This is a genomic window from Serratia sp. HNCC26DJ206, assembly GCF_057180605.1.
The window spans coordinates 56567-114237 of record NZ_JBXUGP010000004.1 but is presented as its reverse complement, the minus strand read 5'-3'; the positions used below and the strand labels follow the sequence as shown (position 1 = coordinate 114237).

At 52.5% G+C, this 57671-nt stretch carries 49 protein-coding genes and 1 riboswitch (1 of these 50 cut by a window edge); of the genes, 25 read left to right on the top strand and 24 right to left on the bottom strand.

Features of this window, described 5'->3' with window-relative positions:
- From benD to AC2A1E_RS04170, 5 genes are all read right to left on the bottom strand, one after another.
- Positions 1-522, bottom strand: the 5' portion of a protein-coding gene (gene benD / locus AC2A1E_RS04190; RefSeq protein ID WP_484382762.1) for a benzoate diol dehydrogenase BenD. It extends 252 nt beyond the left edge of the window; the window shows 522 of its 774 coding nt (coding positions 1-522); it begins with the start codon at positions 520-522; its stop codon lies off the left edge, out of view.
- Positions 523-540: 18 nt separating this feature from the next.
- The gene (gene benC / locus AC2A1E_RS04185; RefSeq protein WP_484382692.1) at positions 541-1557 is read right to left on the bottom strand and encodes a benzoate 1,2-dioxygenase electron transfer component BenC; all 1017 of its coding nucleotides are present in this window, start codon (positions 1555-1557) and stop codon (positions 541-543) included.
- A gap of 12 nt (positions 1558-1569) precedes the next feature.
- A complete protein-coding gene (gene benB / locus AC2A1E_RS04180; protein WP_484382691.1) occupies positions 1570-2058 on the bottom strand; it encodes a benzoate 1,2-dioxygenase small subunit in 489 nt (162 codons plus the stop codon).
- Positions 2055-3416, bottom strand: a complete 1362-nt coding sequence (locus AC2A1E_RS04175; protein ID WP_484382761.1) for a Rieske 2Fe-2S domain-containing protein — start codon at positions 3414-3416, stop codon at positions 2055-2057. Before AC2A1E_RS04175 ends, benB begins: the two co-directional genes overlap by 4 nt.
- 520 nt (positions 3417-3936) lie before the next feature.
- Positions 3937-4842 carry a DMT family transporter gene (locus AC2A1E_RS04170; RefSeq protein ID WP_484382690.1) on the bottom strand — a complete coding sequence of 302 codons (906 nt, stop codon included), beginning with the start codon at positions 4840-4842 and terminating at the stop codon, positions 3937-3939.
- A 182-nt stretch (positions 4843-5024) separates the two neighbouring features.
- Between AC2A1E_RS04170 and AC2A1E_RS04165 the strand changes: the two genes are divergently transcribed.
- The 5 genes from AC2A1E_RS04165 (at position 5025) to AC2A1E_RS04145 (ending at position 10234) form a co-directional block, all read left to right on the top strand.
- Complete coding sequence (locus tag AC2A1E_RS04165) at positions 5025-5894, top strand: helix-turn-helix domain-containing protein (protein ID WP_484382689.1); 870 nt, start codon at positions 5025-5027, stop codon at positions 5892-5894.
- A 19-nt stretch (positions 5895-5913) separates the two neighbouring features.
- Complete coding sequence (locus AC2A1E_RS04160) at positions 5914-6351, top strand: VOC family protein (RefSeq protein WP_484382688.1); 438 nt, start codon at positions 5914-5916, stop codon at positions 6349-6351.
- A gap of 99 nt (positions 6352-6450) precedes the next feature.
- Positions 6451-8169, top strand: a complete 1719-nt coding sequence (locus tag AC2A1E_RS04155) for a penicillin-binding transpeptidase domain-containing protein (protein ID WP_484382687.1) — start codon at positions 6451-6453, stop codon at positions 8167-8169.
- Between the two features lie 86 nt (positions 8170-8255).
- Positions 8256-8861 carry a nitroreductase family protein gene (locus AC2A1E_RS04150; protein ID WP_484382686.1) on the top strand — a complete coding sequence of 202 codons (606 nt, stop codon included), beginning with the start codon at positions 8256-8258 and terminating at the stop codon, positions 8859-8861.
- A 269-nt stretch (positions 8862-9130) separates the two neighbouring features.
- A complete protein-coding gene (locus AC2A1E_RS04145; RefSeq protein WP_484382685.1) occupies positions 9131-10234 on the top strand; it encodes a baeRF11 domain-containing protein in 1104 nt (367 codons plus the stop codon).
- 132 nt (positions 10235-10366) lie between these two features.
- On the opposite strand, the gene arcA is transcribed toward AC2A1E_RS04145, so the two are convergent.
- The gene (gene arcA, locus AC2A1E_RS04140) at positions 10367-11638 is read right to left on the bottom strand and encodes an arginine deiminase (RefSeq protein WP_484382684.1); all 1272 of its coding nucleotides are present in this window, start codon (positions 11636-11638) and stop codon (positions 10367-10369) included.
- A gap of 15 nt (positions 11639-11653) precedes the next feature.
- Complete coding sequence (locus AC2A1E_RS04135) at positions 11654-13165, bottom strand: amino acid permease (protein WP_484382683.1); 1512 nt, start codon at positions 13163-13165, stop codon at positions 11654-11656.
- A gap of 567 nt (positions 13166-13732) precedes the next feature.
- On the opposite strand from AC2A1E_RS04135, the gene AC2A1E_RS04130 reads away from it, so the two are divergent.
- Positions 13733-14701: an acyltransferase family protein gene (locus AC2A1E_RS04130; RefSeq protein WP_484382682.1), complete on the top strand. Its 969-nt coding sequence runs from the start codon at positions 13733-13735 to the stop codon at positions 14699-14701.
- Here the strand turns inward: AC2A1E_RS04130 and AC2A1E_RS04125 are convergent.
- Positions 14660-16174, bottom strand: coding sequence for a Na+/H+ antiporter NhaC family protein (locus tag AC2A1E_RS04125; RefSeq protein WP_484382681.1), 1515 nt, complete (start codon positions 16172-16174; stop codon positions 14660-14662). The two genes, AC2A1E_RS04130 and AC2A1E_RS04125, sit on opposite strands and share 42 nt — an antisense overlap.
- Positions 16175-16378: 204 nt before the next feature.
- Positions 16379-16948 carry a DJ-1/PfpI family protein gene (locus AC2A1E_RS04120; RefSeq protein ID WP_484382680.1) on the bottom strand — a complete coding sequence of 190 codons (570 nt, stop codon included), beginning with the start codon at positions 16946-16948 and terminating at the stop codon, positions 16379-16381.
- A 179-nt stretch (positions 16949-17127) separates the two neighbouring features.
- Between AC2A1E_RS04120 and yghX the strand changes: the two genes are divergently transcribed.
- The 6 genes from yghX to AC2A1E_RS04090 all read left to right on the top strand — a co-directional run bounded on the left by yghX (position 17128) and on the right by AC2A1E_RS04090 (position 22779).
- Positions 17128-18015, top strand: coding sequence for a YghX family hydrolase (gene yghX / locus AC2A1E_RS04115; protein WP_484382679.1), 888 nt, complete (start codon positions 17128-17130; stop codon positions 18013-18015).
- A 168-nt stretch (positions 18016-18183) separates the two neighbouring features.
- Entirely contained in the window at positions 18184-19281 is a 1098-nt protein-coding gene (locus tag AC2A1E_RS04110) for a nickel/cobalt efflux protein RcnA (protein WP_484382678.1), read from the top strand.
- A gap of 67 nt (positions 19282-19348) precedes the next feature.
- Complete coding sequence (locus tag AC2A1E_RS04105; protein WP_484382677.1) at positions 19349-19930, top strand: flavin reductase family protein; 582 nt, start codon at positions 19349-19351, stop codon at positions 19928-19930.
- A 19-nt stretch (positions 19931-19949) separates the two neighbouring features.
- Complete coding sequence (locus AC2A1E_RS04100; protein ID WP_459398503.1) at positions 19950-20639, top strand: VIT1/CCC1 transporter family protein; 690 nt, start codon at positions 19950-19952, stop codon at positions 20637-20639.
- Positions 20640-20972: 333 nt separating this feature from the next.
- Positions 20973-21911 (top strand): 6-phosphofructokinase II, encoded by a 939-nt coding sequence (gene pfkB, locus AC2A1E_RS04095; RefSeq protein WP_484382676.1) that lies wholly within the window; start codon positions 20973-20975, stop codon positions 21909-21911.
- A 541-nt stretch (positions 21912-22452) separates the two neighbouring features.
- Positions 22453-22779 carry a hypothetical protein gene (locus tag AC2A1E_RS04090; protein ID WP_484382675.1) on the top strand — a complete coding sequence of 109 codons (327 nt, stop codon included), beginning with the start codon at positions 22453-22455 and terminating at the stop codon, positions 22777-22779.
- Positions 22780-22991: 212 nt separating this feature from the next.
- On the opposite strand, the gene AC2A1E_RS04085 is transcribed toward AC2A1E_RS04090, so the two are convergent.
- The 7 genes from AC2A1E_RS04085 to AC2A1E_RS04055 all read right to left on the bottom strand — a co-directional run bounded on the left by AC2A1E_RS04085 (position 22992) and on the right by AC2A1E_RS04055 (position 29659).
- A complete protein-coding gene (locus AC2A1E_RS04085; protein ID WP_484382674.1) occupies positions 22992-23285 on the bottom strand; it encodes a type II toxin-antitoxin system RelE/ParE family toxin in 294 nt (97 codons plus the stop codon).
- The gene (locus tag AC2A1E_RS04080; RefSeq protein ID WP_459402791.1) at positions 23278-23520 is read right to left on the bottom strand and encodes a type II toxin-antitoxin system ParD family antitoxin; all 243 of its coding nucleotides are present in this window, start codon (positions 23518-23520) and stop codon (positions 23278-23280) included. The genes AC2A1E_RS04085 and AC2A1E_RS04080 overlap by 8 nt, the downstream gene beginning before the upstream one ends.
- Positions 23521-23675: 155 nt before the next feature.
- Complete coding sequence (locus AC2A1E_RS04075; protein WP_484382673.1) at positions 23676-24029, bottom strand: cupin domain-containing protein; 354 nt, start codon at positions 24027-24029, stop codon at positions 23676-23678.
- 68 nt (positions 24030-24097) lie between these two features.
- Entirely contained in the window at positions 24098-26521 is a 2424-nt protein-coding gene (locus AC2A1E_RS04070) for a DUF3772 domain-containing protein (RefSeq protein ID WP_484382672.1), read from the bottom strand.
- A 221-nt stretch (positions 26522-26742) separates the two neighbouring features.
- Positions 26743-28107, bottom strand: a complete 1365-nt coding sequence (locus AC2A1E_RS04065; protein ID WP_484382671.1) for a cation diffusion facilitator family transporter — start codon at positions 28105-28107, stop codon at positions 26743-26745.
- Positions 28108-28412: 305 nt separating this feature from the next.
- On the bottom strand, positions 28413-28493 hold the full coding sequence (mgtS, locus tag AC2A1E_RS04060) for a protein MgtS (protein ID WP_484382760.1): 81 nt from the start codon (positions 28491-28493) through the stop codon (positions 28413-28415).
- Positions 28494-28633: 140 nt separating this feature from the next.
- Positions 28634-29659 carry a magnesium transporter gene (locus AC2A1E_RS04055; RefSeq protein WP_484382670.1) on the bottom strand — a complete coding sequence of 342 codons (1026 nt, stop codon included), beginning with the start codon at positions 29657-29659 and terminating at the stop codon, positions 28634-28636.
- A gap of 72 nt (positions 29660-29731) precedes the next feature.
- Positions 29732-29905, bottom strand: a riboswitch (M-box (ykoK) riboswitch).
- Between the two features lie 771 nt (positions 29906-30676).
- Here AC2A1E_RS04055 and AC2A1E_RS04050 point away from each other — a divergent pair.
- The 3 genes from AC2A1E_RS04050 to AC2A1E_RS04040 are packed head-to-tail and all read left to right on the top strand — an operon-like array spanning position 30677 to position 34339.
- Positions 30677-31684, top strand: a complete 1008-nt coding sequence (locus tag AC2A1E_RS04050) for an iron ABC transporter substrate-binding protein (protein WP_484382669.1) — start codon at positions 30677-30679, stop codon at positions 31682-31684.
- A 34-nt stretch (positions 31685-31718) separates the two neighbouring features.
- Positions 31719-33305: an ABC transporter permease gene (locus AC2A1E_RS04045; RefSeq protein WP_484382668.1), complete on the top strand. Its 1587-nt coding sequence runs from the start codon at positions 31719-31721 to the stop codon at positions 33303-33305.
- Positions 33302-34339: an ABC transporter ATP-binding protein gene (locus tag AC2A1E_RS04040; protein ID WP_484382667.1), complete on the top strand. Its 1038-nt coding sequence runs from the start codon at positions 33302-33304 to the stop codon at positions 34337-34339. The genes AC2A1E_RS04045 and AC2A1E_RS04040 overlap by 4 nt, the downstream gene beginning before the upstream one ends.
- Before the next feature lie 30 nt (positions 34340-34369).
- Here the strand turns inward: AC2A1E_RS04040 and AC2A1E_RS04035 are convergent, their stop codons facing one another.
- Positions 34370-35848, bottom strand: coding sequence for an alpha/beta hydrolase (locus AC2A1E_RS04035; RefSeq protein ID WP_484382666.1), 1479 nt, complete (start codon positions 35846-35848; stop codon positions 34370-34372).
- A 271-nt stretch (positions 35849-36119) separates the two neighbouring features.
- Here AC2A1E_RS04035 and fusA point away from each other — a divergent pair, with 271 nt between their 5' ends.
- Positions 36120-38225, top strand: a complete 2106-nt coding sequence (gene fusA, locus AC2A1E_RS04030) for an elongation factor G (RefSeq protein WP_459398520.1) — start codon at positions 36120-36122, stop codon at positions 38223-38225.
- 30 nt (positions 38226-38255) lie between these two features.
- On the opposite strand, the gene AC2A1E_RS04025 is transcribed toward fusA, so the two are convergent.
- A complete protein-coding gene (locus AC2A1E_RS04025; RefSeq protein ID WP_484382665.1) occupies positions 38256-39221 on the bottom strand; it encodes a DMT family transporter in 966 nt (321 codons plus the stop codon).
- Positions 39222-39444: 223 nt separating this feature from the next.
- Here AC2A1E_RS04025 and AC2A1E_RS04020 point away from each other — a divergent pair, with 223 nt between their 5' ends.
- The 3 genes from AC2A1E_RS04020 to nudI all read left to right on the top strand — a co-directional run bounded on the left by AC2A1E_RS04020 (position 39445) and on the right by nudI (position 40833).
- The gene (locus AC2A1E_RS04020) at positions 39445-39792 is read left to right on the top strand and encodes an ArsR/SmtB family transcription factor (RefSeq protein WP_484382759.1); all 348 of its coding nucleotides are present in this window, start codon (positions 39445-39447) and stop codon (positions 39790-39792) included.
- 3 nt (positions 39793-39795) lie between these two features.
- On the top strand, positions 39796-40329 hold the full coding sequence (locus AC2A1E_RS04015; RefSeq protein WP_484382664.1) for an SRPBCC family protein: 534 nt from the start codon (positions 39796-39798) through the stop codon (positions 40327-40329).
- Between the two features lie 75 nt (positions 40330-40404).
- Positions 40405-40833, top strand: coding sequence for a nucleoside triphosphatase NudI (gene nudI, locus AC2A1E_RS04010; protein WP_484382758.1), 429 nt, complete (start codon positions 40405-40407; stop codon positions 40831-40833).
- Positions 40834-40905: 72 nt separating this feature from the next.
- Here nudI and dcp read toward each other — a convergent pair whose 3' ends face one another.
- A complete protein-coding gene (gene dcp / locus AC2A1E_RS04005; RefSeq protein ID WP_484382663.1) occupies positions 40906-43083 on the bottom strand; it encodes a peptidyl-dipeptidase Dcp in 2178 nt (725 codons plus the stop codon).
- Between the two features lie 267 nt (positions 43084-43350).
- On the opposite strand from dcp, the gene AC2A1E_RS04000 reads away from it, so the two are divergent.
- The 4 genes from AC2A1E_RS04000 (at position 43351) to ydfG (ending at position 47296) form a co-directional block, all read left to right on the top strand.
- Positions 43351-44796 carry an MFS transporter gene (locus tag AC2A1E_RS04000; RefSeq protein ID WP_484382757.1) on the top strand — a complete coding sequence of 482 codons (1446 nt, stop codon included), beginning with the start codon at positions 43351-43353 and terminating at the stop codon, positions 44794-44796.
- A gap of 3 nt (positions 44797-44799) precedes the next feature.
- Positions 44800-45858: an aldo/keto reductase gene (locus AC2A1E_RS03995; RefSeq protein ID WP_484382662.1), complete on the top strand. Its 1059-nt coding sequence runs from the start codon at positions 44800-44802 to the stop codon at positions 45856-45858.
- Positions 45859-45956: 98 nt separating this feature from the next.
- Entirely contained in the window at positions 45957-46481 is a 525-nt protein-coding gene (locus AC2A1E_RS03990; RefSeq protein ID WP_484382661.1) for a GNAT family N-acetyltransferase, read from the top strand.
- Between the two features lie 65 nt (positions 46482-46546).
- A complete protein-coding gene (gene ydfG, locus AC2A1E_RS03985; protein WP_484382660.1) occupies positions 46547-47296 on the top strand; it encodes a bifunctional NADP-dependent 3-hydroxy acid dehydrogenase/3-hydroxypropionate dehydrogenase YdfG in 750 nt (249 codons plus the stop codon).
- 39 nt (positions 47297-47335) lie between these two features.
- Here the strand turns inward: ydfG and AC2A1E_RS03980 are convergent, their stop codons facing one another.
- A complete protein-coding gene (locus AC2A1E_RS03980; protein WP_484382756.1) occupies positions 47336-47662 on the bottom strand; it encodes a YnfA family protein in 327 nt (108 codons plus the stop codon).
- Positions 47663-47825: 163 nt separating this feature from the next.
- Between AC2A1E_RS03980 and AC2A1E_RS03975 the strand changes: the two genes are divergently transcribed.
- A complete protein-coding gene (locus tag AC2A1E_RS03975) occupies positions 47826-48161 on the top strand; it encodes a DUF1283 family protein (RefSeq protein WP_484382755.1) in 336 nt (111 codons plus the stop codon).
- Between the two features lie 82 nt (positions 48162-48243).
- Positions 48244-48552 (top strand): DUF1161 domain-containing protein, encoded by a 309-nt coding sequence (locus tag AC2A1E_RS03970; protein WP_484382754.1) that lies wholly within the window; start codon positions 48244-48246, stop codon positions 48550-48552.
- 108 nt (positions 48553-48660) lie between these two features.
- On the opposite strand, the gene AC2A1E_RS03965 is transcribed toward AC2A1E_RS03970, so the two are convergent.
- The 4 genes from AC2A1E_RS03965 to AC2A1E_RS03950 are packed head-to-tail and all read right to left on the bottom strand — an operon-like array spanning position 48661 to position 57203.
- Positions 48661-49041 carry a hypothetical protein gene (locus tag AC2A1E_RS03965; protein ID WP_484382659.1) on the bottom strand — a complete coding sequence of 127 codons (381 nt, stop codon included), beginning with the start codon at positions 49039-49041 and terminating at the stop codon, positions 48661-48663.
- A 16-nt stretch (positions 49042-49057) separates the two neighbouring features.
- Positions 49058-53554 (bottom strand): RHS repeat-associated core domain-containing protein, encoded by a 4497-nt coding sequence (locus AC2A1E_RS03960; protein ID WP_484382658.1) that lies wholly within the window; start codon positions 53552-53554, stop codon positions 49058-49060.
- Positions 53555-53596: 42 nt separating this feature from the next.
- The gene (locus tag AC2A1E_RS03955; RefSeq protein WP_484382657.1) at positions 53597-54886 is read right to left on the bottom strand and encodes a tetratricopeptide repeat protein; all 1290 of its coding nucleotides are present in this window, start codon (positions 54884-54886) and stop codon (positions 53597-53599) included.
- A gap of 13 nt (positions 54887-54899) precedes the next feature.
- Positions 54900-57203: a type VI secretion system Vgr family protein gene (locus tag AC2A1E_RS03950; protein WP_484382656.1), complete on the bottom strand. Its 2304-nt coding sequence runs from the start codon at positions 57201-57203 to the stop codon at positions 54900-54902.
- Positions 57204-57671: the final 468 nt, after the last annotated feature.

The following is a 57671-nucleotide window of genomic DNA, read 5'->3' as shown; positions in this document are numbered from 1 at the left end:
ACCGGCTTGGGCATATTCAAAAGCCAGTGATTGGGTGAGGGCGTTGACACCGCCTTTGGCCGCAGAATAGGGCACGCGGTTTATCCCGCGAGTGGCCACGGACGACACGTTGACAATCACCCCACACCCTTGTTGCAGCATATATGGCAACACGGCGCGACAACCCCAGAGCGTGGGGAATAGCGAACGTTGGATCTCGGCGGAAATCTGTTCCGGGGAATAATCCGCGAACGGGCGTGCCCAGATGGTCCCCCCAACGTTATTGACCAGAATATCCAACCGGCCAAAATACCGCTGAGCCTGAAGCATGGCACTCTCGGTCTCTTCCCAGCGTTCTAGATCGGCGCTGATGGCCAACACATCGCTCCCCTGTTCGCTCAATGTGGCGGCCAGTTCCTTCAGGTAGGGCGCTCGGTCGATCAGCGCCAGTCTTGCACCTTCGCGAGCGGCTTGTTCAGCAACCGCTTTACCGATGCCCTGTGCAGCCCCGGTGATCACCATCACCTTGTTTTCAAATCGCATTCTCTGCATGGTAACTCCTTAGGCCGGTTGACTGGCGGCGAATTTTTCATAATGGAAGCTGGCCGGGGTAAAGGCGCGGCGCTGGAAATCGTTCAATACCGCTTCCACCATCGGCGGTGGTCCGCACAGGTACACGTCCAGATCGCCATCGTTCAATACGCTGGCATCAAGATGCTGCGTAACATAGCCTTTGTGCGGTGACTGTGAGGCCTCACTGGCCACGCAGGTGAGATAGCTGAAGTTGGGCAACCGTGCGCGGTATTGTTCCAGCTGTTCCAGTTTCACCAGGTCGTGGTCGTGGGTGACGCCATACACCAAATGCACCGGTTGTGAACTGCCGCTTTGCACCAACTGCTCGAGCATGGAAAGGAAGGGTGCCAGCCCGGTTCCCCCCGCCAGAAACAGCAGTGGGCGCGATACCGCACGCAGATAGAAACTGCCCTGTGGCCCACGCAGCCGTACTTTGTCCCCAGGCTGCGCTTTGCCGGTCAGATAGCTGCTCATCAACCCGCCAGGGACATTACGCAGCAGGAACGAAACCTGTTGCTTGCCAGGCAGAGAACTGAACGAGTAAGCCCGGCTGGCATCGCTGCCGGGCACTTCGATGTTGACGTATTGACCAGGCAGGAAGGTAATGCCATCACAGCCGTCAAGTTGCAGGCTGAATTCGATGGCGCTGTCAGACAGCGGCGTTGCGGCCACCACGCTGGCGGAAAACTCTTCACAGCCGGTTTTACACAGGGTCGATGCCATCGGCACGTCGATCACACAGTCTGATTCCGGCACCATCTGGCAGGTCAGCACTAATCGCCGCTGCGCTTCCTGTTCGGACAGCGCTTCTGCCAGATAATCGTCACCCAGGCTGTACTCGCCCTGCTCGCAGTGGCATTTGCAGGTGCCACAGACACCGTCGGAGCAGTCCATCGGCAGATTGATTTTTTGCCGATAAGCGGCATCCAGCACTTTTTCGTTGGGATTGCATTGAATAAAGCGGCTGACGCCATCTTCAAAATTAAGCGCAATGGTAAAGGCCATAATCACCTCGCATTAAATATGATAAATATCTATGACCTGACTGATGTAGTCGTTGTTGAGCTGAACCGTTTTGCGCTCGATCAGCGGCTGCCCGTCGTTGAGGGCAATACGGCAACGCGTGTTGCCGAAAAACAGGTCGGTTTTTTGATAACGATGGCTGAACGTCACCCAGTTGTAACGCACCTCAACATACAGGTCAGTGGCTTCCAGCAGCTCAACGTTGCTGATCTGATGGCTGGTGCGCGGTTCTGGCGTGCTGGCCGCAGAGCGTTCGGTTTTGATGCGATAGATGCGATCTTCCAGCCCTTCACGGTTTGGGTAGTAGATCAGCGAAATCTCTCGCTGGGGATCGCGGGTTAAGCGATCGTCATCGCCCCAGGCGGGCATCCAGTATTCCACCGCTGGGCTGTAGCAAGCCAACCACTCATCCCAGTTACGCTCATCCAGCAGGCGGGCTTCGCGGTACAGGAATTGTTCGATCTCATGCTGTAGGTTGCTCATTGCGTCACCTCGCGGTTATTCAGGCTGCGTAGCAGAGTTTGTTGCCAGTGGTGGTGGTGGCTGATGTACAAGGCTTCATCTTCGGAACGTGGCGCGCTCAACAACGGGTTGATGCCCATCGCCTGTGCATTTTCATCAGCACCTTCCAGCCAGCGGGTCGCTCCCCGGCTCATATCGCTCCAGGGCAGGTTAGTAGCGTTATAGCCTTGCTGGCAGGCGCGGAACTCTTCCAGATCGTCCGGCGTCCCCATACCGCTAACGTTGAAGAAATCCTCATATTGGCGAATCCGTAGCGCACGATCCCCGGCGTTTTCCCCTTTGGGAGCGAAGCAGAAGATAGTGACTTCGGTTTTATCGACGGCCAGCGGGCGAACGACGCGGATCTGCGTCGAAAATTGATCCATCAGGTAGACGTTAGGATACAGGCACAGATTGCGCGTTTCGTTGACCATCAGATCAGCGCGCGTTGCGCCAAAGAGGTGATTGAGGCGCTCAAAATGCTTGAACACCGGGCGAACTTCCGGGTTCAGCGCTCGGGTCCACAGCAGCATATGGCCATGCTTAAAGCCATAGACGCCGCCGGTGCTTTTCGACCAGCCATTGGCGTCCACGGTAGGGGTGCCGTTGGCCTCATAGTTGCGGCGTGACATGGTGGAGGCGTAGTTCCAATGCACCACGCTGACGTGATAGCCATCGGCACCGTTCTCCATTTGCATCTTCCAGTTGCCGTCATAGGTATAAGTAGAGGCACCTTTCAGTACCTCCAGCCCATCCGGAGCCTGATCGACGATCAGGTCTATCACCTGGCGGGTGTCACCCAGGTACTCCTCCAACGGCAGCACATCGGCGTTCAGGCTGCCAAACAGGAAGCCGCGGTAGGAGGCAAAATGGGGCAAATGCTTGAGATCGTGTGAGCCTGCCTGTTTAAAACAAGCAGGGTAAGCACCGCTCTTTTCGTCTTTGGCTTTCAGCAAATTGCCGCTGTTGTTGAAGGTCCAACCATGGAAGGGACAGGTGAACGAGGTTTTATTTCCGGACTTGCGGCTGGCCAGCATAGCACCGCGATGTGAACAGCTATTGATCATCCCATGTAATTGCATGTCTTGGTCACGGGTGATGATGATGGGCTGGCGACCCATGGTTAGCGTGTAATAATCGCCCGGCTCGGCAATTTGGCTTTCATGGGCCAAATAAATCCAATTACCTTCAAAGATGGCTTTCATTTCCAGTTCAAATAAAGATTCATCGGTAAATATGGCGCGATTGCATCGATAGATACCTTTTTCTTTATCTATTACTAAGGCGTTATTTATTTTTTCTTCCAGTGTGGAAAATAGCGTAGTGGAGGATGAATTCATCATGAAACCTCGTTTTAAATAGGTCCGTTAAAAGGCTGCGGTAATAGCAAGCCATTGCCCGCAGTAGGCAATATCACTCCAATTGTCACTGTATTAATTAATGCTGTTACGCACGGACAGGCTTAAGGCCGCTGGCCGTGGCGTTATACTCGTCACACTGTGTTGGCGGATTAGCTGTTTTTATCGATCATTTCTTCTCCTGAGTATGTGGATGATTTCGGCATTAAGCTGGTTGGCCTGTTGTTTAACTTAGGGGATGTAAATTTCACCGACAAGGGCGAATATAGGATGTTTGTGCGATTATCAGTTCATTTGTTATTTTTGTGTTAATTATGTGATGCAGGTAGCTAATTGGTTATTTAGCACGAACTGGGGATTATTCTTGTTTCGCTGTGAGAAGGGCAAGAGCATGGAGATAAAATAGCGAACGAGTAATTTAAAATAAGCATGGCGGTGTCTTGTGGTACCCAGCACTGCATCATGGTGAACGGATAACTGCCCTATGATGCAGTGTTTGCGTTTATACCGTGCGGCGGCGCCAGCGCGGGGTGAACATGCCCGGTTTAGAGAACATCACCAGATTACCCAGCAGGATCAGGCACAGACCGATTACCGCATTCAGGTGCCACTGGTAACCTTCGTAAATGGTCGAAATAGTCAGCGCAACCAGCGGGAATAACAGGGTGCTATAGGCTGCTGCGCCAGCACCGATGCGCCCAAGCAGGCTGAAATAGGCCGCGAAGGCGATCACTGAGCCAAAGATGGCCAGATAGAACAACGAACCCAAGTAGCGGGCGGTGAAATCGATGTGGAACGAAGCCCCTTGTGCCAGCGCAATCCCCATCATCAACAGTGTGCCATAGCTCATGGCGTAGGTGTTGGTAGAGAGGATATCCAACCCACGGCGTTGATGCCGTGCGCTGAGCATGTTGCCCAGCGAAAAACCGTAGGTGCCTAACGCGCTCAGGCCAATCCCTTTAAGCAACTCGGGTGCCATCTGCGTGGCCACCAGATCCTGCCAGAACAGTGCCACAATGCCGATCAACCCTAACAGCGCCGCTGGCAGCAAGTTTGGGCTGGGGCGCTGGCGGAAAAAAATCATGCTGTTGACTGCGTTAAACAGCACGGCCATGGAGAAGATCACCGACTCCAACCCACTGCTGATATAGGCGGCTGCATGGTAGAAACAGTAGAAGTTGAAGCCAAACACACAGCAGCCTTGCAGCAGGCAAAACAGGTGGTCGCGTAGGCTGATGGCACGCAGGCGGCGCAGCGCCAGCAAGATCAGGAACATGACAGCAGCGGAAAGCAAAAAGCGGTAAGCGATCGAGATCGGAATGGCGACCGAGCCTTCCTGTTGCATCGTAATCGCAATCCAGGTGGTGCCCCAAATCAGTACCACAGCAAGATACAGCAGCGTATTCATGGTTAACTCCGGTTAATTATCCTGGGCCGGAGTATTCATCTTTCACGGTTTTGGCGCTTTCAGCGCTTTGCGCACAGTTGCATATTCTTGCGCTTTTTTTCGCAAAAGCATCGGCCGATGGTTGGCAGGAGGGGGCGTGACTCTTTACACTGAAACCGTTTTCTTATCAGAACGGAGCGATCATGGTTTATCAGGCATTTGAAACACTGCAACAGCATAAGGCACAACTGCACAATAGCGTGCAATTGGGGTCTGGCGTGCAGTTGGCGGCCTGGTCCAACCGTAACGATCGTATTACGCAGGAAAGCGCCGACCACCATACTCTCAGCCTGTATGTGGCAGACGGTTACGAGTGCTACCAAAAAGTGCCGGGCGGCTGGCAGAACGGCGGCGGGCCCGATCGTTTCTGCATCATGCCACGCCAGTATGAATCCACCTGGGATATCCGCAGCGATCTGTCTTTTGTGCATCTTTATTGTACCGACCAGCATTTGCGCCATCTGTTAGAGCAGACGTGGGATCGCAGCCCGGCGTCGATCAATATGGAACAGCGGGCGTTTGGGGAAGACGCGCAGATCACGCTGCTTTATCGCCAATTTCTGCTGAATTGTGATTGGCAGGACAGCGCCAACCAACTGGCGTTGAGCAGCGTTTCCACCTTGCTGATGTCGCATCTGTTGCAGCATTACACCCAGTTGCAATGGCGTTTGCCTGCGGTGCGCGGCGGTTTGGCCCCAATGGTGCTGAAACGCGTGCGTGAATATGTGGAAGGCCATCTCGATCGGCCACTGCTGCTGTCAGACTTGGCCGCCCAGGCCGGGTTGAGCGAATTCCATTTTGCCCGCATGTTTAAACACAGTACCGGGCAGGCACCGCATCAGTATGTGATGCGCATACGCTTGCAGCAGGCGGAGAAACTGTTGCGCCATACGCTGATTCCATTGACACAAATCGCGCTGGAGTGCGGCTTCAGTTCATCCAGCCATTTCAGTAACCGATTCAAAACGGCCTATGGCTGTGCCCCTCTGCAATTGCGGCAGCAGGCACGTTGAATTTCTTGTGGAGAAAAGTATGAAAACCCCTTTCTGCGATATTGAAGTTCTCTTCGTGGCCGGTTTTGGCCCCATCACCCAAAGCACCAGCGCAAGCAAAGCCTTCTATCAGGATGCGCTGGGTTTACCGTTAAAGCCGATGGGTGGCAATGAGGAATATCTGTTGACTGAGCCTGATGCTTTACCTGGCGTGAAACACTTCGCTTTATGGCCGTTGGCCCAGGCGGCGCAATCCTGTTTCGGCAGCGATCAATGGCCAGAGGATTTACCGGTGCCGCAGGCCTGGCTGGAGTTCGACGTTGCGGACATCGCCCAGGCAACGGCAACGCTGGTTGCCAAAGGGTATCGGTTATTGGTCGCCAACCGGCTGGAGCCGTGGGGCCAGAGCGTAACGCGCTTACTCAGCCCCGAAGGGGTGTTGATCGGCGTGACGGTGACACCTTGGCTGCGTGACTAAGCGTTTGTTTTTACTTTCTTACAAACTGCAATCTACTAAAAACCCTGCCAGCGTTAGACTTAAGCCATAGATTAATCTAAATAAAACGCAGGGTTAACCGTGGCTCCTTCAACCAAAAAAAGCGCTAGAAATTATTCGTCGGTGCGTTTTACCTGGATTTGTGCAGGGATCCTGGTGTGCTTTTTCCTACTGATGTTCCGGGTAGGGTATTTGCAACTGATGGAGCACCAGCAATTGGCCGATCAGGCAGACCAGCGCTCAATCCGCACTCAGATCTTGCCAACCAACCGGGCGATGATTACCGATCGTAATAATGCCGCGCTGGCCGTCAGCGTTTCTTCAAAGGATATTGTGCTGGATCCCAAGCATATCCTCGATACCCATACCGATATCAGCAACGAACGCTGGCAGAGCTTGGCCAACGTGCTGAAAATACCGCTCAGCGATATTCAGCACCTGATCCAGGCCAATGCCCGTAAGCGTTTTGTCTATCTGGCGCGCAAAGTCGAAGATGACAATGCCAATTATATCAACAAACTGCACCTCACCGGCGTCAGCGCCGAGCAGGACTTCAGCCGCTTTTATCCGATGGGCCAGGATGCGGCCGGGTTGATCGGGATTGTCGGGCAGGATAACCAGGGGTTAGAAGGCATCGAGCTGGGCTTTAACCCGCTGCTTCAGGGCAAAAATGGCCTGCGGGTGTACCAGAAAGACGGTAATGGCGCCATTATCGGCGTGATCCGCAGTGTCGACCCGGTACCGCCACCGAACGTGACGCTCAGCATCGATAAATTTATTCAGTACGTGCTGTTTTCCCAACTGCGGGACGGCGTGATTGCCAACCAGGCCGACTCTGGCTGTGCGGTACTGGTGAAGATCAATACCGGTGAAATACTCGGTATGGCCAGTTATCCCTCTTTCAACCCAAACAACTATGCCAATACGCCGGCCAAAGATATCCATAACGTATGCAGCAGCGACAGTTTTGAACCGGGTTCAACGGTGAAACCGGTAGTCGTGATGGTTGGGTTGGACCACCAACTGATCCGCCCAGACACCGTGCTGGATACCACGCCTTATTTTGTTAACGGCCATTTGATCAAGGATGTTGGTCACTGGTCGAAGCTGACCATTACCGGCGTTTTGCAGAAATCCAGCGATATTGCGGTTTCGCATATTGCCCTGGCTTTGCCTGCCACGGTGTTGCCAGCGGTTTATCACAATTTTGGCCTTGGACGGCCTACCGACTTGGGAATCGGTAATGAAAGCAGCGGTTATCTGCCGGTGCATCGGGCGCGCTGGGCTGATATCGAACGTGCTACTTTTGCCTTCGGCTACGGCCTGCGAGTTACACCGCTGCAAATGGTGCGTGAATACGCCACTATCGGCTCTTATGGCGTTTATCGTCCGCTTTCCATCACCAAAGTAACGCCACCGGTCATGGGGCAGCAGGTCATCTCGCCTGAGGTGGTGAAAACGGTGGTGCATATGATGGAAAGTGATGCCTTACCAGGGGGAAGCGGCGTCAACGCAGCAATACCCGGCTATCGGCTGGCTATCAAGACCGGCACCGCCGAAAAAATGGGTCCCGGCGGTAAGTATGATGGAGGCTATATCAACTATACCGCGGGCGTGGCGCCAGCCAGCGATCCACAGTTCGCGTTGGTGGTGATGGTCAACAACCCCAAAGCAGGTAAGCACTTCGGCGGCTCAGTGGCCGCACCGGTGTTCGGTAAAATTATGGCTCAGGTACTCGAGCATATGAATATTCTGCCGGATGCTCAGCCATTGAAAGTGGTATCAACGGTGAAAAGCTAAAACGAAAACGCACGAATTAGTCTGGACAGTGGCGATGAGATCGTGACAATAGTCACGAAACATCATTACTAAACATAAGGATAGACATGCACACTCTTGACGCCATTCAACAACGCCGTGCCACCAAACAGTTCGATACCCAGCATGTGATGACGCTGGAAGAGAAAAAAGCGCTGCTCAATATTGCGCTGCAAAATGCGCCCAGCGCGTTTAACCTGCAACACTGGCGTCCGTTGCTGATTGAAGATCGTGCGCAGCGTGAAAAAATCCGTGAGTCCGCCTGGGGTCAGGCGCAGGTGACGGACGCTTCAATGCTGGTCGTGTTGTGCGGCGATCTGCTGAGTTGGGAATCACAGGTGAAAACTATCTGGGGAGAAGCGGCAGAACCCGTTCAGCAGTTTATGTTCCCGGCTATCGATCAGTATTACCGTGGCAGAGCGCAGGTACAGCGCGATGAGATCATGCGCAGCAGCGGGATCTTCGCTCAGACGCTGATGCTGGCCGCCAAAGCTCAGGGTTATGATTCTTGCCCAATGGACGGCTTTGATTTTGACGCCGTTGGCAAGATCATCAACAAACCAGAGCATTACCAGATCGCCCTGATGGTGGCGATTGGTAAAGGTATCGGCCAGCCTTATCCACGTATTGGTAAATTACCGTTGGATGAAATTGTAAAGTTCGATCGTTTTTAATTGCCTTCGCTTCACCGTTCTCTTTCCCCATTGGGAAAGAGAACGTCCTAACTTCCCCGTTTCGAAATCCACTCAGGGCAGGGTAATTGCCTGATTAAAAGCTGGAATATCACGCCCATTTACCGGTGACAGTTGAAATAGCGACTATACTAAAAGCTCACACAGTGTGTGTAACAGAGTTCTAGTCGACAAGATTAATAGTCGTTCAATGGGTACGAACTGAATAACATCACACAACCCAACTAAACTGTAAGTTCGCGAGGTGCTCCATGCTATACGTTGATATTCCAAGCCGTGAAGAGTTCTCCCGTTTATCCGATGTCCGCTCTGATGCCTGCATTTCCATCTACCTTGAAACTTCTCCGCTGCGCCAAAAATTAGAAGCCAGCAAAATTCAACTGGGCAACTTTATTAAAGAGGCATTGCAGCAGGTTGCTGAAAAAGGTTTGGATAAACGCCGCTTAGCCCTGTTAGAGGAAGAGCTTTATTCGGTGCTGGAAGATGAGGATTTTTGGGATCTGCATGCGCGCAGCCTGGCCATTCTGGCCACGCCGGACAGCATTACCACTTACCGTTTGGCGAACGAACTGCCCAACCAGCTTGAAGTGAGCGGGCGTTTCTACCTTAAACCTTTGCTGCGGGCACTAACATTCCCGCACTCAGCTTATGTTCTGGCTTTGTCTGAGAATCAGACGCGCCTGATCGAGTTTTTTGCCGATGTACCGCCGGTAGAAGTTGCGGTGCCGAATATGCCATCTCACAAGCGTGACGCAATGGGGGATGCTGCATTAAACGATCATCATCATGGCGCGGTTCACCATAAGGTAAGGCTGGCACAATACACCCGTAGAATAGACCAAGCCTTGCGCCCAATATTTGCCAACCATGACTATCCGCTTATTTTGGTCACTACCGAACCCTTAGCTTCTATTTATCGTGCCACCAACTCGTTACCGAACCTTACCGATGAAACGCTTTTCACCAATGCCGAACATTTGGGGGCCTCTGAGCTGGTGACACAGGTTCGTCCAGTGTTGGAAAACTATTATCAGGCGCAGTTAAATGCCCTGAAGTCACGCTTTGAAGCCCGCTCCGGCGAGCGGCGGGTAACGCAGGATCTGTCCGATGCGGCCCGTGCAGCCACCTTTGGCGCCATCGATCTGCTGCTGATTAATATCGACAGCAGCGTGAGCGGAACCATTGATGACCAAGGCCTGATCTCTTTCAGCGGCAGCGGCGATGAGGCTAGCTACGGGATTATCGATGAGATTGCCAAACGGGCGATTGCTACCGGGGCCAGGGTACTGGCAGTGCGTAGCGAAGATCTGCCATCCGGTGCCGATCTCAACGCGATATTACGTTATCCGCTGTAAAACAAACGTCGCGAGTCTGAACGAAGCCCCGATATGGGGCTTTTTTGTACCTGCTGTTCCACTGACTACAGGCAAAAGAAAAGCCGGATAGACAGGCTATCCGGCTTTGGTTCAACGAAATGCTACTGATGATTAATAGTCAATGGCATCACGGATAATCGGGCAGGTCATACAGTGGCCGCCGCCGCGCCCACGGCCCAGTTCACTGCCCACAATCTCAATTACCTCAACCCCTTCTTTACGCAGTTGGGTATTGGTTTTGGTGTTACGGTCATAAGCCAGCACTACGCCAGGAGACAGAGCCACCATGTTGTTACCGCTGTCCCATTGCTGGCGCTCGGTATCGTAGTCGTTACCTTCGGTTTCTACGACGCGCAGTTTCTTCAGGTTCAGAGCCCCGGCGATCGCTTCGACAAAGGTGCCTTTATCACGGCTCAGTTTCATGCCGGTTGGGCCGTCATCTGGGCGCAAGGAGAAGGTCTTGATCTGATCGACGATCGCAGGGTAGAGCGTGACCACATCACGATCGCAGAAGGTGAATACCGTATCCAGGTGCATAGCGGCACGCAGTTTCGGCATCGCTGCAATCATTACCCGTTCAACACCGGAGTGCTTGTTGGCGAACAGTGCGGCCGCCAACTGGGTGATCGCCTGATGCGAAGTACGTTCGCTCATGCCAATCAGCACCGTTTTATTACCGATCGGCATCACATCGCCCCCTTCCAGGGTTGCGGTACCGTGATGCACCGTTGGATCCCCCCACCAGACATTAACATTGCCTGCAAAATCTGGATGGAATTTGTAGATGGCCGTCGTCAGGATGGTTTCCTCGTGGCGAGCAGGCCAGTACAGCGGGTTCAACGTGACCCCACCATAGATCCAGCAGGTGGTATCGCGGGTATATAAGGTGTTTGGCAGCGGTGGCAGCAGGTATTCTGTAATCCCTACCGCTTCGCGGATCAGTTTCAGCTCTTCGTGATCGGCATAGCCTTCTTTTGCCAGCTCGGTGGTGGAGAGGCCGCCAATCAACACTTCTGCCAGAGGGCGTGGTGCCAGGCCATCCAGGAAGCTGCGGGTTTCATTGAGGATACCCAGCGACACTTCATTCGGCACAATCTGCTGATCCAGGATCCACTTTCTGGCTTCCGGCAGCGCCAGCGTTTCCGCCAGCAGATTGTGCATCTCAACCACATCAACGCCGTGTTCGCGCATTTTGGTCATAAAGTCAAAATGGTCACGTTTGGCGCGTTCAACCCATAGCACATCATCAAACAGCAGTTCATCACAATTGCTTGGCGTCAGCCGGTTGTGCGCTTTGCCTGGCGCACAGACCATCACTTTATGTAATTTCCCTACTTCTGAATGTACACCAAACTTAGCCTGTGTCTTTTTTTTAGTCGACATAATGACTTGCCTCAATCAGATAGTAATAACGCCCGTTGCAATGTTATAGATTGCAACCAATGCGGCGACCATAACGATAACGAAGAGCACCATTTCAGCCGGAGTAAACAGTTTTGCATGCTGTTCACGTTTGGCCATAATGTACAACAGTGTGCCTGGGCCATAGATAATGGCCGACAGCAGCAGATATTTCATACCTCCGGCATACAGCATTAACAGTGAGTAGAAAGTGGCGACCACCGCAATAATCAGGTCTTTCTTGTGATCGGTTTTATCGGTTTCGTAGGTTTCACCCGTCCAGGCCAGTTTCAACCCATATGCCCCAACCAGCAGGTAAGGGATCAGGGTCAGTGAACTGGTCAGTTCAAGCGCCAGTTGGAACGCGTATTGGCTGAACAGGGTCAGGATCAAGAACACCTGAATGGTGACGTTGGTTAACCAGACGGCGGAAGACGGGACTGCATTACTGTTTTCTGTGGCAAATACTTTTGGCATGCTCTGACTTTTTGCGGCGGAGAACAGCACTTCTGCCGCCAGCAGTGACCAGGAGAGATAAGCACCGAGCACAGAAACAATCAGGCCCACGCTGATAAAGATGGCCCCCCAGCGCCCCACGATGGCTTCCAGCACACCCGCCATGGAAGGTTGACGTAACGCTGCCAAATCAGGACGCAACATCACACCGTAAGACAGCATGGTGATCAGCACCAGCAGGCACAGTACGCCGATAAACCCCATCACCGTTGCGATGCCCACATGGCTGCGCTCTTTGGCATAACGGGAGTAGACGCTGGCGCCCTCAATACCCAGGAACACAAACACCGTGACCAGCATGGTGCTGCGTACCTGGCTGAACAGGGATTCAGGTTCAACCGTAGGGACAATCGCCGCCGCCGCATGACCGACATAGCCATAGTCATTAAGGTGAGACAAATCGCCAACGTTTGCAGCAACTTGCGGTGCGCCCCAGAAGTTAAGCGCGAACATGTCACCTTTGAAAGCAAAGATCAGGACAATAACAAACAAGATGATAGGCAGGATTTTGGCGATAGTGGCAATGGTATTGATAGCCGCCGCGCTTTTCACCCCACGGAGTAACAGAATATGAAAGCCCCACAGAATGACCGAAGCCACTATTACGGCAGGGATGGTATTACCGTCACCAAATATTGGGAAGAATGCCCCCAATGTTGATTTAATCAGCACAAAGTAGGAGACGTTACCAATACAGGTACCGGCCCAGAATCCAAGTGCCGCTGCAAATCCAAGGTAGTCACCGAATCCTTCTTTGGCATAAATAAATACGCCAGAATCAAGTTCGGGTTTACGTTGAGCCAAGGTTTGGAAAACAAAGGCCAGCATTAGCATACCACCGCCCGCAATACACCAAGCGATGATGGCACCAAACCCACCCGTTGCGCGCCCAAAGGTCGCCGGTAAAGAAAATATCCCGGCACCTATCATGGAACCCACCACCAACGCGGTGAGAGACCATAGGGACAGTTTATTCGTTGATGAACTTGTCATGGTTTTCCTTACTGACACCAAGTCATAAGTTATGTGTTATTAAAGGCTAACGTTACGTACTCACGATTTAAATCATAGCCATAACCGCCAATTTTTCCTGCCAAGAGAAAATCCTTTACAATCATTGGCAGCATAGTTGCTCTTAATCAATGGGATCCGCCCCGCCAATCAGAATAAAACACTGGATATTATATTTTTATTGGTTAATGGTGCTTGTTGTGGGTGAAAATAAAAATATTATTTTATTTTCACCCTTGAGATACGTGGGTAGTTGGCTGAGTTATTACCGCGTAGAAAGATAACGTTATTCCTATTTATCTTTTAATTAAAAATTGACATAACGCTATTCTGTCATGATGTTGTCACACGATGATGCTACTCAAGCGCGCAAATCATCAAGCGGGTTAATTGGTCTTCGGTAGCGGTTAATTTGACCAGGGAATAAGGCTGTATGCGCCACGATCACTGACAATTATGCGTTGTGCAGATAACGTTATTGTACTAAAATTATTTTTATAAAAAACAGTAGGGTGCATCTGATCGCACTGAGTAATTGGTGGTAGCATAATGATTAAAAACGTAAGCCAGCACGCTTTAAAAAGCTTGAGCTGTTTTGCCGCAGTCACTTTCTTCTCAACAAGCCAAATGTGTGCCTATGAGTGTTTTCTCAACGCTAATGCCATGAGCATCCTATATTTCCTGTCAATTATATCCAAGCCTTTGTTTTTTATCATCATAGGCTATATGGATGAAGTGGAGGATCTAACCAAGAAAGATATTGCGGTAAAAATAAAATCCATCATTTTGATTATGCTATTTTGGAATATCGTTCTATCACTGATCAAGACAACATATATACAGCAAGGCTATCTCTTACAGAATGGCATACTGCTGAATATGGGTATCATCTATTTAATTTACCCGATCATCCTTAAAGGCATTAAGCATTTGAGAGTGACAGCATTTTTCTTCGCCAGTCTGGTGGGGGCTATTGCACTGCTTGATATCTTCAGCCCGCTGGATACCCAAGATGACCCGCTGTTTATTTCCAGTTATTCATTTATCTGGATCTGGGGTGGGTACTACATTTTTGGCCACATGCTTGGTTCTGAACAGGGGCGTTTGTTTACCAAAAGAGTGCGCGTTCTTGGGCTGGCAAAAATAATGCTTATTCCCATTGGCATCTCAATGTATTTTTATGAGCGTTATTTATCAACCCATATTCAACCGAGCGTTGCTGGCTGGTTTGTGTTAGAACACCTTCATCTGTTGGCCATGAGTCTGGTACTGTTTATTCTGTTCGATAATATCAATATCAAGAACAGGCTGATAACCAATGTGGTCGAGTTTATCAGCCCGGCGATGGTAGGGGTATATATCGTTCACTACAGCGTGTTTTACTTCATTACCACGCTGTATCACTTCGACGACGTTACATTAAAGTTCACGCTGTTGGTGCTGGTCTTTATCGCCTCGGTGATTATTTGCCGTTTGTTACTTCTGAACAGATTCACAGCCAGAATTATTTCCTTTTGAGTCTTCCGTCGAAGCGGCAATAGGTATCCGGCGAATATTAATGCCAGTAATGGCTAATGCTAACGTCATTAACGGTGCAACAATATTAAACACGGCAAACGGCATATATCCCATGGTCGAAACGCCTAAGACGGCGGCCATATAAGCACCGCAAGAGTTCCATGGCACCAATGGTGAAGTAACAATACCGGCGTCAGAAACAATACGCGACAGGTTCTCGGGTGCCAGCCCACGTTTGGCGAATTCGCCGCGGAACAGGCGGGTTGGCAGCAGCAGGGCAATATACTGATCGCCAGCGGCGATGTTGAGCCCTATGGCGGTTGCTACCACAGAGGCAAACAGGCGGACAACGCCTTTGGCGCGCAGCAGCAGTGGGGTGACCAGCTTATTGAGCAAACCAAAGTCATCCACCATAATCCCGAAGGTGACCGCCCCGATGATCAACCAAATGGTCAGCAACATGCTGTCCATTCCGCCGCGAGAAAGCAGGGCATCGATCTGCGCTATCCCCGAATTCTCCTGAAAACCGTTGGCCATTGCCAACCAAATGGCTTTAATCGCCTGCAACGGCGCGGCTAAATCAGGTTCTGCTATAAACCGCACGATAACCTGCGGTTGCATAAAGGCGGCCATCACACCGGCCAACAATGCCGAACACATAATGGCCAGTGAGGCCGGTACTTTACATACCGATAATCCCAACAGGAACACCAGCGGCATCAGGTTCCACGGAGTGATGTGGAACAGCTCACTGAATCGGGAAAGTTCATTATTGGTGACCGTCACATCAAAACCATTTTTATTGATGCCCAAAATGATAAAGGCCACCAAGGCGATAATACCGGCAGGAATGGTGGTCCATAGCTGCGCACGGATGTGTTTATACAAGGGGACGCCATTCAACTGAGCTGCCAGCACGGTACTTTCCGACAGCGGAGAGATCTTGTCACCCACGTAAGCCCCGGAGATCACCGCTCCGGCAGTGACTTCTGGCGATAGCCCCAGCATGTTGGCCAAACCCACCAACCCAACGCCCAGCGTACCGGCCGTTGTCCAAGAGCTACCGATGCTCATTGATACACCGACACAAATCAGGAAAGCGATAGGGAAGAACCAGTTTGGCGTGATCATCTGGATGCCGTAATACACCATGGTCGGGATGGTGCCGGACATATTCCAGGTGCCAATCAGCGCCCCTACGGCAAACAGGATAAAAATTGCACCCACAACGGTTGAGATGCCTTTACGCCCAGACTCAGAGACTTCATCCCAGGTGTGGCCATTCTTTAAAACGATCACTGCGGTGATCATGGTGCTAATAATGATCGCCACCTGTAACGGGCCATTGACTGCATCCAAGCCAAACAGAGCAACGGAAGAACCCACCAAAACGATCAGGGTAAATATCGGGATCAGTGCATCAAGATAACTTGGCGCTTTCACCGTGCGGGGGGTTTTGGAATCAATAGCCATATGCGCTCCAAAGACAAATAAGACAATGGGATTGCGGAAGTTTTTAAGATCGTTGCACCTGCTATAACCAGGGTAGCTACTGCGCTAAGTATAGCTTGCAGCGATATATCGCAATGATTATTTGCACAATTATGTCGCTTATCTGGCTGGCTGATGAATATGGCGTTCTCTTGCTTCAGCAAGAGAACGCCATGCGAGAAGCGTCTACTTCTCCAATACGTCGACAAATTTAGCTAACCATTGCGGGTGTGCTGGCCAGGCTGGAGCGGTAACCAAATTGCCATCAACATGTGCCTGATCGATGCCAATATCAGCATATTCTCCGCCACTCAACCGCACCTCTGGGGCACAGGCAGGGTAAGCGCTGCAGGTGCGCCCTTTGAGCACGCCAGCCGCCGCCAATAACTGCGGGCCGTGACAAACGGCGGCAATCGGTTTGCGGGCGGCGTCAAATTCTTGCACTAATTCAATCACTCGCGAATTAAGGCGCAGATATTCTGGTGCTCGGCCGCCGGGGATCAGCAAAGCGTCATAATCTTCAGAGCGTGTTTTGGCAAAGTCGGCATTCAGCACAAACCGGTGGCCCGGTTTTTCACTGTAGGTCTGCGCACCATCAAAGTCATGAATGGCCGTCATAATGTAGTCGCCTTTGCTTTTATCCGGGCACACGGCATCAACGGTATACCCTAGCATCTGCAAAGCCTGGAAAGGCACCATGGTTTCATAATCTTCGGCGTAATCACCAACCAGCATCAGTATCTTTTTCTTGGACATTGTGAGCATCTCAGGTGGAGGAAAAACACTGTTAGTTATAGTCCATCAGCAGAGAGATGGGGGAGGTAATAATAAAAACCTGGATCACCGCAACGCTGCTTGGCATGCTGTATGAAAGTACGCCAAGCGCCTGAAGCTGTTTGGTGCTGGGGTAATGCTATAAATGACAGGAGGAACAAATGAGTCGTCTTACTGCAAAGGATTTTCCCCCAGAACTGCTCGAACTTTACGACTACTATGCCCACGGACTGATTTCCCGCCGTGAGTTTTTTGATCGCGCGGCCCGCTTTGCGGTGGGAGGGATCGCTGCCACCACGCTCATCGGCTCACTGCTTCCTGACTATGCCCTTGCTCAGCAGGTTGAGTTCACCGACCCTGAGATCATCCCGCAATACATTAATTATCCATCCCCCAACGGCCACGGTCAGGTGCGTGGCTATCTGGTGCTCCCGGCCAAAGCACAAGGGCCGGTGCCCGGCGTGGTGGTAGTGCATGAGAACCGCGGGCTGAATCCGTATATCGAAGACGTCGCGCGTCGTTTGGCGAAAGCTGGGTTCGTTGCGCTCGCGCCGGATGGGTTGAGTTCCGTGGGCGGTTATCCCGGCAACGATGACAAGGGAAGGGAGTTGCAGCTCTTGATCAATCCTGAAAAGCTGATGAATGACTTTTTCGCCGCCATCGAGTTTCTGATCCAGCACAAGGCGACCACCGGTAAAGTAGGGATCACCGGTTTTTGCTATGGCGGTGGTGTGGTCAATGCGGCTGCCGTCGCTTATCCAGAACTGAGTGCCGCAGTGCCATTCTATGGCCGCCAGCCCAAAGCAGAAGATGTGTCACGCATCAAAGCGCCGTTGCTGCTTCACTATGCCGCATTGGATACCCGCATCAATGAAGGGTGGCCAGCTTACGAGGCCGCACTCAAAGCGGCAGGTAAAACCTATGAAGCCTACATTTACCCAGGCGTAAATCATGGGTTCCATAACGACTCTACGCCGCGGTATGACGAAGCCGCCGCTAAACTCGCCTGGGACAGAACCCTGGCCTGGTTCCGACACTATTTGGCATGATACCCAAGATGGCGGCTAGACTCGTTTTAGCCGCCATGAAATTGGCTCAAAACGCACCGCAGGTTTTCATACTTAATTTTACTCTGGAGGTATAGTATTTCAGACCTGCCAGCAGGCTAACTGGCTGGATTCTATGCAAGCCACAGAATTTTTTAAGAGACCTTATCTATGACGGATTTTTCCGCCTTATTACAGCAAGGCATAGGCAACGCCTGGTTATTTATCCCCAGTGCCATTTTGCTTGGCGCACTGCACGGCCTAGAGCCCGGGCATTCCAAAACGATGATGGCTGCGTTTATCGTTGCCGTCCGGGGCACCATAAAACAGGCGGTCCTGTTGGGGTTGGCTGCCACGCTGTCACATACGACTGTTGTGTGGTTGATAGCCTTTGGCGGGATGTACCTGAGCCGCCAATTCACCGCAGAAGCCAGTGAACCTTATTTCCAACTTATCTCTGCGGTGATTATTTTGGCCACGGCCTTATGGATGTTTTGGCGTACCTGGCGCGGAGAGCAGCAATGGAAGACCGGGCATGAGCCGCATCAACATGATGAATCACAGCTGATTGATACGGGGCACGGGCAGGTTGAGTTATCGATTTTTGAACAAGGCATGCCTCCTCACTGGCGTTTAAAAAATCTATCAGGACAACATTGGGGAGCCCAAAAGGTTACCGTCACCACGTTGAGGGAAAACGAGCCTCCGCAGCTTTTTGAGTTTGAAGAACACGGGGACTTTTTACAGTCAGTGCACCCGATCCCTGAACCTCACCATTTCACCGCGCGGTTATCGTTGACGCATGGTGGGCACTCACATGATTACGAGGTCATGTTCAAGGAGCACGATCACGCGGAACTGACAGGGCTGGATGTCTCTTCTCAGGAATATCAGGACGCTCATGAAAAAGCACATGCCAGCGATATCAAACGGCGTTTTGCCAATCGTAACGTCACCACCGGTCAAATCGTCCTTTTTGGCCTGACCGGTGGCTTGATCCCATGCCCGGCCGCTATCACGGTACTTTTGTTGTGCATCCAAGTGAAAGCATTCACCTTGGGTGCCGCACTGGTGTTGTGCTTCAGTATCGGGCTGGCACTCACTTTGGTGGCAGTCGGTGTTGCCGCAGCCTATAGCGTCCAGCGAGCGACACAGCGTTGGAGCGGTTTCAACACGCTGGCACGTAGAGCACCTTATTTTTCAAGCGTGTTAATCGCCGTTGTCGGTATCTACATGGGATACCATGGTTGGGCGGGGTTGATGAAATAATTCCCCCCAAATGTGCCGAGCGAAGTAGGTTTAACTCGCTGAACATCAACCAACTTTAAGAGATTTCATGGATAAACACATTGCCCCCGTTGCACTCGAAAAGGCCTATCGCTTGATCAACCACGGCCCGACGATCCTGGTCTCAGCTCGCCATGAGCAGGTCGATAATGTGATGGCCGCCGCCTGGGCCTGTGCGCTGGATTTCTCACCGCCGAAGTTAAGCGTGGTGCTGGATAAATCGACTAAAACTCGCGAACTGATCGAGGGCAGTGGCACTTTTGTGGTACAGGTGCCTACGGTGGCGCAACTGCAATTGACCTATGAAGTGGGTAACCGCAGTCTGTTCACAGAGCCGGATAAACTGGCGCGTTCCGGGGTGACACTGTTTAGCATCGACGGCTACGATCTGCCTTTTGTGACCGGCTGTGCCGCCTGGCTCGCATGCCGCTTAATCCCAGAGCCGCACAATCAGCAAACCCACGACCTGTTCATTGGCGAAGTGATCGGTGCATGGGCTGATACGCGCGTGTTCAAACAGGGGCATTGGCACTATGAAACCGCAGATCCCTCACTGCGCAGTTTGCACTACATTGCCGGCGGGCAATTCTATGCCATTGGTGAGACACTGACGGCCAGCAAACAGAAGTGATAAGAAAAGGAAAGCCCCGATGCACAGAGAACGCCACAGCATAGAAAAGATCGGTTGGCTGCGAGCCGCCGTTTTAGGTGCCAATGACGGCATTGTTTCTACCGCCAGCCTGTTATTGGGCGTTGCTTCAGCCAACGCCACCCACAGCAGCATTTTGCTGACGGGAATTGCGGGCTTGGTAGCAGGGGCGATGTCGATGGCGACCGGGGAATATGTCTCGGTTTCCTCTCAGGCCGACACGGAAAGTGCCGCGCTGGCAGAAGAGCAGGCTGAACTGCATGCTGATTATCCAGGCGAGCACCGCGAGTTAACTTCTATTTATGTGCATCGCGGGCTGGATTTGGCGTTAGCCAAGCAAGTGGCAGAAAAGCTGATGCAGCATGATGCTCTGGGTGCTCATGCCCGCGATGAACTGGGTATTTCAGAAATCACTACCGCGCGTCCATTGCAGGCGGCGCTGGCTTCGGCAACGAGCTTTGCCGTCGGCGCGATACTGCCGCTTTGTGTCGCGCTGATTGTGGCTGCGCAGTGGGCGATCCCAGCCATCGCGCTATCGGCTCTGTTGTCGCTAGCGATCCTGGGCGGCATTGCGGCTAAAGCCGGGGGAGCTCCCATCGGCCCTGGCATTATCCGCATCACATTCTGGAGTGCGCTCGCCATGGGGGTATCATCCGGCGTGGGGGCATTATTTGGTTTGGTAGCAGGTTGACGACGGTAGTGGCTCGCTGCGGCAATGTTTCCGCCTCAGCGAGTTCCTTATTTCCAAGGGGTGAAAAACGTCAGTAAGAAAAGTAGAAAAGCTCGGAACGCGCGTAAAAAGTCATCTTTAGCCAAGAATGCCATACTTCACTTGTACAGCCTCAATCGACAGCCCGGCGTTATATCCGCTACGGGCTCTATTTTCATGCCTACGCTGACTCAACACTCTCGATGCAATCTCATCAACGTGGAGTTATGTGCTTTACTTAGGGGAGTTACTTATTTCTGAGCTTTCTCACCGTCTTGTCACGAAGTAAAACCCAAAGAATAAGGTTGTATTATCATGACTCAGATTTTCACTTTAACCTTGTCCCCCTCGCTAGACAGTGCAACAACCACCGCCAAAATCTACCCGGAAGGGAAGCTACGCTGCACTACGCCGATATTTGAACCCGGCGGCGGAGGGATCAACGTAGCCCGCGCCGTTGTGTATCTTGGTGGCCAAGCTACCGCGATTTTCCCTATCGGTGGCCCGACGGGCGAACATTTGAAAGAGCTGCTCGATCGGGAAGGTATTCATACGGAAACCTTGAGAACCCAAGACTGGACGCGGCAAAATCTGCATGTCCATGCAGACAATAGCGGCGAGCAGTTTCGTTTTGTTATGCCGGGTGCACGGTTGAACGAGGCAGAATTTGATCAGCTTGTGGAGCGCGTACACAAGATTCCTTCAGGTTCAATTCTGGTGATCAGCGGCAGTTTGCCGCCAGGTACCGCCATTGAAAAATTAACTTATCTGGTGCAACAGGCGCAGGCAAGGGGCTTGCAATGTATCGTTGATAGCTCTGGCGATGCGTTAAAGGCTTGCCTGGATTTGGGCGGGCTGGCGTTGGTAAAACCCAATCAGAATGAGCTCTCGGCGCTGATCGGCCGATCGTTGGAACACCCTGATGATGTGCGCAGTGCCGCTCAGGAATTGGTTCGGTGCGGTGCCGCCGAACGGGTGGTGGTGTCGCTTGGGCCACAGGGGGCATTGGCGGTCGATCGGGATCATTGTGTGCAGATAGTGCCGCCGCCGGTGAAGAAAATGAGTACCGTTGGGGCAGGTGACAGCATGGTAGGTGCGATGACATTGAAACTGGCGCACGGCGCCGATCTGATCGATACCGTGCGCTTTGGCGTGGCAGCAGGCAGTGCGGCTACGCTTAACCTGGGTACGCGTCTTTGTTCATTAGAGGATACTCAGCGGCTGTATCACTATATCTGCAAGAATTCGCATTAGCGTATCCCGTCACTAGACTGGCTGCCGATGTGGCAGCCAGCAAGCCGATACAGACCTTCTCTGGCCGCGCGTTGTGACATTGTATTAGACATTTTTTCCCTTGAGATATCGCAAGCAGTAACTCAGTGTCTTGTATAGCATCATCTCGATGGCGTGGACAAATTGAGGGCATATTTGCACCAAGAATATGCGTTCGGCGTCAATCTCATAAGAGAGGGTGTAGAAGGTAACAGCTTGATTTGTTGTCATGTAGAGGACAACCTGAACTCATGCATGTAATTTAACATAATATACATTATGCGTACCAATAGTGTTGAGCGTAGAATCTGGACATCGTCCTAGACCAGTGGCTCACGCTGCTAAATTACTGACATGCATCACCGCTTTCAGGTAGCTCACCATCATATAATGCCGTTGATTATGATGATGCGGGCTTTCTTTCTTGATGACATTCTCAAGCATTTCTACCGCAGAATCAAAACGTTCAGGGTTGGATTTTATTGCAGTAATACTTTTTCAAACTCTTCAGGAGTATTGGATAATGAAAAAGAAATACCTCATGGCGATCCTTACCAGTGCACTCCTGCTTCAGGGGTGTTCGGCATTTGATAAACATCATGGCGTTAATTGGGGGCAAGGCTCCTGTCCGACACCAGCAGCAAATGAAATTGACGAATCAAACCAGCTGATCATTAAAGATGGCAAAACGATGAAATGCCAAATTCGTCCTTATGTCAGCAATATGGCCTGCCAAGGGATTACGGACGATATCAACACTGATGGAATCCTATGCCAAAATGGCCTTGGACAGTCGATTTTATTTACTTTTGACGACAAAGGTGTGCTGAAACAACACAAATTCTTGTAACTGGTGTTCAACTGAGAGACGTCGGGAGTTAATAGCCCATGCGGCTTATGGTGGTATGGGCTACTACTTGGTTGCGCTACGCGAAATCTGAGAAACAATCGCTACATTAATTTCACCAAACGCCTGCAAAAATTTGCAGCAGTGAGCCACCTGCTGGACTGACTTTCGCGGACGGCATTCAAATCTACAGACTTCTTTCTGACACCTAAGACTCATTCTGGAAAGTCGAGTATATCAACGTCCATAGATTGGTGAATAACGCGTAAAATGAAGATGTCGTTATCCTGCAACATGTAATAGATGGAGTGTTTTTTGAATTCGAAGCGACGCATCCCTGCGCATACCCAATCACATTCCCTGCCAATCCAAGGAGATGTGGCCAGTAGCTCAAAAGCTCTTTTCAGTTCATCGTGATAACACCGGGCCTGGTTTTGACCAAACTGCTGTATTGTGTAACGAGCAATCTGAAAGATATCTTCATCAGCCAGCTCGGAAAGCTTATACATTTAAGTCCTTTGCAGCCCTGGCGAAAATGTCATCCATACTGTTTTTGCTGGCTGGGGAATTCAGGCCTGCCAGTACCATTTCACGGACATTTTGCATACGCTGCTCACGAGCTTCCATCAGGCGTAAAGCGTCGCGGACAACTTCGGATGTGTTGCCATAACGGCCAGATTGGATCATATCGCCCACGAATCCATTGAAATGCTCACCGAGGGTAACACTGGTTACTCGTGCCATAAATTCGCCTATTGTTGTATTACTGAGTAATACAATAATAGCAAAGTGCTGTAATGACCGCCAGCATGGCATAAGCCATTTTTGGTTGCGCTACGCGAAATCTGAGAAACAATCTCTATATTACCCTTACAGATTTCGCCAAAACGCATGAAAAACTACAGACTTTTTTCTGGCACCTCTAACCCGTAATGAACGGCTAACCACACGGTCGGGCCATCAGGATCTGTCCATTCGACCCGGTGTCGACATTGTGCCGGGATGTTAATGAAGTCACCCACGTGCATTTCTCGTACTTCTGCTTCATTTTCGAACCGTACGCCTGCCGAACCCTGTAACACCATGACCCATTCACTTTGAGGCTGGCAATACCAAAATCCTGGCGGGCTCGATTGCCCGGTAGAAATGATGCGCTCAATTAACACTCCCGGCTGAGATATCAATTCCTCGAAGGTTTCCGCTTCTGCCTTGAGCGCGGCATCAGGAAAATGTTTCAGCATATTCGTTATCATCTGCACGTTTCTCCATTATCAACAAAACTTAATCACCCTGATTTTTGTAAGCCATTATAAATGAATGTTCAGGATGAATGCTCTTCTTCGTCGATAAGCTCTTTGGCGTTCTGCTTCATAAATACCACTTCTTTCGGATTGGAAAGATTCACCTGCTGTTCACGCAACAACTTGAGGATATTAAACAGCAGATCGCTCTTAGTGGCACCGACCATGCGCGGGCTGGCAACATAACCCGTCACGCTGAGGATGATGCCATCCGGGCCAAGCTGGCTAAAGCGTACATAAGGCGCTGGCGTTTCAAGGATGGATTCATATTCCCGGTATGCGCTGAGTAAAATATTGCGCACCAGTTCAGGATCGATATTAATGGGGAACGTCAGCGCAATCGTCACCACACCCTGTGCATTGCCCATGGTGGCATTACGCACGTTCTGCGAAATCAGCTGGGAATTAGGCACAATCATGGTCGAACGATCGCTAAGCTGGATTTCCGTGGCGCGTACGTTAATACGACGCACATCCCCTTCTACACCGCCAATACCAATCATGTCCCCTACTTTTACCGGACGTTCGGTGAGCAGAATCAGGCCGGAAATAAAGTTCTTCACAATCTCCTGTAAGCCAAAACCGATACCGACCGATAACGCACTGACAATCCAGGCCAGATTGTTCCATTGGATACCCAACGTGGCCAGGGTGATCAAAATAATCAACACATAGCCAACGTTGCTGAACAGCGTCACTAATGATGCCCGGATACCAATATCGCTGATGGTCTTTGGCAATAACTCATGGCTTAACCAGCGCTGGGTCACCCGCAGGACATAGATACCGATCACCAGGATAATTACCGCATTGAGCAGATTGCTTGGGACGATATTCAGCCGTTTCAGTCCATCACCGCTCAAAATGGCGATAATTTTCTCAATCAGCGAATTGGGTGTCGTAGTACCGAATGAGCCATTAAGTAATGCAACAATCATCAGGAGCAGTAATGAGCATTTGCCGATAGCGGTGAAAATAATCGTCAATTGCTCAAGATGGCGATCTTTGAAGTTAAGTGATTTCTTCAATGCCCGGCCACTGGTGGTTTGCGGCGAGAAAACGGCGGCACAGAGATCGGTGGTGAACAGCACCAGGAAATAAAACGCCATCAGAACCAGCGCAATCCAGATTAGCTGATAGACCAAAAAACGAGCAAAGGCGACGTAGCCTATTAACAGTGATAACAGTATCACTATGGAAGATAGCGAAATCAGGATATTAGCTATGCCATCAAGCGTGGAGCGTTTCTCAACATGTTCACCATTACGCACCAATTGATGGCGAATATGGCGAGCGCGTAAAGGTATGGCCAAGAGTACTAACGCCATTAAAGTAGAGACCAGTCCGTTGCCCAATACCGTTGTTTTAAGGCTGGCCCCCGTTACATTGTTAATCTGTTCTATCGAACCAAAAGCCAATGCCAAGGCCGCGAGCAGCGGTGGGAAATAACGCATACCGGAAGCAATAGCATCCTCCATGTGCGCCAAACGCCAGGATGGGCGGTTAAGTGAAAGGTAAGCCCGCCCTAACCCTGCGATCAACGCACAGAAAATCCCCAATTGTTTGAAACCATTAGCAAAGTCCTGAACTACAGGGCTGAATTCTTGAACGCGTGAAAAGGTGAACTCAATCAGATTTAGCGCAACTGTGGCTGCAAGCAGAGTAATCATCGCCGTCGCCAACGCCATAAAGCTGCGGCGTAACCGGCCATCCGGTAAGTAACGAATACTCAGCCAGGCCAAAAAACGCTCAACGGCATAACGACCCAACGACCAAATGACAACAACCAATCCCAATAGTCCCGAAGTGCCGTAACGCCATTCCTCTTGCCAACTGGTATCCCAAATCTGCAGCATCTGCTGATTAAAATCGCTGAACTGGTTCAGATCTTCCTCGGGCGGCTGTTCCTCTGCCCCCCAGAAGTCAGAAGTCAAAATACTGCCAGTGTTCAACGCTAGCTGTGTTTTGAATGCGACGCGGCGCAGATCGTTGATCTGTTGCCCCAGTGCGATGGCATTGGTTCTAATCGCTTGAGAACGTTTTACCGCATCATCTAACTGCCCTTTACTGCTGTTGAGCATATTGCGTTGCTTGGCAACGGCGGCCGTTTCTGCCATCGAACCTGGCACAGGTTCTGGCCCAAGTACGTCCAGCTGCGCTTGCAATTTTTCCTGCTCTGGTTGCAGGTCGGTCACCAATTTCTCTAAGCTGGTCGCCAACGTCTGCGTAGCAATAAACAGTTTGCTTAACTGATTATCTGTGTGGGCTTTAGAGACCTGCTGCTTAATTGCATCCAGTTGCTTTTGATAATTCTTCAGTACCGTAGCGGTATCTGGCTGGCTGCTTGCCGCCGTGGTCGCCGGAACTGCAGCGTGTGTCAACGGAGCCAGTTGCAGGCCAAACAACAAACAGGAGAACAGGAATATCTGTAAAGGCTTCATCATAACCGTGAGTACTCAGAATGAGTTGGCGACAGGCGAAGCAATAAACCGATTTCGCCTGAATAATAGGAGCTGATTATAGTAATAACCCATTCAACGCAAAAGCGTATTCATCCGAGAATCAGAGCAGAAGTTGTCAATCAAGGCTAGGTTGGCGTGCAGGAAGGCAACAATGGTTAAACGGTAAAAACGCCCCTTTCCAGATGACAAGGGGCGTTAGTCAATCACAGCGGTTCGACGTGCCCGATAACTCGCGATACGGCCGGAAACTGCATTCTCAGTTGCCTTTCAATAAAGTCGACAGCATCGTGCGCCGCGCTAATCGACAGCGCGGGCAAAACCCGGCAATGGAAGTTCACAATCACACCCTGTGACGTTTTACGGGCACGGATATTATGTACATCCTTGACCAGCCCGCCGTTTTCAGCAGATAGCGCCAGTGCCTGCTGGATCTGCGCCAACTCACCGTGTTCCACATCCTGGCTGGTCAGGCAATGCGCTGTCTGTGGTTCCAAATGTGTTTCTATCTCGGTATTTTCCCCCAGCGTCTGGCGCAGAATATCCTCCACTTCGCAGGCGATATCATGCGCCTGCTCCACGCTGGCACTGGCCGGTACCGCCAAATCCATACTGATCGACATATGATCTGCCAACTGTTGTAGCGTGAGATTTTGCACCACAGCACCGTGATTGGCCGCCAGCATACGGATACGGGTCGCCATATCTTCATCGCTTCTGGCCTGAGGGATGGCAATCACCCTGACCTCGGCCTTGGTATATTGTTGCGTAATTTGTGCGGCAATCTCGGTTTTCAGCGTGTTGATCCGCTCCAGCGGCAGGGTCCGGCATACTCCGACGCTCACCTCGATAAACAGCGTTGCCCCGGCACTGCGTAAGCGGATGTTTTCCGTAGAGAGGATCGCCGGGAAATCGTTGAGCAAGGTAGCGATATCTTCCCGGCTACCGGCTGGCGCGGTGTCAATCAGGGAATCAAACGAGCGCTTGCCCAGCTTCAATGCCGCAAACAGGATGAAGCAAGCCACCACCAGTGCTGCCAGAGCATCCGCACGGGCAAAACCGAACAGCACAAAAACCATACCCAACAACACCACACCAGATGACAGCATATCGGAGAAGAAATGCAGCGCATCGGCCTCCAGTGCCGCACTGTCGGTCGCTTTTGCCACACGATTCAGCGCTTTCACGCGGAAATAGTCGACCACGATCGACACCAGCAGCACCGCAATGACAAAGGGCGCAGCAACAATCTGATGCGCCTCACCCAGTAAGCTATTCACCGCTTCGTAAATGATCCAACCTGCTGCGGCCAACAGCAATAGCACCTCGAACAGTGCCGCCAGGTTTTCGACCTTGCCATGGCCAAAGTGGTGCTCGTCGTCGGCCGGTTTATCGCTGACGCGCACCGCCCACCAGGTAATAGAGGTAGCGATAAAATCGGTGAAGGAATGAATACCTTCGGAGATAAGGCCAATACTGCCGGTGAAAATACCGGCAATAAATTTGCCCAATGCCAGTAGACCGCTGGCAATCATTGAGTTTCTGGCAACGGCTTGTTTTTCATTTTGCATAACACAACTCATGTTCAGAGTAAGAAATTAATTTTTTGTTTTTGCCGAACATTGCCAGACAAAAGCGATGAGCAGAATACTCCCTGAAAACGTTAACATCAAACTGGAAATAAATTCAGACTTACCGGTTGAATAGAAATAAATCTCATTAATACCTACAGAGATCATTAAAATAGCGTAAAGCAGACCCATAATAAGAATAACCATCATTATCACTCACGGATTATATTGTCAGTATAAAATCCTCCCCATAATCCATGATGCAATTACGGGAAGGATGCATCTAGGCGGTTCTTTTTCGTTCATTAGTCATCCCATCTCGTGCTCATGTAGGCTGCTGCCAACCCCAGTACGCTGACCAAACCCAAAAAACCCATAAACATCATCATGTTTCCCATAACTTAATCCTCTTTAAATGTAATCGATAACGACCTCGTTGATTAAAAGTACACTTGAAAAAGTGCTCATTGCGTTGATGTACCTCCATGGTTATGGCTCCCGCATCGGCAGGAGCCGATAAATCGTGTTAAATTCCCAGAACAGCCTGAGCAATTTTGAAATAAATAATCAGACCGGTGCCATCAATAAAGGTGGCAATAAACGGAGCAGAGACCACTGCCGGATCGATCCCCCCTTTTTTCAGCAGCATCGGAATAATGGAGGCAACAATAGCGCTCCAGACAGTGATTGCCACCAGAGACAGACTGACCACCAACGTCACATCCATCCCGACCCCCATGATCCAGGCACGGATCCAGGCCGCCACCCCGATGGTGATGGCGATCAGCAACGAAGTGCTCACCTCTTTGCTGATGACCGCGCCCAAATTGCGCAGGCTGACTTCCCCCAGCGCCATGGCCCGTACCAGGGTTGAAGTGATCTGGGTGCCACTGTTACCGCCGGTTCCGATCAGCAACGGAATAAAGAATGCCAGCGCGATTGCCGCTTCCAGTTGCTCTTCGAACGCCTTCAGCACGTTACCGGTATAGGCTTCCGCCACGAACAGCAGCAGCAACCAGGCAGAACGCTTACGCCACAGCGACCAGGGGCTGGTTTCCAGATAAGGTTTATCCAGCGGCAAACTGGCACCCTGACGCTGCGCATCTTCGGTATTTTCGTCTTCAATCAGACGAGCAATCTCTTTTTCACCCAAGACACCAACCAGCGTCTTATTGACCACCACTGGCACGACATCCAGCCCGCCCTTACCCAGCAAATGAGCAACATTATTCCTGTCATCATCCGGCGAAACATGGAAGTAGGTATGGTTCATCATTGAACCCAGCGTTCGCTCGCCTTCACGGCATTGCAGCAGTTTCTTCACTGACAGCATGCCGCGCAGATGGTAATCATCGGCGGTAATGAACAGTTGTGTGGGTATTTCATCGGTTTGCAATTGCGACAAAAAGTAGTCTTTTGCCTCATTCACGGTCATCGTGCCAGAAACGGTGATGAAATCTGAGCTCATGTAACAAGCAACAGAAGATTCTTTGTGAACTATCGCCGGTGCGGCAGTCACCATTGCTGAAGAATATGGAAGTGATTTAATCATGTTAGTCCCTATTTCTGTTTAAACTTCAACAGTGAATCGCATAGGGGCGTTAACCAAAGAGGGAGTGCAGACAGCCTATCTCCGCGTCCAGGTTTTAGCACTATACAACGTATCTGAAAAAAATTTCAGAAGTTACTTTGGGCTAAACCTTAATCCGATAAAGCCTGTCTTAACCTTGGGCATCTCTCGATGTCGTCAGATCAGTAACCTGTGTTTGTATAGGAGCCTCGCCAAACGAGATACTGCATTAAACTACAGGGCGATTATAGGCCTGTTAGGCTTGATTGCGCTCGATAACTCGCCTCCCGTTGAGGTTATATTTAAGAAATATCTGCATATCTGAGTTTGATTTTAATTTGGATAACTCGCTTAAGGCTGCCTAATAAGATATGTCCCAACGAAAATTCTTAGCGTAGAAAAGACGATTTCCGTATTTAACGCTTTATGTTACGCTATTCCCTATAACCACTTTAAATCTGTGCTTATTTGCATAATAAATAAAAAATCTATATTTTACATCAAGTTGGAAAAGGGAAATAACATCAAATGGAAAATCGCATATTCACCAGGGTTGAAGACCTCATATATAGAAAATATGATGGGGACATAAAATTCTTCGCGCAACTGCACAAAACCAGCGTTTATAAAGTTCACGATTGGATACGTCGTGATGCACATATTATTAATGGGAAAATCTGTATTCCAACCAAGCATTCTGTATAAAATGCAAGCTAGATCCTGCGTTATTCACCGATCTTAGCTCTCGGGCCAAGCAAGTTTTGCCTGTGCCCGAGAACGTATCTTCCCTACACCGACCACAGCACACCACGAGCAACTCCCCTCCTAAAGTTCAAGCTTAGTTTTCCTTAAGGAAAGATGATTAGTGAGCAAAAGCTAAAAATATTCTAATACGAATCGTTTTCACTATCATTCCTGATGTTATTGGATACAATTGAGCAGCTCACGCTTCCCCAGCGTTGCTTACTTATCTTCCTCGTTCATCAAAAGGATAACCGTATGAAGTTGCGTTTCACCTCTATTGCCCTGCTGGCTTCATCCATGATGCTGGCCTTCTCAGCCAGCGCGGCCTCCAGCGATCAAGAGATCGTGGTTTATAATGCCCAACACGAAAACCTGGTGAAATCCTGGGTTGATGGTTTTACCAAAGACACCGGCATTAAAGTCACTTTGCGTAACGGCGGTGACAGCGAACTGGGTAACCAACTGGTACAGGAAGGCAGTGCTTCCCCGGCGGACGTTTTTCTTACTGAAAACTCCCCAGCGATGGTTTTGGTAGACAACGCCAAGCTGTTTGCTCCGTTGAATGCCAGCACGCTGGCGCAGGTAGAACCGCAGTATCGCCCGGAACATGGCCGCTGGACCGGCATTGCCGCTCGTTCGACGGTATTCGTTTACAATCCGGCCAAGCTCAGTGAAGCGCAGTTGCCGAAGTCCCTACTGGATCTGGCTAAACCAGAATGGAAAGGCCGCTGGGCTGCTTCGCCATCAGGGGCAGACTTCCAGGCCATCGTCAGTGCCCTGCTGGAGTTGAAAGGTGAAGAAGCCACTCGTGAATGGCTGAAAGCGATGAAAACCAACTTCACCGCCTATAAAGGCAACAGCACCGTGATGAAAGCCGTTAACGCAGGCCAGGTCGACAGCGGTGTTATCTATCATTACTATCCGTTTGTTGATGGTGCAAAAACGGGTGAAAACAGTAAAAACGTCAAGTTGCACTATTTCAAGCATCAGGATCCCGGTGCTTTCGTCAGCACCTCTGGCGCAGGTGTTCTGGCTTCAAGCAAGCATCAGCAACAGGCACAGGAATTCGTGCAATGGATCACTGGCAAGCAGGGCCAAGAGATCCTGCGCACCCACAACGCCTTTGAATACGCCGTTGGCGTGGGTGCTGCTTCCAATCCTAAACTGGTGCCACTAAAAGATCTGGAAGCGCCCAAAGTGGAACCGTCCAAACTGAACAGTAAGAAAGTCGTCGAACTGATGACCGAGGCAGGCCTGCTGTAAGGCAGATCCATCGATACAGAGTGTTTTAACCGTTATGTCGAATATTTCTATCAATGCCGCGCCAGTATTACCGAGTGGTTCAGTGGCGCGGCGTTATCAGCCGCGGCCAGGGCTGTGGATGGTGGTTTCTGCGGTACTGCTTTCGTTGTTGGCCCTGCTGCCGCTGGGATTTGTCATTGGTGTCGCTATCGACACCGGTTGGCAAACGGTTAAAACACTGGTTTTCCGGCCTAGGGTTGGAGAACTGCTGCTCAATACTCTGTTACTGGTCATTTTCACTCTGCCGACCTGCGCGCTGCTCGGTGTGGCGCTGGCCTGGTTGACGGAGCGCACCCGGCTGCCGGGGCGGCGTATCTGGTCTATTCTGGCCATTGCGCCGTTGGCCGTGCCCGCCTTTGTGCAAAGTTATGCCTGGATCAGCCTGGTGCCGGGCATGCATGGCCTGGGCGCGGGCGTGTTTATCTCGGTCATTGCCTATTTCCCGTTTATCTATCTGCCGGTTTCGGCGGTTTTGCGCCGTCTTGATCCGGGGATTGAAGACGTCGCCACTTCACTCGGCAGACGGCCGCTGGCGGTTTTCTTCCAGGTGATCCTGCCACAGCTCAAGCTGGCGATCTGGGGCGGTTCACTGCTGATTGCGCTGCACCTGCTGGCCGAGTATGGGCTGTATGCCATGATTCGCTTCGATACCTTTACGACCGCCATTTTCGATCAGTTCCAATCTACCTTTAACGGCCCGGCGGCCAATATGCTGGCGGGTGTACTGGTTTTGTGCTGCCTGGGGCTGTTGGTGGTTGAAGCAGCCAGCCGTGGCCGGGCCCGCTATGCGCGCGTTGGCTCTGGCAGTGCGCGTAGCCAGAATCCGTATCCGCTCAGCCCGGCTATTAGCCTGCTGTGCCAACTGCTGCCGATTACGCTGACCGCGCTGGCCTTAGGGGTGCCTTTCATTACGCTGGCTCGTTGGCTATATCTGGGCGGTTTTGCCGTCTGGGATAATAGCGACCTGTGGCCAGCCGTTCGGCAAACCCTGACGTTGGCTGCCAGTGGTGCGGTCATTATCACCCTGTGTGCCATCCCGATGGCCTGGCTTTCGGTGCGCTATCCTGCACGGCTCTATCGGGTGCTGGAAGGTTGTAACTACGTCACCAGTTCGCTACCCGGCATCGTGGTGGCCCTGGCGCTGGTGACGATCACCATCCATTCGTTCCGGCCCATCTACCAGACCGAAATCACGCTGCTGCTGGCCTACTTGCTGATGTTTATGCCCAGAGCGCTGATTAACCTGCGTGCCGGCATTGCTCAGGCACCGGTTGAGCTGGAAAATGTGGCGCGCAGCCTTGGGCGCACGCCATTGCAGGCATTGTGCAGCACCACGTTACGTTTGGCCGCTCCGGGGGCTGCGGCGGGAGCGGCGCTCGTGTTCCTGGCAATTACCAATGAACTTACCGCCACCCTGCTGCTCGCGCCTAACGGCACCCGCACGTTGGCCACCGGATTTTGGGCGCTGACCAGTGAAATTGACTACGTGGCAGCCGCGCCCTATGCCTTGATCATGGTTTTGCTGTCATTACCGCTAACCTGGCTTCTTTATTCTCAATCTAAACGCACGGCAGGATTATGAGTACGCTTGAACTGCATGATATTGGTAAATCCTATAACGGTGTGACGGTGCTCGAGGGCGTTAATCTTCGGGTGGCCGCCGGTAGCCGTACCGCGATTGTCGGCCCTTCCGGTTCAGGCAAAACCACGTTACTGCGTATTATTGCCGGTTTCGAAGTGCCGGATCGTGGCCAAGTGCGATTGCAAGGCAAACCGCTGGCCGATAACGGAGTATGGGTTCCGGCGCATCAGCGCGGTATCGGGTTTGTACCGCAAGACGGTGCCCTGTTTCCCCATTTCAGCGTGGCTGGCAATATCGGTTTTGGGCTGAGCGGCAGTAAGCGGGAAAAACAGCATCATATTGATAGACTGATGGAGATGGTTGCGCTGGATCGGCGCCTGGCAAACTTATGGCCGCATGAATTATCCGGCGGGCAACAGCAGCGGGTAGCGTTAGCCAGAGCTCTGTCGCAGCAGCCCACGCTGATGCTGCTGGACGAGCCCTTCTCCGCGCTGGACACCGGCCTGCGTGCCGCAACCCGCAAAGCAGTGGCGGAACTGTTAGCGGAAGCCAAGGTTGCTTCGATCCTGGTCACTCACGATCAGGCAGAAGCCCTCTCTTTCGCCGATCAGGTAGCCGTGATGCGTAATGGGCAGTTGGCTCAGGTTGGGCAACCACAAGAGCTTTATCTGCGGCCGGTGGATGAACCCACCGCCACGTTCCTAGGGGAAACGCTGGTCCTGTCGGCTCACCTGAATCAAGGTTGGGCAGACTGCGTATTAGGCCGCATTGCGGTGGACGATCGCCTGCGCAGTGGGCACGCCCGCATCATGCTGCGCCCGGAGCAGATCCAGATTGGCCTTTCGCCACAGCCCGCTCAGCGGCAGGCGGTGGTCACCCATATCGACTTCGCCGGTTTCGTTTCCACGCTCAGTCTGTTGATGGCCGACAGCCATGAAACCGTGGAGATTAAAACCATCAGCCGTGAAGGCATTCGAATCGGATCAAACGTCAGCCTGAGCATTCTCGGCCAGGCGCATATCTTTGCCGATTGACTCAATGGCCGGGCTCCCTGCCCGGCCTGCTTAACGGCAGCTCTTGTCGTGCCGCACTTTCTTCGGCATCAGCAGATAATCCACTACCGCCTCATCCACACAGCTATCGGTTCCCGTCAGCGCGAGCGTATGGCCATCGCCTTCACGGGTAATCAGCGGGCTTTTGAATCCCGCCGACATCGCCAACGCATTGCGGTACGGTGTGACCGGATCGTAACGCTGGGCGATAAACAGCAATGGCGGCAGTGCCGGGGAAACGATCAGCGTATGTGGCTTATCTTTACCGGGATAGGGCCAGAAATCGCACGCTTCAAGCGGGTATTCGTGCAATGGCAGATAATTGGGGAATGAAGCGGCGGTATTGATTTGCTGGCGTTCCCTGCGCAGCATCGACCAATTAGTACCAGGCAGGGCGACGTCCGCACAGGTGATCACCGTCTGCGCATCATCAACATCCGGGGTATAACTTTCGTCGATCAGATTGGTGACGTCATCATCGGCAGCGCCAGCATCGATTTTACGTAGCGCACTGGCAAGCTCAGGCCAACGTTCGTGCCACGGCAACAGGGCGCGCGTCAGCGTGATCACATCCTCCGCCGAGATTTCATAACCCGACTGCGTAACAAAGGGGGCGTCATGCAGCTTGTGCAACAGCGCGTGATACAGCTGGATCGCCCGATTAGGTTCACTGGTGAGCGGGCAAGTGGCCGTTTGCTCACAATAATCGGCAAAACGCAAAAAGCTTTGCTGGAAACCCCGCTCCTGATGGATCCGCTGAGTGAAATCATCTTGTGCCAGATCCACGACGCCATCCAGTACCAATGCGCGAGTTTTCTTCGGGAAACGCTCGGCGTACAGCGCAGCCACTTTGCTACCGTAAGAGTGTGCCACCGCAGTTAGCGCCGGTTCGCCCAGCGCCCGGCGGAGGGTGTCCAGATCGTTCACGGCCTCATGGGTGCCCATCTGCTGCACCACTTCGCTGCCCGTCTGTTTGATGCAAGCGGCGATCGTGTCTCGCGCCTGTTTTTCCAACCCCGGAATATCGTTCTCATCCGGCAAGGGCGCTTCTTCACTTTCCGTCAATTGGCAGGATATTTTCGGCGTTGATTGCCCGACGCCACGCGGATCGTAACCGATGATATCGTAGGATTTCTGCAGCTTCAGCGCCGCCCCTTGCCCGGAAATCTGCGGGTTGATGCCCGGCAGCCCTGGTCCGTCGGCAATGATGATCACACTGCCCTTTTTGACGCCGATAGCGGGCAGGCGCGTGAGCGCCAAGCGCACGGTCTTAGCCCCGTTTTCATGATAATTCAGCGGTGCTTCAACATAGCCACATTGTAATGCGGGCGGCGGTGGCTCATCGGCGAACCAATGCTGAAAAGCCTCTCCAACGCAAGGTTGCCAGTGAATAGCTCCTCCTGTTACTGCACTGGTTTTGACCAAAGGTTTGGCATAAACCGGCATTTGCACCGCAACGGCCAGCAAAAACAGAACACGGAATACAGACATGACGAGTCCTTTCAACAATGTTGTTGTTCGGATTTTAAAACGCTCACATTAAACAGCCTGCCAACAAAGTGCGGAAGCCATTATGGTCAGTTTTTTGTTATATATCTTTTACCTATCACAGCCATTGCTTAATAAAACCACTACCATCGACTACGATTAGTCTGATGCTGTTGCAGATGTCTTGCACACGGCCGGTTGATAACCCATTGAGGGATATCATTGTAGTTTAAACTGTTTAAGCCTCATGCCACACGGCTAAGAAAGGTTGATTATGGCACGCACTACCCCCATCGAACGCTACCGCAATATCGGCATCTCGGCGCACATTGATGCCGGCAAAACTACCACGACCGAGCGGATTCTGTTTTATACCGGGGTCAGTCACAAGCTGGGCGAAGTCCACGACGGTGCCGCCACCATGGATTGGATGGCGCAGGAACAGGAACGCGGGATCACCATTACCTCAGCGGCAACCACCTGCTTCTGGAACGGCATGGAGCATAATTATCCTCAGCACCGCATCAATATCATCGACACACCTGGGCACGTGGATTTCACCATCGAGGTGGAACGTTCGATGCGCGTTCTGGATGGTGCCGTCATGGTTTATGACTCGGTCGGTGGCGTGCAGCCGCAATCGGAAACCGTGTGGCGTCAGGCCAATAAATACAAAGTGCCACGTCTGGCCTTCGTCAACAAGATGGACCGCACCGGTGCGGATTTTTTCCGCGTGCGTAAAATGATGATCGAGCGCTTGAAAGCCAATCCGGTGCCCATCGTGATCCCAATTGGTGCGGAAGACCATTTTGCCGGCGTGGTGGATTTGGTTCGCATGCAGGCGATCCGCTGGGATCAGGCCTCACAGGGCATGAGCTTCAGCTTTGAAGCGATCCCGGCCGATATGCTGGAATCCGCTAACGAATGGCGCGCCAAGATGATCGAAGCTGCCGCAGAGGCCTCTGAAGAACTGATGGACAAATACCTCAATCAGGTTGAACTGACCAATGAGGAAATCGTCCACGGCCTGCGTACTCGCACCATTGCCGGTGAAATCCAGCCGATGCTGTGCGGCTCGGCATTTCGCAACAAAGGCATCCAGCGCATGCTGGACGCGGTGATCGAACTGATGCCTTCACCGCTGGATGTGCCACCGATGGAAGGCCATGACGAGCGCGACAACATCATTATCCGCAAGGCCGATGATAACGAGAAGTTCTCGGCGCTGGCATTCAAACTGATGACCGATCCGTTTGTTGGCCAATTGACCTTTGTGCGCGTCTATTCCGGCATTTTGGCCAAAGGCGACAGCGTGTATAACCCGGTCAAAGGGAAGAAAGAGCGCATCGGCCGCATCGTGCAAATGCATGCCAACGACCGTAAAGAGGTGGATGAACTGCACGCCGGGGATATTGCCGCCTGCGTCGGCCTGAAAGACGTGACCACTGGCGATACCCTGTGTGACCCTAATGCCATCATTACCCTGGAACGTATGGTGTTCCCGGAACCGGTAATCGCACAGGCCATTGAGCCGAAAACCCAGGCCGATCAGGAAAGAATGGGCATCGCACTACAGCGCTTAACCTCCGAAGATCCGTCGTTCCGCGTGCGTACCGACGAAGACTCCGGCCAGACCATTATTTATGGCATGGGTGAACTGCATCTGGAGATCATCGTCGACCGTATGCGGCGTGAATTTGGCGTAGAGACCAACACCGGTAAACCGCAGGTGTCTTACCGTGAAACTATCCGCCGTAAAGTTACCGATGTGGAAGGCAAATTCGTGCGTCAATCGGGCGGTAAAGGCCAGTATGGCCACGTGGTGCTGACGGTTGAACCTAATGAAGCCGGTAAAGGCTTTGAGTTCTTCGATGAGATCAAAGGCGGCGTGATCCCCGGTGAATACATTCCGGCGGTGAAAAAAGGCATCCTGGAAGCGCTGAGCAACGGCGTACTGGCGGGGTATCAGATGGTCGATGTCAAAGTGCATCTGACCTTTGGTTCCTACCATGATGTGGATTCCTCGGAACAGGCGTTCCGCATGGCGGCGATCTTCGGCTTCAAAGAGGCTTGCCGCCAGGCCAGCCCGGCGATCCTGGAGCCGATTATGTCGGTTGAAGTGGAAACGCCGGAAGAGTACGCCGGTAACGTGATGGGCGATTTGTCATCACGGCGCGGTATGGTGCAAGGTATGGAGGATATTCCGGGCGGGGGTGGCAAAGAGATTCACGCCAAAGTGCCGCTGTCAGAAATGTTCGGTTACTCCACAACGTTGCGATCGATGTCGCAAGGCCGCGCCACCTACACCATGGAGTTCAGCCACTACGCGGAAGCCCCGCGCAATGTGGCCGAAGAGATTATTCAACACAGTAAACGCTGATCGTCACGCCTGCCGTTGTTACGGCAGGCGTTATTCTTTCACTGCCAGCGCGACCACCACCGGTTCCGGCTTGATGCGCATAGCGTGAATCACCCCAATCATCAGGCAAGCAATGCCGCCCAACGTCAACAATGGCGGCCAGCTTTGGCGCAGCATAAAGGTATAGGCCAGCCCGGCCAAAATCTCGAACACGATCAACGGCCCAACCAGCACCGTTGGCAAACGTTGGCTCGCCTCATTCCAGCACAAAGCACCAATCCATGAACACAGTACGCCAATGGTGATCATCAGCGGGACGAAGACTTCCGGCCTTGGGCCGAACGGCAACGCGAACTGTGGCTGCGTTAACGCCAACTGCCCACACGCTAACAGATAACCCAACAGTGCCAGCGGCAACGTTACCACGCCCTGCGCAGTGGCCCAGGTCATTGGCCGTTTATGCGGGTTTTCCCGCAGCCAGCGGGCATTACGCAGCGGGTACCAAGTCCAGCACGCTACCGCCAATATTGCCAGCAGCAACCCGCTGAGATAGCGCCAAACATCCATTGGCACACTGTTGCCCGTCAGTTCCGCAATATTGACCAGTACTAACCCACCGGCGATCAGCACCAGCGCTGGCGTCAATTTACGCCAGGAAAGCTGGCCATCGTGATGGCCGTAAAGCAGATTGGCACTCACGGAAATCACCACCGGCAGCGTGCCGATAATCATGGTAGAAATTGGTGCGCCGGTACGCTGAATCGCACTGGCCAAGCACAGATAATAAAGCAGATTGCCGATGGCAGTGAGCTTCAGCGCCTCCAGCCAATCCTTGGGCGATAACTGCCGTAAACGGCGGCGATCAAACCACGCCAGCGGCAAAGCGATCAGGCCAAAAGCCAGATAGCGCCCGGTAGATTGCAACGCCGCCGGGTAATCCGGCACCAGCACCGGGCCGACAAAAATCAGCCCCCACATCAACCCGGCGGCCAAGGCAAATAACACGCCAAAAAACATAATCACTCCATGAATAACGTCAGGTTGGTCTGCTTTTTATCTTCCGGATCGCGTACGGCTGACATGACATCTTCCTTAAGGGTTATCAGAACGTTAAGCAATGAAAAGAATAGTGTATAACAAAAACCGATTTACCATTCTCATTCTGCACCCAGCTCTCAATTCGATAAAAATATTCAACAATATGGTTGAGCATTATCCGCCCTGTTCTATATTTAACCTTATGGTTAAATTATCCTCGTCACGACTGGACGCTATCTTTCATGCATTGGCCGATCCGACAAGGCGCGCCATCCTGCATACGCTGGCTGAAGGCGAACATAGCATTGGTGAACTGGCGGCGCCTTTCGAGATGTCGTTTGCCGGTGCGTCCAAGCATATCAAAGCGCTTGAGCAGGCTGGACTGGTGCAGCGAACCGTGCAAGGAAGAAACCATATTTGCCGGCTCGCTCCTGAGCCGATGGCGCAGGCCATGCACTGGCTGCAAACTTATGAACATTTCTGGAATGAGCGGTTGGACGCACTGGAATTCGTTTTGCGACAAGCCGACTCGCATCCTCCAACGGAGTGAACCATGAACGATTACGGTATGATCATTGAACCCGGTACGCTGCGCATTCAGCGGTTGCTGCCTGGCCCGCTTGATCGCGTCTGGGCCTACCTGACCGAGTCCGACCAACGTGCCACCTGGTTAGCTACGGGTGAAATGCCGTTACAGAAAGGGGCCAAAATTGAATTGGTGTTCTGCAATTCAGAGTTGGCTGGCGAACATGAAAAACCCCCGGCCAAATATAAGCAATATGGCGGCAAAGTAGCCAACGTTGGCCATATTACCTGTATTTTCCCTCCGCGCCTGCTGAGTTTTACCTGGGCAGAACAAGGCGAAGGCCGCCCTTCCGAAGTCACCTTTGAGTTAGCCGAGCAAGGCGATAACGTGCTGTTGACGGTGATCCACCGCCGCCTGCCCGATCGCGATACTATGCTCACCGTCGCTGGCGGCTGGCATACTCATCTGGATATTCTGCGCGATCGCATGCAGGAGCGCCCTCCGCGTCCGTTCTGGGCCACCTTTACCCAGATGGAAGATGAGTACCGGGCAAAACTGTAATTCATCAAGAAAGGGTATAATACGGGGGCAACTTTGCAGGAAACCCACTTGACCGCAATTGAAAATGGAGCCGCTATGCGCCAACGCATTATTGTTTGCCCGCTAATTGAGAATGACAACGCTTATCTATTATGCAAAATGGCCGCGCATAAAGGCGTATTCCCCGGCCAGTGGGCACTTTCTGGCGGCGGTATGGAACCGGGGGAAACCATGGAAGAAGCGTTACGCCGCGAGGTGTGTGAAGAACTGGGTACCGCCTTGGTGCTGGACCGCATTCAGCCCTGGACCTTCCGCGATGACGTGCGAATAAAGACCTATGAAGATTGCAGCAAAGAGCAGATCTATATGGTTTACCTGATTTTTGATTGCCACGCCGCCAATCGTGAAATCACCATCAACGATGAGTTTGCCGATTACGCCTGGGTGAAAAAAGAGGATCTCGCCAGTTACGATCTGAATGAAGCCACAAAATACACGCTGCAACAGCGGGGCTTGCTGGATTAAGCACTGAGATGAGCCTATCCAGTAATAAAAAACGAGCTCACTCTACTTGAGATGAGCTCGTTAAATTCGTTACTAATCTTTCAAACCACGATTAAGCAGCATCGGTTCAATGATCGGTTCCTTACCGCGCCACTCAACATACAGTTTTTCCAGATCCTGGCTATTACCCCGTGACAGCACCTTATCGCGGAAACGCTGGCCATTCTCTGCCGTCAGCCCGCCGTGTTCGGTAAACCACTGGAAGGCATCATCCGCCAGCATTTGAGTCCATAAATAGGCGTAATAACCGGCGGCATAGCCGTTACCCCAGATATGCTGGAAATAGCTGGAACGATAGCGCGGCGGTACTGCGCTGAGAGCAATGTGATCTTTTTGCAACGCTGCCGTCTCGAAATTATCCACGTCCTGCTGGGGTTGACCGGCAACCAGCATATGCCAGTGCATATCCAGCAAGGCCGCAGACAACAACTCGGTCATGTCATAGCCTTTGTTGAATTTATCGGCCTGCTCGATTTTGCTGACTAACGCCTGCGGCATGGCCTCACCGGTTTGATAATGCTTGGCAAAATGGGCAAACACCTTGGGATCTTTAACCCAATGCTCGTTGAACTGCGAAGGGAATTCGACAAAATCGCGTGCGGTGTTGGTGCCGGACAGGCTGGGGTACTGCTGATCGGCAAACATACCGTGCAGGGCATGACCAAACTCATGGAACAGAGTGATAACATCATCATAAGACAGCAGCGCCGGTTGGCCCGGAGCCGGTTTGGTGAAATTGGTCACGTTATAGATGACCGGCTTGGCGCCATTGAGTTTCGACTGCTCAACGAAGTTGCCCATCCAGGCACCACCTCCCTTGTTATCGCGCTTAAACAGGTCGGTATAGAACAAGGCCAGCGGTTGGCCGTCTTTATCAAACACTTCATATACGCGGACATCCGGCTGATAAACCGGAATATCTTTACGCTCTTTGAAACTGATGCCGTACAGCAGGTTGGCCGCGTAAAACACGCCATTATTCAGCACATTGTTCAATTCGAAATAAGGTCTGATCTGTGATTCATCCAGGTCATACTTCGCTTTACGCACCTGTTCTGCGTAGAACTGCCAGTCCCAGGCTTCGGCCTTAAAGCCCCCTTTTTGCTGATCGATCACCGCCTGAATGTCTTTTGCCTCACGTTCTGCACGGGCCGTCGCGGCTGGCACGATATTACGCATAAACGTCAGCGCAGCATCCGGGGTTTTTGCCATCTGATTTTGCAGTTTCCAAGCGGCATAGTTCGGGAACCCTAACAAACGAGCCTGATCGGCACGCACTTTCGCTAATCTGGCAATGGTCTGGCGAGTGTCGTTGGTATCATCTTGCTCTGCCCGCTGCCATGAGGCGTCAAACAAGGCTTTACGAGCATCCCGCACGTGCAGGCTTTGCAAAGCGGGCTGTTGCGTGGTGTTTTGCAACACTAACAACCACTGTTTATCCAGCTTGCGTTCGCTGGCGGCTTGCGCCGCTGCGGCCAGTTCACCTTCGCTAAGCCCCGTCAACCAGGCCTTGTCAGTGACGGCCAACGCTCCGTTTTTGCCCGCGGCCAGCAGTTTATTGGTGAATTGGGTGCTCAACGTCGCCGCTTCCTGATTCAACGCCTTCAGCTGATTTTTATTCACATCAGAAAGATTGGCTCCTGCCAGCAGGTAATTTTGATGGGTGACCTCCAGCAGCCGACGAGATTCCGCATCCAATTTCAGTGCATCACGTTGCTCATAAATGGTGTGAATTCGTGCAAACAGCTTGCTGTTCAGCATGATGGCATCGTTCAGAGCCGCCAGCTTTGGCGAGGTTTCTTCATCCAACTTTTGCAGCGCATCGCTGGTGTTGGCGGCAGTCATGGCGCCAAATACGTTAATCGTGCGCGTCAGCAAGGCCCCTGCTTTTTCCAGCGCCACCAAGGTGTTGTCGAAGGTAGGTGCTGCCGGGTTGTTGGCGATCATCTCGATTTCTTCCAGCTTGCGCTGGATGCCTGCCGCAATCGCTGGCGCGTAGTCACTCGTGTTGATCACATCAAAACGAGGAGCCTCAAAAGGTAGGGTGCTGGCAGAGAAGAACGGGTTCTCGGCTTGTTTTTCAGTCATATTCGTCTCTTTCATCTGGCCGCTTGGCACGGCGGTGTTATCTGACGGCAACTTGCTTTCTTCTGCCTGAACCTGCGCACTCAGCGCCATACCGATCGAAAGTACCAAGGTTGTTAAACGCATCAAATTAAAACTCCTCCATGTCTAGGAAACAAGGGTTCACGCCTAGCTTAGGCGCAGTTAACAGTTTCAGCAAAAACAAGTGATTACTCGTTGTTTGTTCAATGGCCCTTAATTGCCAGAATTTACTGTGCTCGCTAATAATCACTCACCTAATCTCTTTTTAACCTCCTCTTGATGCGCTATGCTCAAAAATTCTGCTGAGGCCAAGACTTCTGAAACGGGATTTCTATTATGCCTGCGTTGTTGCTGTGCTCCGCCAAGGGTAGCATGAGCGGTTTTTTCCGTGCCAGTGCGCTGCCGTTGTTGGTGGCCGGGGCGTTCTTTATGGAGAATCTCGATGGTACGGTGATCGTTACCGCCATGCCGCAGATGGCGGCGTCATTCGGCGTACAACCGGTGGATATGAGCATCGGTGTTTCAGCTTATATCCTGACCCTGACGGTGTTTATTCCCGCCAGTGGTTGGATCGCCAACCGTTTTGGCGCGCGTAATATTTTCGCAGCGGCAATCGTGCTGTTCACCCTGGCCTCGATATTGTGTGCATTGAGCACTAGCCTGCCGTTTTTTACCGCCGCCCGTATTCTGCAAGGTTTTGCTGGTGCGTTGATGGTGCCAGTTGGCCGCCTGGTGGTTTTGCGCAATACCGCGAAAGCTGACCTGATTAGGGCTATCGCTACCATTACCTGGCCAGGATTGGCAGCACCGATCCTCGGGCCACCGATCGGCGGCTTCATCACCACCTATGCCTCATGGCACTGGATTTTTATCCTTAACGTGCCCTTGGGTATCATCGCCCTATTCTTTGCCTGGCGCTTGATCCCACATGAAACGCCACAGAAAGGCGTGCCGTTCGACGGGCTGGGTTTTGTGCTCACCGGAGTCGCCTGCTTCGGTTTAATGTTTGGGCTGGATCTGGTCAACAGCCCACAACTTTCCTGGCTGGTACCGGCATTGTGCCTGGCAGGCAGTTTGGCGCTGGGGGCGTTGGCGATACGTCACGCCAAGCGTTACGCTTATCCGCTGGTCGATCTGTGGGCCATGCGGATAAAAAGTTACGCTGTCACTATCGGCGGTGGCACGCTGTTCCGCATGGCCATCGGTGCGGTGCCTTTCCTGCTGCCACTGCTATTCCAGATTGGCTTTGGACTGAGCGCTTTTGATGCCGGGCTGCTGGTACTGGCGGTGTTTGCCGGTAATCTGCTGATGAAGCCGTTTACTTCCGCCATTCTTTATCGCTTCCGTTTTCGCACTACGCTAGTGGTCAATGGCCTGCTGAATGCCGCCACCATTTTCGCCTGCGCCTTGCTGACGCCGCAAACGCCAACCTGGTTGATTGTGGCGCTGCTGTTTGTCAGCGGGCTGACGCGTTCGATGCAGTTTACTGCCTTGAATACGCTGGCATTTTCCGAAGTGCCGCAGCCGCGCATGAGCGGTGCCAATACCCTATTCAATATGGCTCAGCAGATGGGGAGCGGCCTTGGGATTGCCATCGGCGCGCTGGCGCTGCGTTTGGCGGAAATGCTGATGCCACGCCCAAACGGCGGCGTACCGCTCGCCGACTTTCATCTGGCTTTTATGGTTATCGGCGCCATCGCCTTGCTGGCGGTGTTGGATAGCTTTACGTTGGGTGGCGAAGCGGGCAATGCAATCCGTCAGAAAAAATCCCACCCGGTAATCTCTGAAAAATCAATGGCAACCAAAGTAAGGAGTTAAACGATGGAATACCGTCAGCTTGGCCATTCCGGCCTGAAAGTTTCGGTGCTAAGTCTGGGCACCATGACCTTTGGAGGACAAGGCAAGTTCGCCAAAACCGGTGATACCGATGTTAACGAAGCCCGTAATCAGATTGCTATGTGCCTCGATGCAGGTATCAATCTGTTCGATACCGCCGATGTTTATTCTGCCGGTAAGTCTGAAGAAATCCTCGGTCAGGCATTGGGCAGCAAACGCCATGAGGTGCTGATCGCCAGTAAAGCCCGTTTCCCGATGGGCAGCGGGCCCAATAATGCCGGGCTATCGCGCCATCATCTGATCCGTGCCTGTGAAGCCAGCCTGAAGCGCCTGAACACCGATTACCTCGATCTTTATCAACTGCATGAGTGGGACGGTATCACGCCGGTGGAAGAAACCCTGCGGGCGTTAGAGCACTTGGTGAGCAGTGGCAAAGTGCGCTACACCGGGCTGTCCAATTTCTCCGGTTGGCACCTGATGAAGCACCTCGGCAGCGCGGAACGGTTAGGGTTGGTGCGCCCGGTCAGCCAACAGATCCACTACACCTTGCAGGCTCGCGAAGCGGAATATGAACTGCTGCCGATCGCTCAGGATCAGGGGCTAGGTGTATTGGTCTGGGGGCCGCTGGCCGGTGGCTTGCTGTCGGGCAAATATCGCCGCAACCACCCAACGCCTGCGGGCACTCGCCATTTGGCAAACTGGGGCGAACCGCCAGTGCGCGATCAGGAAGCGCTGTTTGATATCGTTGAGGTTTTGGTTGATATCGCACATTCTCGCGGGCTGTCTGCCGCACAAATTGCGCTGGCCTGGTTGCTGACCCGCCCGGCGGTAACTTCGGTGGTGATCGGCGCACGCAACAGCGAACAGTTGAAAGACAATCTGCATGCCGCCAACCTGATTTTGAACGAAGAAGAGTTACAGCGGTTGCAGGCGGTGAGCCAACCGCCGTTGATTTATCCTTACTGGCATCAGGCCCAAACCGCACCGGATCGCCTCTCCGCCGCCGATCGGTTGTTGCTCGCCCCCTACCTGCAACAGAAATAAGTCGCATCTGACACCAATCAACGTATTATCGATGATCCGCCCTACTTTTTCGGGGGCGGATTTTTGCCGTTTTGGGCCTGAAAAGCGAGGTAATAATAATGAATCACAGTGACCTTTCTCAGTGCCGAGTGAACACTGATCGGTTGTTGATTGCCCCTTTTACCGCAGCAGATGCTGATGATGTTTACCAGGCGATAACCCCGACGCTGACGCGTTTTATGAACTTTGAACCCGAAGAGTCCCCAGAGGCTTTTACTCGCGTCTGGGAAAGCTGGCTGCCGTTGATCCGCGAAGGTGAAGAAGCCATCTTCGTTGCCCGTTTACGCGACAACAAACAGTTCGTCGGCATGGGTGGCGTGCATAGCCTGCACACCCCAACCCCAGAGCTGGGTATCTGGGTGAAAGAAAACCTGCATGGCCAAGGCTATGGCCGCGAAATCACCTTGGCCATCGTGGCCTGGGCCAGCGAGCGTTACCGTCCACAGTACTTTATCTACCCGGTCGCCCAGCAGAATACCCCAAGCCGTCACATTGCCGAATCCCTGGGTGGCGTAGCCAAAGGACGGCGCGAGAATATCAAATATGACTGTGTGGTCTATCACCTGCCAGCGATCGTCGGTTAAATTTGCCGGGACGATAGCGCCGCGCTAGAGTGGATACCGGGTAAAAACAGTTGAGGAACAGTAAGATGATCATTTTTGTTACAGGTGCCACATCCGGGTTTGGCGCAGCCATTGCCCGCAAATTTGTGCGTGAAGGCCATCAGGTGATTGCCGCTGGCCGTCGCATGGAGCGCCTGGAAGAACTGCAAACTGAATTGGGTGAAGCACTGCACATTGTGCGTCTGGATGTCCGCAATCGCGCCGCGATTCAGCAGGCGATCGAGGAATTACCGGCCGCGCTGCGCCAGATCGACGTTCTGGTCAATAACGCCGGGTTGGCGTTGGGCCTGGAGCCCGCGCACAAAGCCAATGCCGATGATTGGGAAACCATGATCGACACCAATAACAAAGGGTTGGTGAACATGACGCGTGCGCTCTTGCCCGCCATGGTGGAACGCAATATCGGGCATGTGATCAACATCGGCTCGACCGCCGCCAACTGGCCTTATGCTGGCGGCAACGTATATGGCGCAACCAAGGCATTTGTGCGGCAGTTCAGCCTGGGCCTGCGCGCCGATCTGCACGGCACCCATATCCGCGTCACGGATATTGAGCCAGGCATGGTGGGCGGCACCGAGTTCTCTAACGTGCGCTTCAAGGGTGATGACGGCAAGGTAAACAAAACCTATGACGGAGCCAATGCTTTAACGCCGGAAGATATCGCCGAATCAGTGTTCTGGGTCGCTACCTTGCCCGCACGCGTCAACATCAACACGCTGGAAATGATGCCGGTCTGCCAATCCTTTGCGGGTTTGAGCATCCACCGCGAGGCGTAATGCCAAGTGGCAGGGTAAACGCGCCCTGCCATTTTTCGCTTAAGCCGCACGCCAACCGGCAACGATGATCAGCATCCCCACCAATGCTACCCCCGCTCCCAACCAATCCATTGCCGACAGCTTTACGCCATCCACTACCCGCAGCCACAGCAGCGCCGTTGCTACATAGACACCGCCATAAGCCGCATACACGCGCCCGCTAGCGGCCGGATGCAGGGTAAGCAGCCAGACAAACAGCATCAGGCTGGCAGCCGCAGGTAGCAGCAGCCAGGCGCTAGCGCCTTTTTTCAGCCACAGATAGGGCAGGAAGCAACCGATGATCTCTGCCAGCGCGGTCACAAAAAACAATAAGGTGGTTTTTAACATCAGTGGCATATTCTCTCTAAAAATTAAACGAATACGGCGGTAGGCTGGTGTAATGCAAGAACACGATGATATATTTAGCCGAATGTTACAACGGGTGCTGCCGAATGACGCAACACTAACTTATAAGGATGAAGCGATGAAATCACTTTCTGTTCAACGGCTGATGTGCGGGATGCTGCCAGTCGCCATGTTGATACTGGTTGGCAGTTGGCAGGCTCCTGTGCTGGCGGCAAGCTGCACCCAAGGCAGTACCTGCGTCACCGTCAACGGCGACAGTGCCATGAGCAACGAACAGGCTCGTGCGGGCAAAGAGCAATGGGACGATACCCGTTCCCTGCGCCGCAAGGTTAACAATCGCGTCGAAAAAGAGTTTGATAAGGTCGAACGCGCCATTGATGATGAAGATAGCTGCAACAACAGCTACAACGTCAATGCCTATTGGGAATCCACCACCCGTAAGTGCCTGGATCGCCAAACTGGTCGGCCGATTAGACCTTAATCAGCCGATAGCGTTAAGCCGCCCTGCTGAATGCTGCTATCCTGTCAGAGGAAATTCATTCTCACATAAGGATTGAATCATGATGAAAAAAGCACTCGTACTCGGCGCGTTGCTGCTGGCTGGCGCGCCATTAGCCACCCTTGCCGCCGACTCATGCGAAAGCATAAAAGCGGATATCGCGCAGAAGATCGTGAACAACGGCGTACCTGAATCTGGTTTCAAACTGGAGATTGTGCCTAACGATCAGGTAAGTCAGGCCGGTGGGCTGGTGGTTGGTCACTGCGGATTCGACACGCAGAAAATCGTCTACACTCGCCTGCATAATGGCGACGAGAGCAGTGATACGGCAGCACAGGCTGGCACCAGCCAGGATGTTAAAGCGGCGCAGTGATTTTTAGGGGCGTGGCTTCAATGTGCGCGTCCTTTCTATTTTTTACGTCAGTTGCATCAGGTTGGCCAATTTACGCTGGTAGATTTATATGAACGCCACACACCTATTTTACTGAAAAAAATCATCTAAACTCATTATATTTCTCTTGTCTAGCCGTGGCTCAAGATTATCACCATCCATACCAAACTCCCCATCCATTACATTAAGAATAAACTGAAATAAATATTTCAACTCATTAACATCCCGCCAATGAAGACTAAAACAAAAAATAGAAAGCCCTTCACAGTTTATCAATTCAAACTTATATGCATCCTCATCCAACTCATATACATCCAAATAGACACTCTTTTTTTTATATACTTGAAACGCGCCACCGCCCTTTATAGTAAAGAAAGAAAATGCATCCATTTCTTTGTAATAATCAATAACCACCTCATATAACTGTTTTACGGTTATTTTTTTCTTGCATATATAAAAGATATCATCCATTTAAATCACTCCTAAATCAGGGGGCAATTAGTTCTAATATGTCATCCATCTCACTCATACTTGCCCCTAATGCTTTTATTTTTTCGAGCCCGGACTTAACATGAGATGATATTCCTTTTTTACAACCCGAAACTCCAATTATCGGTTTTCCATTAGGATTTACAGAAGGATCCATTCTATCTGTAGCTTGATGAGTTAAACCAGTACCTTTACCCTCTTTAAACTCAATTATTACATTATCTGTTTCAAAGTCTATCTCCAAATTTCGGCCATCAGAATGGGTACGAGTGTGTCCACTTTGGTATGGACGTCCTGGATAACGTGATTCAAAAGCTGCAATAAAAGCCACTAACGATGGCTCACCTTGTGTCCCTTTAGCCAACCCTAGTGGGTCAATCCACCTCAGAGTATTAGGCGCATATTGATACGAATTAATCCCACCCACCAACCCAATAGGGTCACAACTAACAAACACCCCGCACAAGGGATCATAGTAGCGATAGCGGTTATAATGCAACCCGCTTTCCGCATCAAGGTATTGCCCTTGAAAACGCAGTGGCTGCCACAGCCCCATCTCACTGCTTACGGTAGTTTTACCGAATACCTCATACTGCGCAGACCAAACGACCTGGCCAGAACCTGTGCGTAACCGCAACGGCATACCATTCGGGTCATTTTGATAGAAGCAGAGATTATCAGCTTTCAGCCGCGCTTTTTGCTCTTCGTGGGCATCAACAATCCGCTCCCCGGCCATACGCAAAGGCGCTGCATTAACCTCGGCCTGATAGGTTTGCATCAGCAAAGGTTCGAAGGTGCCGGGATGATACACATAGCTCTGCGCTGTCCAGCCTGGTTCCCCGGCGGTCAACACCGTGCGCGGTTGCGTGTCTACCTTCGGCTCGGCACACCAATAGCTGACTTCTTGCACCAACCGATCGCCATCCCAGACAAACCAGGTTGTGCGTTGCTCGGTTGCACCCGCAGCATCATATTGCCGCTTGCATACCCGCCGCCCCAGCGCATCATAATCATAGCGCCATCGCCCCGCCTTGGTGGCTAACGCCCGCAGCCTGCCGTGACAATCCCACCCCAAACGCTGCTCATTATTCCCTTCGCGGCGCACGCGTAACTGACCGGCACCATCCAGACGCCACTCAACGCCGCCATCATGCTGCCACACCTGTTCCTGCTGATTTTGCCGCACGGCGCGGAAGCGGTTCCCCAGCGAATCATAGCTAAAGCGCTTAAGCAGCCCCTCTGGATTGGTGTGCTCAATAATTTGCCCCAGCGGATCATAACGGTAACTGTCCGTCCCCGTCAGGCTGTCGCGGCGCTGAACCAGATTATCGTGTTCATCATAAAAATATTCAGTCTGCCCCGCCGTTTCGCCCCGCACCAGGGCTTGATTACGGACCAGCAATCCACGCTGGTTATAGCTGAAGTGTTGGCTCAAGGTGGAGCTCAACGTCAGTTCGCTTAAACGGTGCTGTTCGTCGTAGCTGAAACTGAGCGGTTGATTATCATCCACGGCCAGCGTTGATACGCGCCCGGCAACGTCATAGCCGAAGGTCTGGTGCTGCGACGATAACAGCTCCTGCCCATTTTCGCGGTAAACTCGCTGGCGCTGATGATGCAGGAGGCCATCACGATATTCATACTCCAGCAACGCCTCAACGCCCTGCTGTTTCTGCCGTTCCTCTGCCAGCAAACCATCCGCTCCGTAACGCCGTTTCACGGTGGCGGCAGCGTTAACGGCTTCCGTCAGTCGGCCAGCGGCATCGTAACGGAAACGCTCGACATTCGCCGTCTGTTCATCGCCCAACAGCGTTTTGCTAACGATGCGCCCCATGCGATCGCAGGTGATGGCCAGCATGTGGCCCAGCGGATCACAGGTTTTGGTCAGATGCCCCGCAGCATTATAATCGTAGCGGCGCACCCGCCCGTGGTAATCCACTTCTTCGGTTAAACGCCCGGCTGCATCGCGCTTCAACCCCCAACGCTCACCCAACTGGTTTTCTACGCCAATCAGCTGTTCTTCGGTATCGTAGCGGTAACGTATGGTGCTGCCGTCTGGTTCAATGCGCTTTTTAAGCCGCCCTTGCCCGAAATAACTGAACTGCGTTACCCGGCGGTGATCGTCGTGATAGCGGAGCAGATTACCTTCAGGGTCATAGCTGCAATCCAAGGTTTTCCCACCCGGCAGTTGGGCATGGATCAGGCGGTTGCAAATGTCGTAGCGATAATGCGTCACCGCTCCGTCAGCATCGGTACGACAAATCAGATTGCCGTAACAATCATGTTCAAAAGTGCCCCTATTACCCGCCGGATCGGTCAAGGTATTCAGGAAACCGTATTGGTCATAACCCAGATGCGTCACACCGCCGCCAGATCGCTCTACCTTCAGCAGCAAACCCCGGTTGTCGTACCCGTAGCGGGTGGTTTCGCCCGTCGGCGTCTGCTGCTGCGTCAGGTTGCCGCGCTCATCAAACGCCTGGAGCCATTTAGCGCCGGTCGGGTCGGTCACGCAGATAGGGTGACTCTGTGCGTCATACTCCACCGTCGTTTTGCTTTGATCCGGCTGGGTTTGACTGATTTCATTCCCCTGCGCGTCATACTGCCAGGCCGTGACGTTGCCCTGCGGATCCGTTTGCTGCGACGTGCGGCCGCTGCTGTCATACCGATAGCTGAAGGTTTCGCCCAAGGCATTGGTTCGGCTGAGTGGAAATTGGCGTTCGTTATATTGCAGGCGGGTGGTATGCCCCAGCGAATCGGTGATTAGCGTTTCCCCGCCTTCTGGGTGCCAGTCAAAACGGTAGTCGAACAGCCCGCCATCACCCCAGGCATGTACCACGCGTATCACGCCATCGTCATGACGTTGCCAGGCATAATAGAAAGAGAGTCTGTTGCGGTTGGTATGGCGCACCATGCGGTGCTCATCTTCATAGCCGAACGTGTAAGGCTCGCCAGCGGCATCTTCCACCGCCACCATATCGCCACGTTGATCATAACGATAACGGGCCAACGTCCGTGTGGCCTTGCCGGAAATCCACAGCGTCAGGCTGCCTATCGCCCAAGAAAACTCGCCGTCATACTCCAGGCGGATTTCCCGCCCGGTGGCTTCATCACCGCAATACTCGGTAAACGCGCGCAGTCTGTTCTGATCGTCATAACGGCAGTGCCAGGCATTTTGATTTCGATCGTTAAACCGTTGCAGGTACAGAATCAACGCGTCATGGGCGGAGGGCCGCCAGTTACCGGCCAAAAAGGCTTCATCACAATCCGGCAATTTCTCCAGCTTCTGCGGCCACCCAGACGGCAAGTGGAAATGATAAATAACCCCCGGTTTGGTTTGCAGCAGCAAGGTATCCCCCTGCCGCCACAGGTTGTCGCCGTAATGCCCATCATCAACACGCCCCTTATCGCCTTCCAGCACGGGGAAATAGTCAAACGCCGTTGCCCGATCGGGGAAGCGTGCCACTACGCCAATCAGCAGACCGTGGCGCACAATCTCCAGCCGGCAGTCCGCCAGCGTTTGCCAAGCATGCCCCAGGCTGCTGCGCTCAACATAGTGCCCGCGGTAATAGCGTTCCCAACTGAACGGCAACCGGCCCGGCACCTGAAAGTCTTGCTGTTCCACGACCACTTCGCCGGTAATAGAGTGCACCGGCTCGGCATCCAGTACCGTGCAGCGTAAAAAACCCGAATCCAGCTTCAGCTTATCTGCCAGTTTTTTCGCCAAGGCCGAACCGCGAAAGGCTTTCCAGAGCGATTTCGTCAGCACCAGCAGATTCAGCACTGGCATCCCACCAACCAGCACCGGCCGCCCCATCGGAATAGGTAACATTGTTGCGGTAGGCAGCGAAGTGTAGCTGCGTGTCGTATGGGCCTGGTCATGATTGCTCGGCTCCAGCCCGGTCATCCAGCAACTTAGGGCAGGCAGTGCGGCAAAAGAGAGCGGATCGCTGTTGGCCATCACCGTTTTGCTGCCCATGTAAGACTCGGCATCCCGGGACGGGTTGATATCCGTATCACCAAAAGAGGCCCCAAGTGGGAAATGCAGCCCTGGTAAATGATGGGTATAGGTGCCGACGGTCGCCCGCATCATGCCATTGATCATCACCGGCCGCCCAGAACCGCCGCCTGACCCAATGTTGGCGCCCAAGGCCCCCATCAATGCATCTTTTTTCTCACTCGCTGCCAAAGCTGTCGCAACCAGGGGATTAGCCATAGCGTTAGCCATCACGCCCCCGGCTTGGCCCGCAACCGCCATCGCTTTAGCGGCCAATGCAGGATTGGCTTCCGCCAACTCACCGGCCCTAGCGGTGACAAAACTCATCGCCATGCAGCCTATCACTGCCTTGGCAGCGTTAACGTATTCCCGCGGGTCAAAAATCATCCCCACATGCGGATGCGGGATAGGCGTCGGCGCGGTGGGCGGGGCCGGTGGAACAATTACTTTGTGGACATCAACTCCGATAACGGGATCGATATGTTTCGTTGCCGGCAATGCCATATTTTCTGCCTCTCTGTCCACCTCAATCGACGGACTCTGCCGCTAACTCTGCGCTTCATGCCAGCGCTCCCCAAACAGTTGAAAGAATTTCTGCTGCAACTGGCTTCCCGACAGACGGTGAGAAATCAACCCAGGGTGCCGAATCAACCAATCCGCCAGCAGGCTCAACCCGCAGTGCGCACGGATCTCCGGTTCAATCAACATACCGGCATCCAATCCCGTCATGGCCGCATCCAGTGCCTCGGGGTATTGCCCGGCTTTATCCAGACACCAGGCCTGCATGCGCCACCCTTCCACCGCCAGAATGCCGTCACCATCTGCCTGCGCCTGTTCACCCGCTAACCGGTAGCACGCCGCAGCCTCTAGCCACGCCTTTTTAGTCAGCCAGACACTGGCTTCGCCAAACAACGCATTGACGATCAGCTTCCTGCCAGCCGGATGCCCGGCGCGTTCCGCCTGGCCCGCCATCTGCACCGCCTGTTGATACTCTTCCAGTGCCTGCTTAGCTTTCCCCCCTTTCAGGTACGCCACGCCAGTGGTCAGAAACACCACAGTGGCCTGATCGAACCATTGCTGGGCATGGGTAATCGCCAGCATCTCCTGCTTTATCTTGGCCAGCCGGGCAAAATCATCATTGCGTAACGTATCCCCGAGCATCACAAACAGCCGACGGAACTCCCCCGATGGCCCCCGCTCTCCAGATTCTGCCACTACTTCCCCTGGCAGTTGCCGCATCTGGTAGCGCCCGAATAAGGTAGACATTCGCTTGGGGTGACGCTGTTGCAGCGGGTTCAGCGGTGGAAGATGCGGCTTTTGCGGCACAATAACCCGGATGCGCTCACCTTCGGGCGTGGTCCAGAATGGATCCTCCAACAGTTGTTCCAGTGTTTTCTCAAACTGCTGGGCATGTGCGATTTGTGCGGGCTGCAAGATAAACACCAAGCCGGGAAAGATATCGGGATGGTGGCGCATCAGGCTGGACGCAACGGAGAACAAATCCCGTGCATCGCTGCGCCCGCTTAACGCGGGTGGAGACCAATCCGCCACCATACCCTGTTGCCGGGAAGCCGCCTGGCGTTCCTGGTAATAAGCGATCAGAGCTCGGGCGGCCTGGGCCAGATAAAGCGCATCGGTGAACGGATGCATAAATCGGATAACGGCACAGTCAGCCTCTTGGCGCATCTGCAAATAGAGATCAACCATTTGCTGATCGTCGTCATCGGCCTGCCAGTACAAAAGACGAGCTTCTTTTTTGCCAGCAAAACGCATCCAGTCTTCATGCGCTTGTAAAAACCGGCGCTCAACGGAATTCGAGGGACTCCATTCACTCATGATCCATCTCCGCTTAAGGATTCAGTTTCAGCAATGCGCCTTCCACAACGTGCTCACCGGCCGCCGATGAGGTTATTTTGCTGCCAGAGGTAAGATGATCGCCGGATGCCGCTGACGTAATATCCACGCCAGAGAGAATGATTTTTCCGTCGCTGGTCAGTGAGATGCTGGCTGCACCACACTGCAACGTAATGGTGTTTTTCGCGCTAAGCAGTACGCCGGTGGCATCGATCGTTGAGTTACCGCCAGCACTGAGCAGCGCATCGGTTTTGACAACCACCTGTTGAAATTGCGCATCCATTGAATGCCCGCCGGTGACGCTAATCTGATTTTCACCACCGATGGTGGAAACCTGGTTGCCAGTGACGGCAACGCTGCGCGCTCCGCCAACGGATAAGCTCAGATCCGTACCAACGCTTTCCGTCAGGCTCTGGCCTATGGTCATAGAGGCGGCTTGATCAATCTGTTCCGTTTTGGCACCACCAACGGTCTGAGTATGATTCCCGGTAATAGAACGGCTATCTGCGCCCAGTACCGTCAGGCTGCGATCCGCCTTCACCGTCAGGGATTCATTTTGATCGACAGTTTGCGTTCGCGCTCCCTGAACGCTGGCGGTTTCGTCGCCTGTTACTGTTTTCGCACGGTTACCGCTGACGGAGAGCGTTTCATTGCCTTTAATCGTAGAGGTTTCGTTACCGTCGACCGACTTGGTGCGATCCTGCTTGATATGGCTGGTTTCGTTGCCAGAAACGGTTTTGGTTCGGTTGCTGCCTACCGAGTGTGTTTCTTCATTTTCGATATCGGTGTCCATGTTGCGCTCAGCATGCAGCAACACCTGTTCCGAGCCGGCTTTATCTTCAAAGCGCAGCGCGTTCGAGTTCTCCGGTGTGCCGTCTTCGGAACGGCTCATGAACCCCATCTGAGTTGCCGCTGCGGGTAATTCCCAAGGTGGCATGCTCGCTTCGTTGAACACCCGGCCGGTAATAATCGGGCGATCCGGATCGCCGTTGATAAAGTCTACGATCACCTCATCCCCGGCCCGTGGGATCTGAATGCCACCGAACCCTTGCCCGGCCCAGGCGCTGGAGACACGCACCCAACAGGAGCTGGTGTCATCTCCCGCAGACAAACGGTCCCAATGAAATTTCACTTTCACCCGGCCGTATTTATCGGTCCAGATGGATTTACCCTGCGGGCCAACCACGTTGGCCGTCTGCGGCCCGCTGGTTTTTGGCCATGGCGCCTGCTGAGGTGGGCGAAAAGGAACATTTGCGGGGATCACAGTAAAATCAAAATGTTGCTCACTCTTTGTCTCGCCGCTGGCATAAGGGTTATCCCGCAGAAAATAGGTTGCACGGGTGACCAGATAATTGCCCGCATCTGAAGAATAAGGGGCATTATTCAGTACAAACGTGCAGCCAGGGACGATCCCCAGAGCGGTGCCACTACCGCTAATCTGCTGATGCTCAGCCTGCCAAGCCTCCTGGCGAACCCGTGCGTAAGCTTCGCCTTGCTGATGTTCGACAAAGTGCCCAGGCCAGTCGAAAACATCAATTTGACCGGGCTGAGGAGAGACTGGATTCTGGCGAGCTTGAAACAGCCAGGCATTCGGCTTACGGAAGTCATAATCATCAATGCTGTAAATCCCCGGAGTGACAGCGTCACTGATCAACCATTGGTTGATCCCCTCTTCCTGCGCAATACCGCCGGACGGAGTGGCATGATAGTCAATCTGCTCATAGCCGCTGAATGGTTGATGCCGCTGTGGCGCATCGATCAACACCAGGGTGTTTTTGTTCATTTCGTGACGGAAAAAGTAGTAGATCCCCTCCAGTTCCATCAGGCGGCTGATAAAGTTAAAGCTACTTTCCTGATATTGAACGCAATACTCCCACAAGCGATAGTCGCGGGTCAGCAGGTTCTCAACCGACACCTGATTTTCACGCAGCAAAGCCGTAATGATTTGCGGCACAGTCTGTTGCTGGAAGATACGGCAGTTACGATCGCGCAGCATCGGCCAGACATCAGGCTCCAGACGCAGCTTATAAACAGCGTATTGATCGTCATTAATCGTTTCACTATGAATGGCCGCGGAGGTGACTTTGCCGTTCAAAAAGCGCGATACCATGCCGTATTGGGAAGGGATGGCCAGGGTGACGGATTTTCCAAGTAATGCTTGTCGATCAATCCGAGGGTTTTTACTGAGCAGTTCAACGGAAAAAGCGTATGGCGATGAAAGGCGCTCCTCTCCTTGCAATGACCAAAACAGGAGTTCATCCGATGGAAGTGGAGTATGTGCCGTTGTTCTGCTCAGCATAGACGAAATCCTTTTCAATTCTCGCCAGGTCAAACGCAACCGATTAAGATCATTAGCCCTATCAATCTATCTTTTTACAATGCACCTCGGATGATTGAAAATCATCCAGAATAGTCTGATTGTAAATGCGATTGAGCGCCCGTCGCTGAATGGTCAAAATGCCTAAATCTCAATAAGGTAGCCCTGAATGCCTTGTGACGGTGTCACAAATCACTGTCGAACCATTATGTTGCGATTTTATATACAGCACATTGAATATTAAGTAATTTCTTAGAAACAAGCTGCAAGCCGCGCCGTACCTGGCTCATCGTTAAAACCTATCCGAACGATAGTTAAGAACTATTGAAGTATTTGATTTCGGTCAAGCTGTAATGCTCTTCGATGTGGCAACCTCGGTTGCCCGTTTTTTCATCAGCATGATCGGATGTCGGGCAATTTGGAAGCTAAACTCATTGGAGCGAGATCATG

Coding starts and splice junctions, on each gene's coding strand:
- mgtS (WP_484382760.1), bottom strand. CDS start 28,493: ATGATGTTTATGGGTTTTTTGGGTTTGGTCAGCGTACTGGGGTTGGCA.
- AC2A1E_RS04015 (WP_484382664.1), top strand. CDS start 39,796: ATGAACGATTACGGTATGATCATTGAACCCGGTACGCTGCGCATTCAG.
- AC2A1E_RS03955 (WP_484382657.1), bottom strand. CDS start 54,886: ATGAGTGAATGGAGTCCCTCGAATTCCGTTGAGCGCCGGTTTTTACAA.
- AC2A1E_RS03975 (WP_484382755.1), top strand. CDS start 47,826: ATGTGCGGGATGCTGCCAGTCGCCATGTTGATACTGGTTGGCAGTTGG.
- nudI (WP_484382758.1), top strand. CDS start 40,405: ATGCGCCAACGCATTATTGTTTGCCCGCTAATTGAGAATGACAACGCT.
- AC2A1E_RS04080 (WP_459402791.1), bottom strand. CDS start 23,520: ATGGCACGAGTAACCAGTGTTACCCTCGGTGAGCATTTCAATGGATTC.
- AC2A1E_RS04065 (WP_484382671.1), bottom strand. CDS start 28,107: ATGCAAAATGAAAAACAAGCCGTTGCCAGAAACTCAATGATTGCCAGC.
- arcA (WP_484382684.1), bottom strand. CDS start 11,638: ATGTCGACTAAAAAAAAGACACAGGCTAAGTTTGGTGTACATTCAGAA.
- AC2A1E_RS04165 (WP_484382689.1), top strand. CDS start 5,025: ATGGTTTATCAGGCATTTGAAACACTGCAACAGCATAAGGCACAACTG.
- AC2A1E_RS03970 (WP_484382754.1), top strand. CDS start 48,244: ATGAAAAAAGCACTCGTACTCGGCGCGTTGCTGCTGGCTGGCGCGCCA.
- AC2A1E_RS04170 (WP_484382690.1), bottom strand. CDS start 4,842: ATGAATACGCTGCTGTATCTTGCTGTGGTACTGATTTGGGGCACCACC.
- AC2A1E_RS04025 (WP_484382665.1), bottom strand. CDS start 39,221: ATGTTTTTTGGCGTGTTATTTGCCTTGGCCGCCGGGTTGATGTGGGGG.
- AC2A1E_RS04110 (WP_484382678.1), top strand. CDS start 18,184: ATGACGGATTTTTCCGCCTTATTACAGCAAGGCATAGGCAACGCCTGG.
- dcp (WP_484382663.1), bottom strand. CDS start 43,083: ATGCGTTTAACAACCTTGGTACTTTCGATCGGTATGGCGCTGAGTGCG.
- AC2A1E_RS04130 (WP_484382682.1), top strand. CDS start 13,733: ATGATTAAAAACGTAAGCCAGCACGCTTTAAAAAGCTTGAGCTGTTTT.
- AC2A1E_RS04120 (WP_484382680.1), bottom strand. CDS start 16,948: ATGTCCAAGAAAAAGATACTGATGCTGGTTGGTGATTACGCCGAAGAT.
- AC2A1E_RS04160 (WP_484382688.1), top strand. CDS start 5,914: ATGAAAACCCCTTTCTGCGATATTGAAGTTCTCTTCGTGGCCGGTTTT.
- AC2A1E_RS04000 (WP_484382757.1), top strand. CDS start 43,351: ATGAGCGGTTTTTTCCGTGCCAGTGCGCTGCCGTTGTTGGTGGCCGGG.
- ydfG (WP_484382660.1), top strand. CDS start 46,547: ATGATCATTTTTGTTACAGGTGCCACATCCGGGTTTGGCGCAGCCATT.
- AC2A1E_RS03990 (WP_484382661.1), top strand. CDS start 45,957: ATGAATCACAGTGACCTTTCTCAGTGCCGAGTGAACACTGATCGGTTG.
- AC2A1E_RS04055 (WP_484382670.1), bottom strand. CDS start 29,659: ATGATTAAATCACTTCCATATTCTTCAGCAATGGTGACTGCCGCACCG.
- benB (WP_484382691.1), bottom strand. CDS start 2,058: ATGAGCAACCTACAGCATGAGATCGAACAATTCCTGTACCGCGAAGCC.
- AC2A1E_RS04070 (WP_484382672.1), bottom strand. CDS start 26,521: ATGATGAAGCCTTTACAGATATTCCTGTTCTCCTGTTTGTTGTTTGGC.
- AC2A1E_RS04090 (WP_484382675.1), top strand. CDS start 22,453: ATGAAAAAGAAATACCTCATGGCGATCCTTACCAGTGCACTCCTGCTT.
- AC2A1E_RS04050 (WP_484382669.1), top strand. CDS start 30,677: ATGAAGTTGCGTTTCACCTCTATTGCCCTGCTGGCTTCATCCATGATG.
- AC2A1E_RS04175 (WP_484382761.1), bottom strand. CDS start 3,416: ATGAATTCATCCTCCACTACGCTATTTTCCACACTGGAAGAAAAAATA.
- AC2A1E_RS04085 (WP_484382674.1), bottom strand. CDS start 23,285: ATGTATAAGCTTTCCGAGCTGGCTGATGAAGATATCTTTCAGATTGCT.
- AC2A1E_RS04125 (WP_484382681.1), bottom strand. CDS start 16,174: ATGGCTATTGATTCCAAAACCCCCCGCACGGTGAAAGCGCCAAGTTAT.
- AC2A1E_RS04075 (WP_484382673.1), bottom strand. CDS start 24,029: ATGATAACGAATATGCTGAAACATTTTCCTGATGCCGCGCTCAAGGCA.
- AC2A1E_RS03965 (WP_484382659.1), bottom strand. CDS start 49,041: ATGGATGATATCTTTTATATATGCAAGAAAAAAATAACCGTAAAACAG.
- yghX (WP_484382679.1), top strand. CDS start 17,128: ATGAGTCGTCTTACTGCAAAGGATTTTCCCCCAGAACTGCTCGAACTT.
- AC2A1E_RS04035 (WP_484382666.1), bottom strand. CDS start 35,848: ATGTCTGTATTCCGTGTTCTGTTTTTGCTGGCCGTTGCGGTGCAAATG.
- AC2A1E_RS03980 (WP_484382756.1), bottom strand. CDS start 47,662: ATGTTAAAAACCACCTTATTGTTTTTTGTGACCGCGCTGGCAGAGATC.
- AC2A1E_RS04105 (WP_484382677.1), top strand. CDS start 19,349: ATGGATAAACACATTGCCCCCGTTGCACTCGAAAAGGCCTATCGCTTG.
- AC2A1E_RS04020 (WP_484382759.1), top strand. CDS start 39,445: ATGGTTAAATTATCCTCGTCACGACTGGACGCTATCTTTCATGCATTG.
- benC (WP_484382692.1), bottom strand. CDS start 1,557: ATGGCCTTTACCATTGCGCTTAATTTTGAAGATGGCGTCAGCCGCTTT.
- AC2A1E_RS04040 (WP_484382667.1), top strand. CDS start 33,302: ATGAGTACGCTTGAACTGCATGATATTGGTAAATCCTATAACGGTGTG.
- AC2A1E_RS04045 (WP_484382668.1), top strand. CDS start 31,719: ATGTCGAATATTTCTATCAATGCCGCGCCAGTATTACCGAGTGGTTCA.
- AC2A1E_RS04100 (WP_459398503.1), top strand. CDS start 19,950: ATGCACAGAGAACGCCACAGCATAGAAAAGATCGGTTGGCTGCGAGCC.
- pfkB (WP_484382676.1), top strand. CDS start 20,973: ATGACTCAGATTTTCACTTTAACCTTGTCCCCCTCGCTAGACAGTGCA.
- AC2A1E_RS03960 (WP_484382658.1), bottom strand. CDS start 53,554: ATGGCATTGCCGGCAACGAAACATATCGATCCCGTTATCGGAGTTGAT.
- fusA (WP_459398520.1), top strand. CDS start 36,120: ATGGCACGCACTACCCCCATCGAACGCTACCGCAATATCGGCATCTCG.
- AC2A1E_RS04135 (WP_484382683.1), bottom strand. CDS start 13,165: ATGACAAGTTCATCAACGAATAAACTGTCCCTATGGTCTCTCACCGCG.
- AC2A1E_RS04150 (WP_484382686.1), top strand. CDS start 8,256: ATGCACACTCTTGACGCCATTCAACAACGCCGTGCCACCAAACAGTTC.
- AC2A1E_RS04145 (WP_484382685.1), top strand. CDS start 9,131: ATGCTATACGTTGATATTCCAAGCCGTGAAGAGTTCTCCCGTTTATCC.
- AC2A1E_RS03950 (WP_484382656.1), bottom strand. CDS start 57,203: ATGCTGAGCAGAACAACGGCACATACTCCACTTCCATCGGATGAACTC.
- AC2A1E_RS03995 (WP_484382662.1), top strand. CDS start 44,800: ATGGAATACCGTCAGCTTGGCCATTCCGGCCTGAAAGTTTCGGTGCTA.